This window comes from Pseudocolwellia sp. G5-9 (genome assembly GCF_055808995.1).
In genome coordinates, this window is the sequence record NZ_CM147893.1 from 4094677 (window position 1) to 4152347 (window position 57671).

A 57671-nucleotide genomic window follows, 5' to 3' on the forward strand; every position below is an offset into this window, starting at 1 on the left:
GATCAGTATTGCAATAAAAGATAATAGTGTATTCGATCAGGCTATTGTTGATTTAATGTAATTGCTATAATTTAAGTAACCTCAACTCGGGTTAATGAATGTTAGATAATGAATTAAAAATCTTATTTATCAAAACCTTAATCTGTATTGTTGTTTTCCTAAGTTATATTAGTCTCTCAACATTGATATTTTTGTGTATAACAAGGCGAATTTTTCTATCTAATAGCTGGCTATTAGTAATAAATTCAACGAAGTTAGGCATAAAAATAGCTTGTTGAGTAACTTTGCTTATCCCGAGCTGAGGTTAAGTATTGTTCTTCAGGCAATTTTCTATTTCATTATATAACTTATTTGGCTGAATAGGTTTTGGTATGTAAGCGTTCATGCCAACTTTAAAACATTGTTCAATATCGTCGTTTACGACGCTTGCTGTTACGGCAATAATAGGTGTTTCAGCGATTCCATTAGATTTTTCATAAGCACGTATGTCTATACTGGCTTCAAACCCATCTTTTATCGGCATCATTAAATCCATTAGTATAATCTGAAAATTTTGGTCTTTACTGTAAATATCTATGGCTTCTTGGCCGTTATTCGCTACTACATGTTGATAACCTACTTTTTGGAAAAGCAATGCGGCAACTTTTTGATTAATACGGTTGTCTTCAACAAGTAATACTCGTATAGAATTGGACTGCTCTTTATTGCTCTGCTCTTCTTCTATCCCTTGTTCGGATTTTGTCTGGGTGGTTGTTTCTAAAGATCCTTCTTGCGCTTGATGGAGATCATTCATCGCATTGAGTATTTTACTTTTGAGTATTTCGGCTTTAAATGGCTTAGGAAGATAATCATTCATACCGCAAGCAAAACACTGTTGTATATCTTCTTCGACCACACTTGCTGTTAATGCAATAATTGTTGTTGGCGTTTTTTTATGTATTTTTTCGTATTGACGGATCTCTTTTGTTGCAACAAAACCATCTTTTATCGGCATCATACAATCCATTAAAATGAGGTCGTAGTGGTTAGCTGTAAAAAGGTTAACGGCTTCTTGGCCATCATTGGCAATATCAAATTCGTAACCCAATTTTGTGAGATGTAATATAACAACTTTTTGGTTTATTCTATTATCTTCAACCAGTAATATTTTTTTGGTTGATGAAGTCGGTAGTGTGTTTTCTATGATACTTTGGTGATTTGAACGGGCCAACTCACAACAATGCTCAAGGGCTTTAAGTAGTTTGTTACCTAATAATGGGTAGGTAATTAATGCACTAATACTGTTACCAAAATCTATTTGTGGTGCATTAAGTGGTTGAACTAAGCACAAGGCTTTGCTGCCTTGATTAAAAGGCTCTAAGTCAATTGGTTCTAAGTGATCGAATGTATCTTCGGTGGTTGCGTAAATAATAATTTGAGGTGTGTTATCCGTTGGCACTGTTAGATTTAATAAGGATTGTTGAATTTCAATATTATTAATACCAAATATATTAAGTTCGTATTTAATAACTTGGGTTACTTCAGTGTTATCACAGACAATAGCAATATTGGTATGATTAAATATCTCATTCTTTTTACCTTTAAGTTCCACTACTTCTAGAGGTAAATAAAAATAAAATCGACTGCCTTTTGCTTTTCGTGAATCAAGTTGAAGCTTTCCTCCCATAAGCTCAATAAGCTGTGTACTAATGGCTAGACCAAGGCCTGTACCACCAAATTTTCTTGTGGTTGAATTGTCTTCTTGAGAAAAAGGGTCAAAAATTTTCTTTTGCTGCGCTTCGTTAATACCTATTCCTGTATCAATAACTTCAAACAAGTAAGATGAAGCGTCTTGTTTATGTTTTTGATATTGAATACCAATTGATACACTGCCTGTTTCAGTAAATTTTACGGCATTAGACATAAGGTTCATTAATACTTGTCTTATACGATGATCGTCAGCTAAAACCGTTAGGGGTAAATGGGGGTCTATATTGATGTTAAGCGCAATAGATTTTTCTTTTAATGTAGGCGCAATAATTGCGGAAACATCATAAACACTTTCGCGAAGATTGGTAGTATAAGTGCTGATAGGAAGTTTACCGGATTCAATTTTGGAGAAATCTAAAATGTCGTTTATTAAGCTCAATAAAAGCTGCGACGATGTTTCTATCGTATCTACATAATCTTTTTGGGTAGCGCTTAAGTGGGTACTTGATAATATGTCTGATATACCAATAACTCCATTTAAGGGGGTTCGTATTTCATGCGACATATTCGCCAGAAAGCTACTTTTGGCCTTACTTGCGGTTATTGCCTCTTCTTTTGCGGTAATCGCTTCGTTTTTCGACGCTAGTAATTCACGTTGGTTTTTTTGTCTTTCAATAGTAAGTCGTTCAACTTTTTCTGCAAATTGGCTAAGCTCATCGCGTCCTTCAATATGCAATTTTAATTCTTTTTCATCGTCATCTTTGTGATCTAAAAAATCGATTACGGTATTTAAATTAACAATAATACGATGCGCTAAAGCAATACCAAAGAGAAGAACTAATAAAATAGATATGGCTGTTACGCAGAAAAATATGAGCCTTTGTTTTTCAAAGGTACTAATCGCTTGTTGAATATCTTGTTTTAGCTGTTGTTCTATTGCATTAGTCACCTTTTGAAAAAGAGCTAAACGTTGCGCAAAAGCATTTATACCTTCTTCAATAGCTTGTTCAGTTATTTCAGATGTCATGCTTTTATCTAATAACAACTCACGATAGGTATTACTTTCTTCAAAGGCTGCATTAGAGAATGCAGCTAATAATAATTCAACCTGTTTTTCGTCTGCATTTATTGCAACAAAACGATCGACAAACAGTTGCTGATTTTGAATTAAAGTGCGTATTTCATCCCTCATTAATTTTGCTAGTTCACTGTTTTGAGTTTTAATCAGTGTTTTACTTTGCCAGTTTTCTTCTTGTACCCAAAAGATTAACCACTCTAATTGTAGTAATGCTTTAAAATTACTATCAACAATTTGAATAGGGGCTTTGAAGTGTGTTTTTTCAATGGTTAATAAAAGTTGTTTATATATATCGCTTTGCCATTGAATACTGTCTTGTTGACTAATGGGGTCTTCGGCATTCGCTATCGCTTTAATCGTTTCTTTATACTGTTCAATGAGTTGCTGGTATTGTGCTAGATCTTTTTGAGAATAAATAACGTTTATTTCGGTTGTTAGTGTTGCTAATGCTTTTTGGGCGTTTTCAATATTTGCCGACGATCTTGATGCGTAAGAAGCTATGTTTAGTTCTTTAAGCTTAGCAATCACGTTAATAACATGAGTTGCTTTTTCTAAGCGGGTCAGTTGATCGTTAACTTCTAAAACCTGGCGACTAGATAAACCAATAATAACAATGGTAGGTAAAAGAACGAGTCCCCAGATTTTTTTCCGAATACTAAGATTGTTCCACAAACTAAGTATGAGCATTTATGTATCCATTGGTTAAACGTTGTTGAAAAATAAAATAGTTTATTAAGATTATTCTAGAACACTAATTCAATTTTTACCTTATACCCTTGTCTATTTTATTTGAAATACCTTTTAGGCTTGAGAATTTAGATTTATGGTCTACCTTTAAAGTATATATACCCGTAACCATTCAAGATGCAGGTTTCAGTGGTAACTAAAAAAAATTTAGGCGCAGATTTCACGTTTTAAACGAAATCTAAGTACATACATCCATGTAGGAACCTATAAGCCTCATAAATTGTTTTTAGATGCATCGAAGAAGCGTTTGAGCCAAATGACTTCATAAACAATGCTTTTTAATAAAGGAACGACCATTATGACAAAGCATTACCCTGAATTGATATCGCTCAAAGCTCTGAAATACACATCTTGATTGGTAACAGGTATAAACATAAATTCATCAAATGCTATAAGTGGTAGAAAGGATGCAGCAGTCACCTAATTTAGGAAAAAATAGAATGCGATTAGGTAACTATACGCTGTCTCGTTGGTTTCTATTACTTACTTTATGTTTCTTTGCCTCTACTCAGGCACATGCCAATGATGTGTATGCTGTATTTACGTTAACCCCAGACTTTAAGCCATTAACTAAAAGTAAGGTAAGAATGCTTTTTAGAGGAAAAACTAAGCTTTTACAAGGAGAAAAGTTTGAGTTGTCTGATTGGCCTCAAAGTAACGATGTTCGCAACGGATTCTATCAAGCATTACTCGGAAAAGATTTAGCTCAAATGAATGCGTATTGGGCAAGACTTTCATTTTCGGGAAAGGCAAGACCCCCTAAAGAAATAGATAATGGGTCGGTAGAGTCTTTGGTTGAATGGATGTCACTAAAACCTTCCCGTATTGGTTACGTCCCTATAGATTTATTACCCGAGAATGCACATGTGCTTTATATTGTTAAAAAGGAGAAGCAATAATGAGCAAGAAGCTCTTAGCATTATTTATATCAACAATTAGTTTCTCATCTTTTGCTGAAATAGAATTAACGGATCAATTATCACTAAGTGGCTTTGGTTCTAGTTCGTTAACTAAATCAAATAATCAAACATTAGTAATTATGAACCGTGGTATTAATGATGAAACGTGTTGGGATTGCGATACTACTTTGGGGCTTCAATTAGATTATTTTAATGATGCTTTTAAAGCGTCTGCACAATTAGTTAAACGACCACAAGATAAATGGAGCGCCCCTGAACTTGAGTGGGCTTATGCGGGCTATTCTATGAGTGAAGTAGAATTTAGAGTGGGGCGTTTACGCATTCCTATATTTTTAGCCTCTGAATATTATTATGTTAGCCATGCGTACAACTATGCCAGACCTCCAGAAGAGCTCTATAATTCTATATTAGGACTAACGGCATATAATGGGGCAAGTGTTGTTTGGAACTTAGAATTGTTTAATGAATACCAGTTAACAATTATGCCTTTTATTGGCTTTAATAATACCAGTTTAGTGGATGCTGGCGATACTCTTGATGTGGAATTAGATATTGACAGTATGTCGGGTATTAACTTTTTATTGTCTGGTGAATATTACCGTTGGAATTTGTCTTACTTTACCGCTGACTTTGGTCAAACGTTTCAATTTACAAATGCAAGACCTGATGTTCCTTATTTTGAACTGAGTTTTCTTAACGATAGCGTCGAACTTTATTCTTTAGGGCTAGAATATGAGTTTGATTCATTATTATTAACTGCTGAAAGACAAATAGGTAATTTACGTTCTACTTGGTATGCCAGCGCAGCCTATAAACTTAATAAGTTTGTTCCTTATATTCAGTATGGTGAAAATAGAGCTAAAATTACCCGTGTTTCTACATATGATGATAAATCAGGCAGTAGTTTTGTGATGGGTCTTCGTTATGACTTGTTATACAACGTATCACTTAATATTGAATGGCAGAAGTTTAAAAGCTTTGGTGAGCAACGTGGCTCTTTTGTTGAAACACCTAATAAACCAGAAGCCGATCTATATACTTTAATGTTCAACTTTGTGTTTTAAAGAGAATACTCCCAAGCTAGGGCCTGTTGCTCTTTTGAGTATGATGTTTGTTCAATTTAAAAGCGTTTTAGTCACAGGTTTTACGTTCCAAACAAAACCTAAGTACCTGCATCCGTGCAGGCAAGGCAAACGTTTTGTCACATAGTCATTCTATGTAAAAAAGGTTTACAGAAGAATAAATCGTTTTTAAATGAACCCTTGGGCAGCGCTTGTTTGATATTTCTACATCGTTATAGTGATTTTATGTGGCGCGACCACACATCAATCACTATGTCTTATATAAAAATCAAACAGATTGCTGCAAAAATATACCTGAAAGGTCAACAGACCCTAATCATTTCAACTAGTTTAGGGGATTTATCTTTTATCAAATAATTAAAAAGGTGTAGGGTAATCTCTTAATACGCCATCAATATCATTTAATGCTTCTGTGCTCAATTCAATATCAAATCCTTTAATATTTTCTTTCAGTTGGTCCATAGTAGTTGCACCAATGATTGTTGACGTTACTCCACGTACTTGTTTACACCAAGCTAATGCGAGTTGTGCAGGTGTAATGTTATATTGGTTAGCAATATCGACATAAGCTGCTGTTGCTTTATGGGCTGAAGGTGTGTCTCTGTATATACCGTTTCTTTGTTCATAGGTCCATCGGCTACCTTCTGGGCGTGTATTATTTAAGTATTTACCCGTTAACATACCGGTAGCCAGAGGTGACCACGGTAAATACGCGATATTTTCACGAATGCAGTTTTCGAGTAAATAAGGGGAATCTTGTGTATGAAGTAAACTGAACTCGTTTTGAACAGAAACAATACGGGGTAAGTTATGTTGTTCACTTAACTTTAAATAGGTATTAATGCCCCATGGCGTATCGTCAGATAATCCACAATGTCTAATTTTTCCGGCTTCTACACAGCGCGATAATCCTTGTAGAATATCAAGCATATCTTCAATTTCACGCTCTGAAGTTGTTTGTGTGAAATCAATTTGATTGGGCCAATGGTTTCCAAAATGAGGAAAACTACGATTAGGCCAATGTAACTGAAATAAATCAATATAATCAGTTTGTAAGCGTTTTAACGAGCCTTCAACTGCAAGCTCTACGCTTTTACCCGTGATTGGCTCTCCGTTTCTGATCCAAGGTAAGCCTTGCCCTGAGATTTTTGTGGCTAACACTATATCTTTTCTTTTCTGGAGATTGTTAGATAACCAGTTACCTATAATCGTTTCGGTTTTACCATAGGTTTCTGGTGCAGGAGGAACAGCATAAAGTTCAGCGGTATCAATAAAGTTAATATTTTGAGATAACGCATAATCAATTTGTTGATCTGCTTCTTGCTGATTATTTTGTAACCCCCAAGTCATGCTACCTAAGCAAACCTCAGAAACCGATAAATCACTACTACCTAATAAAGAATATTTCATAACTACCTTATGAGTGGTTAATTAAAGTGTATGTCATTTTATATTGGTACGGGTAGGTGGAATACCAAGGTGAACAGATGAATTAATGCTGATTCTATTAATAAATTTATCTACCTTGTCTTTTGAAATATTCTATTTAACCCAAATTCCGGTTATTTATTATATAGGCTAGTATTAGGTGGTAATATGCTCATTAATCCACTTTTCAAGTTGATATTTCATTAATCACCTGAACGGCGAGCAACTTCTTTACCTTGTTTAAAAATTAAAACGGTAGGCGTTGCTTTTACGTTAAGTGTTCAAAAAACGCTGTAATCGTTATTATACAAATCGCCATAATCCATTGATCATTTATACTCGTCTGAATGGCCAGTTACATCGTTATTTATTTAATAATTAGAGCACTCCTTATTAAAATAAATTCCTCGCCTATAGGCGTAGGTGTTTAGGTTCAGTCTGGAGCGATGAACCTGTTTACAACTGTTAGTGAAAGCTAAAGAAAGCGATAAAGTTTTATTTACTCGGTTGATACCAGAAGATATTGAGGATTCGAGCTACCAACATTTTTTTGATTACGATATAAAAATAGTGGATCGACTTTCATTCTTAAAAGGTAGCGATAGAGGTTCATATTGTATAAATCTTTATCGTTTTAGTAAGAAATATACCTCTACAGAAATTGAAAAGATAACGGATGTTTCTAATTTTTTGATGAGTTGTGCGATAAAACATACTCGACTTGCTGGTGGACTATCCGATTTTTTAACCAGAGAGGCTCAAATTAATGAGTTATACCAATTAGTCTAATTATATGATCTAATGTCATTTATTTACTCATAATAAATCACATTGAACACTCATAGCTCACAAGAATTAAAAATACTCTCCAACAAAGTAAAAGATCATCGAATGAGGCTACGCTTGCTAGCCGTTTCACACTTTAAATCGGGTAAGAATAGATCAGAAGTTGCTAGAACACTTAATATAAGTAGAAGAATTGTTAATGATTGGGTTGCGAACTACATCAGCAAAGGTTTACTTGGTCTTGAGAGTAAAAAACCTACAGGGCGACCTAGCTATCTTACAGAGCAAGATAAAGAAATATTGAGTCAATATATAAAGGCTCAATGCCAATCCGATATGGGTGGACGACTAACGGGTGAGTGTATCCGACTATATATCAACGCTAATTTTGATGTTGATTATCATCCCAACGCCATTTATTAAGTTATTAAAATCAATGGGATTTAGCTGGATAACAAGTCGCTCACGACACCCAAAACAGTCTGATGAAGTACAAGAAGATTTTAAAAAAAATTCGAAAGTGAAATGATCCGCACGCTCCCATGGAATGTGAGGCTTAAAGAGATAGATGTGTGGTTCCAAGACGAAGCACGTTTTGGACAGCAAAATACAACGACAAGGCTCTGGGCAGAGAAAGGAACAAGACCGAGAGCCGTTAGGCAACAACAGTTTGAATACGCTTACCTTTTTGGTGCTGTTTGCCCATCAACAGGCGCAACTGAGGCACTGATTTCTCCAGTAATGAACATGGATGTAATGGAACAACATTTGGCTTTAATTTCTCAAAAAACTCAAGAAGGACGACATGCGGTGATCGTTGTCGATGGTGCTGCATGGCACCAAGCTTACCTTGCTGATAAATTTAACAACGTAACGATCATTAAGTTACCACCGTATTCACCCGAGTTGAATCCAATAGAGCAAGTTTGGAGTTGGTTGCGCCAACATCATTTAGCGAATAGGTGCTTTCAAGGCTATGATGACATCCTCGATGCTTGCTCTGATGCATGGAACTCATTTGTGAGTGATGCAAAGCGGGTCATGAAAATGTGTAGTAGAGATTGGATTAAGGTGGGAAAAACTTAAGATGGAATGGTATTAGAGCAAAGACTACATGCCATTAATAGTAAGGCTAACAACAAGAGAGCTAGGAGTATGTGTTAGGGCCTTGCTTGGTTTGTCTAGCGAGGGAATAGGATTAGATTTAGGCATTAAAATAACTAGTGTACAAACCTACCGTAAACGCGCTTATGCTAAGTTAAATATATCAAGCCAAAATGAACTATTTGGTTTATGTTTGAAAAATTAATAAAGCACAGAAAATTCCCTCTGCTTTTAGAGTATTAAACTGAGTTTATTGCTTTAATTTTAGCGCGATTAGAAAATTGAGCTCATATTAACTGCTACCTAGGCTCACTGATTCTCGTATCTAGCCGTTGGCGAGTAAATGAATCAGTTAAGTTTGAAGCTTTAATAAATACTTGTGTGTTTTTATTAATATTATAAGCAATTCGATCTTCGAGCACTGTATCACTATAAGTGTTACTTAAACTTTGAGATTGCGCAGAACTTCACAGATAAAGTGTTATATTTTAACTAAGTGAGATAGGGCGAGACTAAATTATATAAGAAATGAAAATGGTGGCCCTCCCTGACCTGAATTTAATGTCTAAGTCTATGATAAATTTATCTATATATTTTGGTTGTGTTTATTGGTGTTACTTCTAGTGTTACTAGAAGTTAAAGTCATCTAATTTCACGGAAATTAATTTTAAATTATTTTTATATTGTCTCTTAAAATAAATCAAAGATGATTTAATGTTTATTATGTAATCTTAATTCAATGTAGAATTAGTAATAAATACTTGTAATTAAGTTATCAAAAACAGGCTTTAATTTGGAGTTTTGCTTTTATGACAAATATAAATGAATGCGCTTATTGTGAATCAGTAATTACGAAAGAAAATGATTCAAGAGAACATATAATTCCAAACTCTATTGGTGGGAAGCAAACTGTTTGTGGATTTATTTGCAAGGATTGTAATAATTCACTAGGTAATTCTTGGGATTTTGAATTGTCAGAACGACTAAAATGGTTCACATTAGCTTTGGGTGTTAAGCGTGATAGGGTTCAAAATAAAAATCAAAGCATGGCAATTAAAACAAAAGATGGTACTAATTTAAATTTAACATCTGAAGGCGTATTAACTCCTCAAGAACCATTTTTTGAGTCCACACCATATGACAATAAAGTTAATATTCGTATGCTTGCACGAACTGAGCATGAAGCTAAAAATATGTGGCGAGGAGTTAAGAATAAATATCCTCAATCAGATGTTGGAGAGCCTTTAAAAATACAGCAATTTAAAGTTAATAGCCCACATGGAATAAACTTATCTTTTAATGGCGTCAATCTAAATTGTTCGGTTGTTAAGACAGCTTTAGCGATGTGTTTTAATCTTGGTATTAAACCTAGAGATTGCGAGGTAGGCATTAAAACATTAAAAAACACTACGGGTAGTAATGATGTTTGTTCTTTTTATATTAATGATGTTGTTTTAGATCGCCCTCATGGGCTCTTGTTTCACCTTGTAGCACTTAGAGGTGATTCAAAAAAATCTACTCTTATAGCTTACGTAGAGTATTTTGGTGTAATGAGGAAAGTGATAAAACTTAGTAATCAATTTAATGGGAAGAGTTTTGATTCAGTATATTCAATTAATCCTCAGACCCGAAAAGAGTTGGATTTATCCGTCAACTTGGATATACCAGAAGAAGAGTTAGGAGCTGCATTTAATGGGTTAGCTTATCCTGACAGCTTTTCTAATGCTTGTAATAATGCATTTAAAATATCCGAAGGCATTCGAGTAATGAGGGAAAGGCAGTATGTTTTTCGTAATGAATTATTAAAAGCTAGAGTGCATCTTGGAATAGAAAAAAATAGTACGCCTAAATTGAAAGATGCAGAAGAGTTTAATCGCTTCATGACAAAACAGATTGGTCCGATAGAAGATTATATTAATAATGCTCCACCTTTACCTAAACGAAAAAAATAATAGGCTTATTGTGTTGTTAACTTTTATTTAGTCAATACTGACTATTTAAGTGTATTTCCCCTTTGTTTATGACTACTCCCATAGCTTTAATTTGGGTTGTTAGAGTGATATGACAAGTTTTAACGCATAGATTATCGAGACATATAATTTATTAGATGACCATTTTCGGTCACAATAATTAACACTGCATTACTTGTTAAAATCGACATTATCATAATTCAATAACTGCGCATTGATTGCGTAGTACGCAGTTAACTTTGAGTAATAACCTAATTTATTAATATTTATTAGGTAAGGCGAATTTACATCTTTAGGTAATCTTATAGAGGTGGCTCAGAAAATAACATCGCAATTGAAGTTAAACTATTTATGGCTAGCATGCCCCGTCACACTTACCCCGTTTAGCGAAACTATAGTGCTCCCGTCAGTTTGATAGATACACATAAAATTATCAGCATAATCATCAATAAATTCTGGATGTTCACATTGAGCATTTATGTTGCTATGCACTTTTATGTTCTTTTTATAATATGTCAAAAGTAATCGAGGCATTAAAATACATGTGATAAAAGTTATTATTTCCATTTCACTTTTCCATTAATAAGATATCTTACACTCTAGCATTATAATAAAGATTAACTAAAAACAACGCATAACAACATGTAAGAATATTAATAATAAACTGAAATGAGTCTTACGCTTTTTCCCAATCATTAAGCCACTCGTCTGTTGTTTGTTCTTCTGGCTTCTTAATATAATTAGTATCAGGTAAATAATTACTTATTACCGCGCTACCTTGTTTACTTAATTCGTACTTATCTGGACACGTACCGAAATATCCCTGTAAGCCTTTATTATCATATGCTTTCGTAATATCATTGTTTGGCGTTCTTGTCTGGCTGTTGTATGGGAGTTGTCTGGCAATTGTATGGGAGTTGTATGGCAAACAGTGTGAAAGCTTCTTTAAAATTTGATTGTGGTGACAGTTCATTAAAGGAATGATTTTATCTTTTAACTTACTACTACGATCAAAGGTAGGTACAAAAAAACAATGTTTTAAGTTTCCCATATAATCATGAAAACTAGATAGTCTCGACGGTAAGCTCAAACCAGTTGATAACCAAAATTGATAGAATTTATATTTTTTATTTACGCGAAATTGACCTTTAGGTAAGCAACTTCCTTTTATTCCATTTTTAGTTGTACGACTTCTTTTTAATTCAACATTAAAAGTTACATAACAATCCTCTCCAGTTACTAAATTAATTAACTGTAAATTAAGTCCTGAGCTTTTATGTTTTCCATAATATCCAGTTGAATAGTTATCATAGATATAAACATCTATATCAAGCACGCAGGCTATTTCTCTTAATAAGTTTGCGGAATTTTCAGCAAGCCACTTTTTAGGTACTTGCTGATTACTTGCTGGCGTTATAATTAACTGACCATTAATAATATTAATCTGATCACCCCTAGAAATTAAAACTTCTAGCAATGAGCATTTTTTAATATGGTTCATTGTGGGATCTTCTTTAATGAATTAACTTATACATGTGATATGTTTCAGGTTTTATCATCGATATTGATATCAGATAAAAGTACGTATTTAGCAACGCTATGAGCTTTGTTATCAGGTGTTTTTTCATTAACCCGGTAAGTTTCTATATTATGGCCTTGCGCCCTTAATTCTAAAATACGTGGTGCTGGCGATAATATATGTAATTCATCTCGTATTTGTAGGGTAGTGGCAGAGCCATACTTTTCCAAATACTCTAATATTTGCACTCGCTGAGAGGCAGCGCTAATATCTAAAGTGTCATTTGATTGGTGAGTGCCGTTATTACTTGCGGCCTTATCTTTTGTCATAAAACTCCCCTTATGCGGCTTGCTGACGTTGTTCAACTAGCTTCATTACAAGTGCTTTAATCTCTTGGGCACTTACGCCAGCTAATAAAGCTCGATTAACAGCTTCTATTTCAAAGTTAACCCAAGCCACTGAGCGTTCGCCTAATGATATTGGAGGTGGCATTAAGCCTAACTTTACCTTTTCGTAGAATGATGATTTAGGGAGTCCGCATAGCTTTGTTACTTCGCCAATGCGTAAATATATAAGTGGAGTTGTAATGTTGTTGTACTGAACCATATCGTTACCTTTTGGGTTGTGTTGTTTGATATGGTTTTATTAAAATCTATTTATTAAGTACTTTGTGGCAACTGCCAAAATCAATTGGCAACTAACCTATAAATAATTAGTTGCCAAAAAGATTATTCTGAAAGAAGCTTTATTCCTTTTGTTATTCGCTCTCTGATTGCTCTCTCACTTAAACCAGCTTGTAGCTCAGGTAAATATTCTTCCAATTTCTTAGCAACTTGAAGAACGGTAGGTTTATCTACAGTACCTAGCATATTACCTTTAGTACTAACTAACGCCTTAGTTAACAATCCGATAGTTTTATATAAATTATCCGTCTCCCTAGTCGATGGCGACTTTATAACAGTATTATTATTCAGGTTATTATTTTGTACGTTCTCTGTATTGAATAAAGCTTCAGCCATTCGGTCAACTTCACTTTGTAATGATAAAACTACCTTACCTTTATTGATTCTGTCATATTTAGCGCTCGCATATTCACAAGCTTGAATTATTAACTCTTCTGACACTTTCGGGAGATACTTTATATATTTCTTAGCTGCTTTTTTAAAATTAAATGTTTGTTCACTCTCTTTTGATAATCTTTTTAATTCAAGAAAAGATTGATCATTACTAATTATCTCCTCCAAAAACATAAGATTAATATCCACCCCAGCATCATTAACAAGTTTTAAGAACTGGGGTAAATGCACGTAACTATCGAACAGGTAAGCTTCATAGTTAATACCACCATCAATAGGTGAAACTAAGCTGCCAATCAATTCAGATGATATATTTTCTGTAAAATCAGAAATAATTAAGTTTACTAAAGGGGGAGGATTTCCGTAATTATCACTCGCTATGAAAGATGGATAACTTATTTGTATCTCACATAACCCTCTAATTCTTTTGGGGCTACATTGAGATCCATTAATAGGTGTTTTTACATCACAAATACCACAGACAAAAGAATAAAAGGTTATGTGTTGAGCTAAATATTCAACATACCTCTGTTCAGGTTCAGCTAAAAACAGTTCATCATAATAAAACGTTTTTGTAGCCAATCCTATCTTTATAAAAGCTTCATTATTACTAATATACATATTGTACCCTCAGTACAACCCTCATTAAATAACTAAGCCAGAGCGGTGAGGTACCACTTTTTCGGGAGCTACCCTAGGCTTGGTTAAACTTTTTAAGCTGCTGCTTGCTCTGGTTGATTAATCATTAAGTCATCAAATAAACTAACAGCATTAATTAATAATGTATCAGCCACGTAAATTGCTGATACTTGCGCTTTGATCAGTTCGTTAGGATATTCAGCCTCACACCAATTACTAGTCGCTAGTTCTGTTATTGCGTGATTGAAAGTAGATATTTGCTTATAAGCGGTAAACGCTTTAGAGAATAAAATACCTTTATTATCTTGATCCCACATTTCATCGGTAATAGCTTGCGCATCAGAGACACACTGTAATGATTTGATTAAGTCTACATTTAAAAATATTGTTCTTTCGCAAACAGCATTTGCAGTAGAAAGCAGTGTTAACTTTAATATCGAATATGCGCTGTTAAAATCATCTGCCATTTGTGTGGCACGGTCGTCTAGATAAATATTATTCATTGTTTATTTTCCTTATTAAAAATTAACTACACTAAGACCTTTATTACCTAAAGCAGACAGACTCATATTACCGGTTGCTGCTTTTTCAATATGTTCAGACCACCAGTTCATTAACGCGCGTCTTCGCTCGATATATTCGCTACGGTTGTAAGCTCGTCTTACTTCGTTTTTATCAATATGAGCTAAAGCGGCCTCGATAACATCAGGATCAAATCCTTGTTCGTTTAATGTTGTGCTAGCTAATGCCCTTAATCCGTGCGAAACAAGCTGACCAGCAAAACCAATTCGTTTTAATGCCATATTAGCTGTTTGTGTATTTGCGTGGCTGTTATTTGCTCTATGGCTCGGGAATAAATATTCTTTGTGACTGCTAATAGGTTTTAATCTTTCAAGGATCGCTAATGTTTGTTGAGTTAATGGGATGGTATGAGGTTTACCCATTTTCATTCGTTCTGCAGGGATAATCCAAAGATTGTTTGTAAAGTCTATTTCTTCCCACTTCGCTTTGGCTGTTTCCGCTGGCCTAGTCATAGTGTGTAATTGAAATTCAACTAAACAACGAGTAATAAACATTATGTTAGAAGTGGATAAAGCGACCATTAATTCAGGCAGCCTATCTGGTGTGATGGTTGCCATGTTTTGTTTTTTAGGTGCGGCAAACAATTTAGTAATATCTGATAGGGTATTTGCTTCAATATGACCAGATGCAACAGCTAACCTCATAATCTCATTAACAACCCTACATAAACGTTTTACAGTTTCTAAGCTGCCTTTTGCTTCAATAGGTTTGAGTATATCAATGACAGTTTTTGGTTTTACCAGATGAATAGGGGTATGTTGTAAAAGTGGTAATACGTGTTTATCTAAAGACTTCCATGCATGTATAGCTGTTTCAGGCTTAACGGCTTTTGATTTTAACTCGAGCCATTTCTCAGCAAATGAACCAAAAGTATTATTTAGAGCTTCAAGTTTTTGTCTTGCTTGTTCTTCTCGGTGATATTTCGGATCGATATTTTGGGCTAAAAGCTCTCTTGATTCTTTTCGAAGTTCCCTTGCTTGTGCAAGTGACAGGGCAGGGTATGAGCCAAAACTGATGTTTGCTCGTTTTTTTGTGATCGGACGATAATAATTAAATAGCCAGAGTTTGGAACCAGTCGGCTTTATCCGTAAAAATAAGCCGTCACCATCAACTAGGCTGTACTCCTTGTCTTTTGGTTTTGCTTGTTTTATTTCCGTATTTGTTAAGGGTTTTGTTGTTCTAGCCATTTTTAGTAACACCAAAGTTAGTAACATCATGTCCGTGTTACTATAAATGTTACCTAAACTTTCAGATTGTGCAAGACCCCCTCAGACAGTTACAGGTAGAACTACCTTGTAATAACTAGGTTTTATATGGGGTATAGGACTGTACTAGATGATATGAGAAGTGAAAATGGTGGGCCCTCCCCGACTTGAACGGGGGACCTGCCGATTATGAGTCGGATGCTCTAACCAACTGAGCTAAGGGCCCATTTTCATGGCCTAGGCCTGAAAACTTTTTCTTGCTAAAAAACATTACATCTCAAAGCGGCGTGAAGTATAAGCATTTTTTATTTTGTTGTCACCACTATAATCTGAAATAATTTATAAAAATTGACTGTTAGCTTAATTGTTAAACAAAATAAGCGTTTATTTATTTTTTAATCGCCGAAAATGAAAAAATCCAGCACTTGGCTGGATTTTTAAATAAGGTGTTAAACGGTTTTTATTCGCCGTCTAAGAAACTCTTAAGTTGTTCTGAGCGAGAAGGATGACGCAATTTACGTAATGCTTTCGCTTCTATTTGACGAATACGTTCACGTGTAACATCAAACTGCTTACCAACTTCTTCTAGCGTATGGTCAGTATTCATATCAATACCAAAACGCATTCTTAATACTTTAGCTTCACGTGCTGTTAAACCAGCGAGTACTTCGTGAGTTGCATCTTTTAAGTTTTCAGAGGTTGCAGAATCAACAGGTAATTCACCGCTACCATCTTCAATAAAGTCACCTAAATGTGAATCTTCGTCATCACCAATAGGGGTTTCCATTGAGATAGGTTCTTTCGCTATTTTTAATACCTTACGAATTTTATCTTCAGGCATTACCATGCGTTCAGCTAACTCTTCAGGAGTTGGCTCACGACCCATTTCTTGTAACATTTGGCGAGAAATACGATTAAGTTTGTTAATCGTTTCAATCATGTGTACAGGAATACGGATTGTGCGGGCTTGGTCAGCAATTGAACGTGTAATTGCTTGGCGTATCCACCATGTAGCATAGGTTGAAAACTTGTAACCACGACGGTATTCAAATTTATCAACTGCTTTCATTAAGCCGATGTTACCTTCTTGGATCAGATCTAAGAATTGTAAACCACGGTTGGTGTATTTTTTAGCGATTGAAATAACAAGACGTAAGTTGGCTTCTACCATTTCTTTTTTCGCACGGCGAGCTTTAGCTTCACCAATTGACATACGACGGTTAATGTCTTTAATGCCATGTACGTTTAGGTAAGTTTCTTCTTCAATCATGTTAAGTTTGTAGATGCAACGTTCTACGTCTAACTCAATATCAGCTAGCTTAGCTGAATGAGGTAAGCCCGCATTTTTTTGCTCGTTAAACCAATCTTTTGATGTTTCGTTGCCTGGGAATATTTTGATAAAGGTAGCTTTAGGCATACCTGCACCAACAACACAGTGCTTCATGATCAAACGTTCTTGAACACGTAAACGGTCCATTACGCTACGCATGTTTTTAACTAAACGATCAAAAACTTTAGGTACAATTCTAAATTCTTTGAATACTTCAGCTAATGCATCAATTGCAACTTGTGCGTCAGTATGGCCTCTGCCTTTATCACTGATAATTTTGTTTGCAGCTTCATAAGCATCACGAAGTAAACCAAATTTTTCTTTGGCTAATTCAGGATCCGGCCCTGTATCTTCTTCTTCTTCGTCTTCATCATCGTCACTGTCTTTATCTTTGTCTTCATCATCTAATTCTTCTTTAGATAACTCAGAACCAATATGAGTTGCAGCGGCAGGAATTTCTTCTTCTTCAGCATCAGGGTCTAAAAAGCCAACGATTATATCGCTTAAGCGAACTTCTTCTGCTTCGAAGTTGTCCCATTGCTCTAATAAGTAATTAATTGCAGGAGGGTATTCAGAAACCGAACGTTGTACTTCTTTGATACCTTCTTCAATACGTTTTGCGATAACTATTTCGCCCTTACGGGTTAATAGCTCAACAGTACCCATTTCACGCATGTACATACGTACGGGATCTGTTGTACGACCAATTTCGCTTTCAACTGAAGCAAGTGCTTGCGCAGCAGCTTCGGCAGCGTCTTCATCGGTGTTCGCTTCACTCATCATTAAGGTATCGTTATCAGGCGCGTTTTCAAACACCTGTATACCCATGTCGTTGATCATTCTAACGATGTCTTCAACTTGGTCAGAGTCAATAATCTCTTGAGGAAGATGATCATTAACTTGAGCAAATGTTAAATAACCTTGCTCTTTACCTTTAGTTATTAGCTCTTTAAGCCTAGATTGTGGGGCTTTATCCATTGACGAGTGTCCACCTAATTTATGGGTATCAAATTGAAAAAAGTAAGCCTTGAATTATAGCAATATGCTTGCTTAATTACCAGACGTAAACCGATATATTGTTAACTAGTTGTTATACCAAGTTGATTATTTATATACAACTTTAAACGCCTATTAGGCGCTAAGTAAACTATGTAATTCTTGTTTTTCTATTTTTGTTAAACCTGTTGTTTGTTCTTTTGAAAGTAATGCTTCAGTACGTTGTTCGATAAAAATATTGAGAAAACGTTCAATAATATCTAAAAAAGTAGATTCTGCGTTTTCAGGCTCAATATGATGTTCTAAGTACATTAATTTAGTGAGCTGCTTACTTTCTTCTTGACCTCTATACTTTTCAATAATTTGTGCACTATGAATACTTGGGTTTTGCTTGCATATCATGAGTAACTGATTTAACAGGGGTATTCCAGGTACATTTAAATGCGTAAGTATTGATATATCAGGTAAAGCATTAACTATATGGGGATGCTCAAGTAATAATGCAATAGCTAATCGAACAGGTGTTATTTTTGTTTGCTTTTTTATGGGCGTTTTTGTGTTTTTTGAAGCAAACGCTTTATTTAATTTAGCGAGTTGTTGCTCATTACCGCTGCCAAAGTTATTAGCGAGTTTGGTTACAATGGCATCTTTTAGATGGCTGTCAGGTAATTTTTCTAAATAGGGTTTAAATGCATTAATAGCAGATGATTTACCTTCGGCGGAAGTCATATCGTATTGGGCTAATAAATGCTCAAATAAAAAGTCAGAAAGAGGTGTTGCTTGATCTATTATAGCCTCAAAAGCTTGCTGGCCTTTTGTGCGTATTAGGCTGTCAGGGTCTTCTCCGTCAGGTAAAAAAACAAACCTTAGTGAGTAACCATCTTGAATTAAGGGTAGGGCATTATCCATAGCTCGCCAAGCTGCATCTCGGCCGGCTCTATCACCATCGTAGCAACATATAACTTCTTTAACGGTTCTAAAGAGTGTTTGTAGTTGCTCTGGAGTTGTTGCTGTACCTAATGATGCTACAGCGTAAGTTACACCATGTTGGGCTAATGCGACTACGTCCATATAGCCTTCAACTACAAGTAAGCGTGATAGTTGTTTATTTGCTAATTTTGCTTCGTATAAGCCGTAAAGTTCTTGGCCTTTATGATAAATACGCGTTTCTGGGGAGTTTAAGTATTTAGGTGTTCCATCTGATAGTACTCTACCACCAAAACCAATAACACGGCCTCGTTTGTCGCGAATAGGGAATTGTATACGACCTCTAAAGCGATCATAAGGCTTGTTTTTATCGCCCTGAATAGCCATGCCTAAATCAACAAGTTGTTTAGTAATTGCTGAGCTTTTAGCAAATACGTTCATCATGCCATCCCAAGCATCGCTGATGTAACCAATACCAAACTGTTTGACTATTTCGCCACTTAAACCGCGACCTTTTAAGTAGTTTATGGCCGTTTCTTTGTCATTAGCTACACGCAGTTGTTGTTGATAAAAACGGCTGATTTGTTCCATTAAGGCATAATCATCTTGTTTTTGTGCGTAAACTTGTTGCTGTTGTTTTTGTTGTGCGGGCGTTTGATTATTGTCTTCACGCGGAACGGTCATACCGTAGTGTGAAGCGAGTTCTTCTACAGCATCAGGAAATTCTAATCGATCAAATTCCATTAAAAATGAAATCGCATTGCCATGTTCGCCACAACCAAAGCAATGATAAAATTGTTTGTCTTGGCTTACGCTAAATGAAGGTGATTTTTCGGTATGAAAAGGGCAACAAGCTTGATAATTTTTACCTGCTTTTTTTAAAGGAACACGACTATCAATAAGTTCAACAATATCAGCTCTGGCTAATAAGTCATCGATGAACTGTCTTGGGATCATACCTGCCATATAATTAGAACACTCGAATGTTGAGAATAGGGAACTTCGTTTTCTATTTTACACAATAAAATCGTTTGATTGATATTAGTTTTCAATCTTTAAATTTAAGGGAATAAAAAACCGCGAGGCATAAGCAATCGCGGTTTATTTTGAGACTTCCCTTGTGGGAATATAAAGTTAACTATTTAAAGTATTTCTTACTTGGCCGCTTACTGCGCCCAAATCTGCTTTACCTTGCATAATAGGTTTTAATATTGCCATTACTTTGCCCATGTCAGCCATTGAAGCTGCACCGGTTTCTGTTATTGCTTTATTAATTAAATCATTAATCTCATCTGCAGTGAAAGGTTGAGGTAAAAACGTATTTAACGCTTCAACTTCAGCCGCTTCTTTTGCAGCTAATTCATCTCGACCACCATCAGTAAACATTTTAATAGATTCTTTACGTTGTTTAACCATTTTAGTTAAAACGGCTAATACGTTTTCATCTGTTGCTTCTGTACCGTGATCTATTTCAGCTTGTTTAACAGCTGATATCGCCATGCGAATAACACCAAGACGTAATTTGTCTTTAGCTCGCATAGCAAGTTTCATTTCATCTTTTAGTTGACTAAGTAGACTCATAGGTTGACTCAGTTGACTGAAGTAAGTACTAAAATATCTTAGTACATACGAACGCGACGAGCGTTCTCACGAGAAACTTTTTTAGCAGCACGTTTTACAGCAGCGGCTTTTTTACGTTTACGTTCCCAAGTTGGCTTTTCATAACATTCGCGACGACGAACTTCTGAAAGGATACCGGCTTTCTCACATGAACGTTTAAAACGACGAAGTGCTACGTCAAACGGTTCGTTCTCTCTTACTTTAATTACTGGCATTTTTTTTGTTAACCTTTGTGTCTATTTAAATCTATAAAATTGGTAACCTTCTTAGCCTAAGCCTCGAAATCACCCGCTCTATCAAAAATTGGTGCCGTATTCTAAAGCCAACAGGTAAGTAAAGTAAAGTAATAATAACAATATGACACTTTAAATGGTGGAGAATTGCTTTTATCACAGGTAAAATTGCGCGCTTAACTTTTGAGGATTCTTTTTATATGCGTATTTTAGGTATTGAAACATCATGTGATGAAACAGGTATTGCTATTTATGATGACGAGCAAGGTATTATGGCTCATCGTTTATATAGCCAAATTGCTGTTCATGCGGATTATGGTGGAGTAGTGCCTGAGTTGGCGTCACGTGATCATGTGCGTAAAACTATTCCTTTAATTAAAGAAGTGTTAGCTGATGCTAATTTAACACCTAAAGATTTAGATGGCGTTGCTTATACTGCTGGTCCTGGTTTAGTGGGGGCGTTACTAGTTGGCTGTTCTATTGGACGAAGCTTGGCTTATGGTTGGGGAATACCCGCTGTGCCTGTTCATCATATGGAAGGGCATTTATTAGCACCAATGTTAGAAGACAATGTACCTGAATTTCCTTTTGTTGCTTTATTAGTTTCAGGCGGACATACCATGTTAGTTCGTGTAGATGGTATTGGGCAGTATGAACTTTTAGGTGAATCTGTTGATGATGCAGCAGGTGAAGCCTTTGATAAAACGGCTAAACTTTTGGGTTTAGATTACCCTGGTGGACCTGTTTTAGCGAAAATGGCAGAGAAAGGTGTTCATGGCCGTTTTGTATTTCCTCGCCCTATGACCAATAAACCGGGGTTAGATTTTAGCTTTAGTGGTTTAAAAACAGCAACGGGTACGGCTATTCGTGAAGAAAAAGCAAAAGGGACTATGGATGAACAAACACATGCTGATATTGCTTATGCATTTCAAGATGCAGTGATTGATACCATAGCAATAAAATGTAAAAGAGCATTAAAAGCATGCGACCTAAAGCGTTTAGTTATCGCTGGTGGTGTAAGTGCTAATACTGCGCTACGTGAAAAGTTAGCGGTTATTACTAAAAATTTAGGTGGTGAAGTGTTTTATCCTCGCCCTGAATTTTGTACCGATAATGGTGCCATGATCGCTTATGCTGGTTTGCAACGGTTAAAGTCGGGCGCAGAACAAGAGTTAACGTTTAAAGCTACACCACGCTGGCCGCTTGATACGCTTCCTGCAGTTTAATTTGTAGAGTGTTAGTTTTTTACTGATATTTTATTCTCTGTACCTTTAAGTAAGCGTTGAATGTTATCTTTATGTCTCATAATAACTAGTGCGCTTAACATAAGTACAGGGAATACATAAATGGGTTTGATCATCCATGTATATAAGGGGGCTAAGCTAACGGTTACAATAGCCGCTAAACTCGAATAGCGTGTAAGTTTAGCTACAATTAGCCAAGTACCAATTAATAGCCCTCCTAATGTAAAACCTAATGGTAATAAAACACCAAAAGCAGTTGCAACAGCTTTACCTCCTTTAAAACCAAAAAATATGGGGAACATATGTCCTAAACAAGCGGCAACTCCGATAAAACCAATATATAAGGGTTCTATGCCTAAAAAGTAAGCCCCCCAAACTGGAATAGCTCCTTTAATCACATCAAAAAATAAAACGAAAGCGGCAGTTAATTTATTGGTACTACGTAGAACATTGGTTGCGCCGGGATTATGTGAGCCAACATCACGAGGATCGGGTAAATGTTGAATTTTACATATTAAAATAGCACTAGAAATCGAGCCCGCTAAATAAGCGAGTACAATTATTCCTAATATTAAATAATAATGTGTAATGAGTTTTCTCTTAAAATATTGTTAAGTTAGTTATAAGTGAATCTAAAGCTATCTAATTATAGAAAACAACCGTAACACTAATGACCAAAGCCTAAAGATAGTTAATTATATTCTAAGACATTTCTGGTTTTTAATGATTTAGATAGGTAAAATTACGCCTAATAAATAATTTAATTGGTATTATGCATCAAATTAACTATTTGAAGTTATAACATAATCTAATTATGCCGTGTAATAAAGAGTTTTGAAATATGGATAAAGTTTGTATCGAAGGTTTAAGCATTCAAACCACTATTGGCTTTTATGAGTGGGAGAAGCAAATCAAGCAAACACTGATCATAGATTTAACACTCGGTTGGGATATATCCAAAGCAGCACTTAATGACGAATTAGCAAAAACATTAGATTACGCAAAAATTTCTGAAGACGTAGAAGTATTTGCTAATGCTAATCCCGTCGATTTAATTGAAACATTGGCGGAACGTTTAGCTCAGTACTTAATGAGCACTTACCAAATTCCGTGGTTAAAACTTAAAGTGGGTAAACCTGGTGCTGTTCATAACACTAAAACTGTTGGTGTTGAAATTGAAAGAGGCGTAATGGCTTAATGTCGTACCTTTATATTTCTTTAGGCAGTAATATAAATAGGGAATATCACGTTAAGCACGGCCTTACTGAACTTGCAAAAGTATTTGGTGCCTTAACGCTTTCTTCTTTGTATGAAAGTAAAGCCGTAGGTTTTGATGGTTCAGACTTTTATAACATGGTGATTGGTGTTGAAACATCAAAAACGATAGAAGAAGTTGCCAAGACGTTACGTACTATTGAATTTAAGTACGGACGAGAACAGCAAGCTAAAAAGTTTAGTCCACGTACTTTAGATTTAGACCTATTACTGTTTGATGAACTTATTCTCAATACACCAGCACAAATCCCCAGAGATGAAATTACAAAAAACGCTTTTGTTTTATGGCCGCTTGCTGAAATAGCTGAAAGCCTTAAACATCCTGTTACTAATCAATCGTATGGCCAGCTTTGGCAAAATTTTGATAAAGCGAGTCAGTCGATCACCCAAATACCATTTTCATGGTCACACATTATGGATAATTAAAATACATGAGTACTTTAGAAATATTTTTATTAGCTGTTATTCAAGGCTTTACTGAATTTTTACCTATCAGTAGTTCGGCTCATTTAATTTTACCTTCTGCTGTTTTAGGCTGGCAAGATCAAGGCTTAGCCTTCGATGTAGCAGTACATGTAGGTACTTTATTAGCTGTAGTGTTATATTTTAGAAAAGAAGTAGGCCGCATGGCTGTTGCGTGGGTTTCAACTATTACGCAGCGTAATAAAGAAACAGAAAGTAATTTTGATGGCACATTAGCTTGGTGGATTTTGTTCGCCACTATTCCTGCCGGCTTATTTGGTTTACTCGGTAAAGATATTATAGAAGAGTATTTACGTTCAGCCTTGGTGATTGCCGGAACAACCATTATTTTTGGTGTGTTACTTGGTTTTGCTGATGTTAAAGCTAAACAGAATGTAAGTATTGAAAAAATGGGCTTTAAAGGCGCTATGCTGATTGGTTTCGCACAAGCTATAGCGTTAATCCCTGGAACTTCCCGTTCAGGTATAACCATGACCATAGGTTTAATGTTAGGTTTAAGTAGAGAAAATGCGGCTAGATTCTCATTTTTATTATCAATTCCCGCAATTGCAATGGCCGGAAGTTACTTAACACTAAAACTTATTACTTCTGCTGATGCGGTTGACTGGAATGCGATAGGCTTAGGTAGCGTACTTGCTTTTGTTAGTGCATACGCCTGTATTCATTTCTTTTTAGTGTTACTTGATAAAATAGGTATGATGCCATTTGTTATCTACCGCTTAGTGTTAGGCTTTGGCTTATTGTGGTTTGTATTAGGTTAAAACTTAATTAACCTCAACTCGGGTTAATGAATGTTAGATAATGAATTAAAATTATTATTTATCAAAACCTTAATCTGTATCGTTGTTTTCCTAAGTTATATTAGTCTCTCAACATTGATATTTTTGTGTATAACAAGGCGAATTTTTCTATCTAATAGCTGGCTATTAGTAATAAATTCAACGAAGTTAGGCATAAAAATAGCTTGTTGAGTAACTTTGCTTATCCCGAGCTGAGGTTAATTATTGTTTAAGTTAAAAAAAACGTGCTTTTTAGCACGTTTTTTTATGGGGAAAATAAAATATAGCTCAAGTTTAGTTTTTAAGGGTAAGTTTACGTTAACGTAAAATATTTAATGAATGTTGTTCATTCTTTGATTACACTATAAATAGAGATTAACGAAAATATTAACGAGATAGAGGGCTCTTATGGATTTATCATTAACTGAAGAACAAGCCATGATCCAAGACATGGCAAAGAAGTTTGCAGAGTCAGAACTTGCACCTGTGGCTGCACAACTTGATGAAACCTATGATGAAACTTTATTTTTAAGTAATATTAATAAACTCTCCGAATTAGGCTTTATGGGTTTAAATGTTAAAGCCGAATACGGTGGAGTTGAAGCTGGCGCTGTGTCATTTAGCTTAGCAATAACAGAACTAGCCAGAGCTTGTGCGTCTACAGCGGTTACAACATCAGTAACCAACATGGTGGCAGAAGTTATCCAATCCATTGGTAATGAAGAGCAAAAGCAAAACTACTTACCTAAATTATGTAGTGGTGAATACCGCGCTGGTGGCTTTTGTTTAACAGAAACAATGGCAGGTTCAGATCCTGCAGGTATGAAAACCACAGCAGTAAAAGCAGGTGATGGATACGTTTTAAATGGCACAAAAGTTTATATTACCAGTGCTTCGTTTGCCGATATTTTTGTGGTTTGGGCTGTTACTGATTCATCAGCAAAAAAAGGTAAAGGGATTTCTTGCTTTCTAGTTGAAGCAAATACTCCCGGTATTACCATCAGTAAACGAGAAGACAAAATGGGTCAAAAGGCTTCTCCTACCAATCAAGTTATTTTTGAAAATTGCCGTATTCCAGCAACAGCACTTATGGGACAAGAAAACCAAGGTTTTTCTATTGCAGTAAGTGAATTAGCGGGGGGGCGTATTGGTATAGGTTCACTTGCTTTAGGTATCGGTTTAGCGGCTATGGATTATGCGCGCGAATACATTGTAGAGAGAAAACAATTTGGTCAATCATTGTCTAACTTTCAAGGATTACAATGGAAGTTAGCGGATCGATATACTGACTTAGAAGCTGCTCGTTTATTATTAATGCAAGCTGCAGATAACAAAGATAAAGGCTTACCTTTTAGTACTTCAGCCTCGATGGCTAAATACTTTGCCACCGAAAAAGCTAATACAGCCTGTTACGACGCTTTACAAATTATGGGCGGAGCAGGTTATATTAAAGAGTACCCATTAGAGCGTTTCGCAAGAGATGTTCGGGTAACGTCTATTTATGAAGGTACAAGTGAAATTCAAAAAGTGATCATTTCAAGATCATTGCTTAGCGAAGTTAGCTAATACGTATAGCTTGATAAGCTTTTTATTTATCCCATTATTATCTTAAGGTTAAAACAATAACTTTTTCACATATAGTTATTGTTTAAACCTTGTATCTTTAAGGTTCGCCCCAAAATATTGAGTAATATTGTTTTACTTGGAAATATCAATGAGCTCAAATATCGTTGCCATCACATTAGAAAACTTCCAACAAGTTGTTTTAGAAGAATCAAAATCAAAGCTTGTTCTTGTCAGTTTTTGGGCTGAGCAAGTGCCTGAAAGTATTGAATTACGAGATGTATTAACAGCAAAAGTGTCATTATTCCCTGACCATATGGTACTCGCTACGGTTGATTGCCAAACACAAGGCCAAATCGCTCAGCAGTTTGGTGTTCAAGGTTTGCCTACAGCTGTTTTAGTAAAAGATGCACAGCCAATTGACGGGCTGTCAGGCCCTCAAACAGAAGAACTAGTACAAGCCTTTTTAGATAAACATTTACCTAAAGTTGAAGATACATTATTAAATGAAGCTAAGTTAGCTTTAGTGGAAAATGATATAAATAAAGCATACACAGCTGCATCACAGGCTTACCAAATAGACAGCGAAAGAGCTGATATTAAAATTGTTTATGCCGATGCCTCTATTCAATTAGGTAAGGTGGCCGATGCTGAAGCCGTTTTAGCTACGATTACACTAGTCGATCAAGATAGTGCTTATCAAGCCGTTATGGCTAAGCTTGAATTAGCGACACAAGCTGCTGAATCACCAGAAATTAAAGCATTGGAAGCACAGCTTGAAAGTGAACCTGATAACGATGAAATAAAACATAAGTTAGCAGTACAATATTCTCAAGTTAACCGTAACGAAGAAGCCCTTGAGATACTGTTTAGATTAGTACAAAAAGATATGTCTAACACTACAAGTAAAGAGTTAATGTTAGATGTGTTGAAAGTACTACCAGACGGCGATTCGTTAGCCACTAAATATAGAAGAAAGCTTTATACTTTGATGTATTAAAAACTGTATTTTATGACGCAATAAAAAGCCACGCTATTTTACTAATAGCGTGGCTTTTTAAGTATTACTTTAATTTATCAACAAAAGTCTTTTTAAATTTAGCCAGTTTAGGGGCCACTACGGCTTGGCAGTATGGGTTTTCTGGATTGCGATTGAAATAGCCTTGATGCATATCTTCACCTGAGTAAAACTCAGATTTTGCAGTAACTTCTGTTACTACGGGAGCAGGCCAAATGTTATCTTGATTGATCTCGTCAATAATACTTAAAGCCGCTTGTTGTTGTTCTTCAGTATGAAAAAAAACACCAGAGCGATATTGAGTGCCGGTATCATTACCTTGTCTGTTTAATTGCGTAGGATTGTGCAGCGCAAAAAATATTTCTAATATTTCACGGTAGCTGATAACGCTAGGATCATAAGATAATTGCACAACTTCAGCATGGCCTGTAGTGCCAGAACAAACTTGTTCATAGGTTGGATCACTAGTTTCTCCCCCCATATAACCCGATACAGCACTTTCAACACCTTTAACGTTATTGAAGGCTGATTCGATACACCAAAAGCAGCCGCCCGCTAATGTTGTTTGTTCAATTGTAGTTGTCATGTTGTTATTGCCTGTTTACATATTTAAGAAGAGAATTAGAAGTAAGTTATTTTATACTAAGTTGATTTATTAACTGCTCATTTTAATCATTAAAAAGTAGACCACATATTTAATCAAATTGGTATTATATAGAAAGCGATAGGTATAATAAAAATATAAGTGTTAGATTATTGCAGTGAATAAAATTTAAGAGAACAACATCGTGTCAGATCAACAAAAATTAGTAGAAGCTGTTAATCAAGTTATGCCCTTTGGAAAATATGCAGGAAGAAAGTTACTTCAATTACCAGAACCTTATTTAGTCTGGTTCCACGGTAAAGGTTTTCCTGAAGGGAAGTTAGGTGAGCAACTCGCATTAATGTATGAAGTGAAACTTAATGGCTTAGAAAATATGTTACAGCCATTACTAAAAGATTAAATCTAGACCCATCCCATTAAATTATCGCTAAGCGGGCAATAAATATTATTGAGGTGAGTAATACCATTCTCACTCATGAGGTTGGTATTGCTCAGTGATCAGTTATCAGTGATTAGGGGTCTTCAGACCTAAAAGCTTCTGCAGTTAAATGATGACGATTGAGTAACTTATAAAACTCAGTTCTATTTCGTTGTGCTATTTTAGCGGCTTTAGATACATTACCTGCAGTAATTTGTAGTAACTTAGCTAAATAATCTCGTTCAAATTTGTCTTTTGCTTGTTGAAAAGAGGGTAAAATAGTCGTTTTGTCTCGCAAAGCATTTTTAACCAGCGTTTCACTAATGAGTGGTTCTGTTGATAACGCGACACTTTGCTCAACAATATTTTGTAATTGTCTGATATTGCCCGGCCAAGGTGCGCTGATCAGTAATTCCATTGCCTCTTGAGAAAACCCTTTAATATCAGCATCAATTTTCTCAATAACATTATTTAGAAAGTGCTGAGTAAGCAGTGGAATGTCTTCACGCCTTTCAGATAACGGCGGTAACTCTAATTCAACTACATTAAGGCGGTAGTACAAATCTTCTCTAAACGTTTGATCAATAATGGCTTGCTGTAAGTTTTTATGAGTTGCCGCAATAATACGAACATCAACCTTTATCGATTGTGTGCTACCTACAGGGCGCACTTCTCGTTCCTGTAAAGCTCTTAATAACTTTACCTGAAAGTTCATTGGCATATCGCCAATTTCATCTAAAAATAATGTGCCACCATCGGTTGCTTGAAATAAACCCACATGATTTTTTTCAGCACCGGTAAATGCGCCTTTTGTATGACCAAAAAGCTCAGACTCTAAAAGTTGTTCAGGAATTGCAGCACAGTTAATCGCTGTGAATTTTTTATCATATCGAGAACTTGCTTGATGAATAGCATTAGCTAGAAGTTCTTTACCTGTACCACTTTGGCTGTGAATTAAAATGCTAAAATCACTTTTTGCTATTTGTTTGGTTTGGTCTAATAACGCAGCCATTACTGTACTACGGCTAATAATGTTTTTACGCCACAGTTCACTTTGTTCAGGGTTGTCTATATCGATGGGTTGTAACCGAATAGCTTGAGAAACCGTATCAAGTAGTTCTTTACTTTCAAAAGGTTTCGTTAAAAAGCTAAAAACCCCTTGTTTAGTTGCGCTAATAGCGTCTGGAATTGTACCGTGTGCGGTTAAAATAATAACGGGCATACTTGGATATTGCTGACGTATTTGTTCAAATAACGCCATGCCGTCCATACCTTCCATGCGTAAATCGCTGATAACAAGTTGCGGGTGAAAACTCTTTAATTTTCCTAAGGCAACTTTAGCATTTTCTGCTGATTCAACTTTATAGTTGGCAGCTGAAAGTCGAATACCTAATAAGCGTAATAAATGAGGATCATCATCAACAATCAGGATATTTCCATTAACAGGGCTAGTTGGGGTAGATTCATTCATAAGTTATTTCCCATGTTCGTTAATGTTTTTTTCTATACGGTGTAGCTGATTTATTTGTTCTTCAAGCATTTGTACTTTCTGCTGTAATTCTGTTATTTCTTTAGTGTTTTCTACAAGTTTTTTGTCTTTAATACCTGATTTTTTTTGTAAAGCCGACAACATATTTTGTGCGTTGTTAAACTGTACTTTTATGTCGTTTTGTTTTTGTCTGGTTAACAGTTGTTCGTTTAATAAATCTCTCAGCAAGGTAATGAGTGCTAAATTTGTCGGGTTGTAACGAGACTCCACATATTGCAGCTGTAGTTCATTTAATATGGTTTTAGCTGTGTAAGGATTGTAAATAGGGGATTGAGGTAAGCTATGTAATAACAACACGTATATATCAGCATCGGGGCTTCTAACGTCTTGATTCTTCTTTTGTTGTTCAATTTCTTGCAATAACTCATCATTATCTAATGTTTTTAACCACAGGTAATAATCACCATAAGTTGGAATATTAGTGTTTTTGGGAGGGGTTATTTCACAAGCTGATATGCTAAGTAATAAGACAACTAAACATAAAGATTTGATATGCTTGGCTTTCATCCAATTAAGGGATACTTGTTTTTTGTTATTTAAGCTCATAATTTATTTTCCAATGAAAATGCTCGGGGTATTTTTAACGTAAAAGTGGTTCCACTCGGTGCTTGCGTTTTACTTGATACGCTAATGTTGCCATTAATACGCATTAATAATTCTTTTACTATGGTTAGTCCTAAGCCGCTGCCTTTAATTTCATTTCCTTGAGGGGCAGGGCCTTGATAAAAAGCATCAAATACTTTAGTCATAACTTGTTCGTTTAATCCCATACCTTGATCGCTAAGGGTTATAATTAATTGTTCATTATCTAATGTCGTGGTGATGGAAATAGCGCTGTTTTCAGGAGAGTATTTAATCGCGTTAGATAATAAATTATCTAAAATTACCCCTAATTGTTTTGCGTTACTGTATATCGCAATGTTATCTAGAGATGTTTGTATATTGAGAGCTTTTCTTTTTATATCAAGCTTTCGTTCATTTAAAACATTTGAGATTAAATGAGAAACAATAAGTTTTTCTGAATCTTGTAGACTTGTTGAATCTAACACTATATTGAAATCTAATAAGTCTTCAATTAAGCGTTGTAGCCTTGAAACACTGGTTCTTATAATGTCGCTAATTTCTTGTTGATCAGGATTAAGAGCACCTACGCTGTTATCGTATAATAATTCAGTTCCTTCTCTTATAGCGGCAAGCGGGGTTTTTAGTTCGTGGGATATATGCCTAATAAAACTCGACTTTTGTAATTCAAGCGCATGTAGCCTAGTTCGCATGACTTCAAGTGCGTCAACAATTTCATTGACTTCGGGTGAGCTTTTAAGGTTAATTTTGTGTTCAAAATTTCCTTGTTCTAATTGTTGTATTTGAGCGATTAATTTCTTTAATGGTTTGGTAATGATAATTATAAAAAATATGGCAATAAGAATGGTCACAGGAATGATGAGTAAGCTATTCAACATAGTTTGACGCACTGTTTTAGCTGACGTTTTCACATTTCTAGCTTGATTGTATATAAGCTCGTTACTACGTTGGTTTATGCGTTGGTTAGTTTTAGCTAAAAGTTTGAATTGGTCTTGTAACTGAGTTAAGTACAAGGTTTGATTGTTATCGGGCGATAATAAGGTGTTGATCACCCTGATTTCATTAAGGAACTGTTCACTTATTTTTTTTAATTGGGCATCGTGATGATTAATTAAGCTTTTACTGATCAGGTTTAATAATATTTCTTCTTCAGCAAAATAGTTATTTGTGAGTTCTTTATTTTTTAAAACTATCGACTGACTTGCATACCTTTCCATTTTTACCAACAACTCACTGAGTTGCTTTGTGGTTTCTGTAAACTCTGCCGCATTAAAAATAGCGTCTTCACTTTGATTAGATAACTGATTAATTTGCGCAGCACTATAAAGTAGCGCTGCAACGAGTGGTAAAGCAACGAGTGAAAATCCCAATAATGTGAGCTTTTTAATAGAAAGCGTTTCTAACCCTAATATTTTTTTTATGTGAAAAAAGTTAGATGAAGATGTATTGCTCACTGTATTTGTAATCCTTTGATTTTTAATTGTGATAACGGGTATACACCCATCTTTTAAGGGAAATAGGCATAGAACGCAATAGTGTCTCTAATTGGATACATGGGGTTTTTGTTGTTATTTTTAGTTTAACTATTTGTTTTTAATGATTTATTTTTTTTGCCGGTGTTTTGTGAATCGATTAAAATATTATAATTTTATTTAAGTGTCTCATAAAGGAGACACTGTTTTAAATGTTAATGAAATAATTCTTTTAAAAACAATAACTTAAAAGTTGGTACGACTTGTGCAATACCTTCGTCGGTTATAGTGATATGTGATTGTTATCTACCACTAAGTAAATAACGTAATGTTTACTGAAGAGATAAGAATCCTAATTCGCACTATTAATTTTAAATCTTATTGAATTTAAATTTTATTGAAAAGGAATCATTATGAATAACGTAAGTTTAGTTAAAGTTACTTTAGGTGTTGCATTTGCAGCTGTTGCTACTTTTATCGTAAATGCGAATGATACAGTTGCTGACATAAAAAATGAAATAGCAGCAGAAACTACTGCGTCAATGCAAAGCCCGTCATTTTCAGATCTTTTATCAACTTTCGATGCTGATGAAAACGGTTCATTAAGTGAAAGCGAATTGTCTTCAAGCGCACTTCAGTCTGACTTTTCAAGTATTGATACAGATGGCGATACAAACATCAGTGAAGACGAATTCAACGCTTATGTAGCATCAAAATAATAGAGATACATCATTAATAGCACATAGCTTTTCTTATTTTCCCCCAGCTTTGTGCTTGATTAAATCACTTTACAAATTTTTATATATGAGGAATTAGAATGACTAACTTAACAAAAATAATTTTAGGTACTGCATTTGCAGCAGTTTCAACTTTTAGTGTAAATGCATATGAGATCCTTCCAATGGAAACAGATGAAGAAATAATTGAAACGGTTCCTGCTGAAGCTGTTGATAGTTTTTCACAGCTGTTATCTGCATTTGATACTGATTCAAGCGGCGCTTTAAGTGAAAGTGAATTGTCGTCAAGCGCGCTTCAATTAGATTTTTCAAGTATTGATACTAATGGTGATACCAACATCAGCGAAGACGAATTTAACGCTTATGTAGCATCAAAATAACACTAAACATCATTAATAGGCGCTAGCTTTTCGTTGTTTTCTTTAGCTTAGCGTTCTATTAAATCATTTTACAAATCTTTATAAATGAGGAATTACAATGACTAACTTAACAAAAATGATTTTAGGTGCTGCATTTGCAACAGTTACAACCTTTAGTGTAAATGCATACGAGATCCTTCCAGTAGAAACAAATGAAGAAGTTACTAAAAATGCTCCTGTATTAGCTGTTGATAGCTTTTCACAATTATTATCAGCATTTGATGCTGATGAAAGCGGTACTTTAAGCCAAAGTGAGTTGTCTTCAAGTGCACTTCAGTTAGATTTTTCAAGCATTGATACTGATGGTGATACAAGTATCAGTGAAGCTGAGTTTAATACTTATATTGAATCAAAATAGTTTACGATTTTATTTATGAGTGCCTGACTTTTATTAATTTATCTGTTTGGCACTTTTGATATTACGTGAAAATTTAAATTTTTTAAAAGAGAGATAACCATGACAGCGATTAACTTAGCAAAAATTATTTTAAGTGTTGCGTTTGCAACTGTTGCAACTTTTAGCGTGAATGCTAATGAAATTCTTCCTGAACAAGCTGAAGCTACAATCGAAAGTTCAGCATCATTACAAGCTGAAACTTTTTCTCAACTATTATCAGCGTTTGATGCAGATAAAGATGGTGCTTTAAGCGAAGTTGAATTATCTACAAGCAATAATGATGCGCTTAAAATTGCCTTTAAAAATCTTGACGCAAATGAAGATGCTACTATTAGTGAAGATGAGTTTAGTGCTTATATTAGTCAAAAGTTAGATTGATAATTTGAAGCGGTTGGGTCTTCTTCCTCTTGAGGTTCAATCGTTTTTTCTTATTTATAAACAACTACTTAGGATTCTTTGTTAATCCACTTACGCCGACTGAGTTCCCAACTTTTTCAGTCGGCTTTTTTAGAAACGTATTATAGCGCTAATATATAAAGGGTTAAGAAAATGCAAGAAAATCTGATAGAAGATACAACGCAACACATAACACGATATATTGAATTGAATAATTGGATATTTGAAATAAAAAGTATTAAAGCCATCAAAGTTGAAAAGTACGGTGAGCCATATAGTGCAACGGCTAATTTGTGCATAAATAATGACAATGCTTTTGTTGATGGTGTAATGACACGTGATCAAACGGATTTAGATAAAGAAGATTATGTTACTTTTAAAGCATTATGTAAAAAGCTTGGTATTACTAAAGTTAAATTTGATGATTTTACCAATCAAACCTTTTTTGCTATGCAAGCAGATAATAGGTCAGTGAATATTGCATAACCCTTGTTGAGTAAATTAAATTATAACGTATGTAATAAGGAATTTTCATGAATGTTATAAAAAGTAGAACAACCACATTATTTTTAAAAAAAGCTCACCTTATCAATTATTAGTAAGGCTTGTTTGTAATAAAACACGCCTTATTTTAAATTACTTATTATTGCTATCATCTCACGTCACTTAACGATAAAATAACGTTTTATCCTTATAAAACTTATCAAAAAACATGACGACGCCATTCTCATATTCTCATACATTTATTCTAGATAAAGCGCATTTTAACGAATGTTACAGTCAGTCGGTTGTAAATGACCAGTCTATAAAAGCCTATTTTAAAGCCATAATATTAAGTCTGTTTGGTATACTTCTTGTGTTATTTAGTGATGTAAATCCTTACGCCGCTTGGTTTGTATTTGCGTTAGGTGTGTTAGAAGCTGTTAGTATATATTACCGTCAAGCTTGGTGGGTAATGCGTCAATTATTAGGTAAATCAGCTAAAGGCGAAGTTACATTGATAGTTGATGAAAAGGGTATTACAACAGATTCTTTTTATATAAAAAGCATGGTGTTATGGGAAAATATTTCAGCCTTTAAAAAAACGCCATTAGGTTGGGTTATTAGTCATGAAATGGGCAATAACTATATTTCTGATAGTTGTTTGTCTTCTCAAGCCTCCGATATGTTTATTCAACGTCAAGCATCCTTTAATGCCAAACAGACAAAAGAAAGTTAAACAATACTATCTTTACCGATTAAGTGCTTCTTTGATGGGGTTAAAAATAATTTAAGCAATATTATTAACTCTAGCAAATTGGCATGTAGTTATAGCAAGTTGATTCATTAACTGCTCATTTTCTCTCATAAAAAAGTAGCTCACTTATTTCACCAAATTTTTATTATGTTTGGTTTGGAGCGCAAAATCACTTCTTCGTTAGTGCTTTTTATAAGGGAACGACCATCATTACAAAGCACTGCCTTGAATTGATATCGCTCAAGCACTCTGAAATAGCCTCTTGATTGGCAACGGGTATATATAAAATAAGCTGTAATTTTAGACTGTACTAGTCGGTATTGTTTAGGTTGAAGTTTTGTTACAAATTATAAATGAGAATTATTCTCAAACCTATTGTTGTACGATATAATCATTTTATTCAATTGGGTTAAATAAATTTATCAGGTAAATATTTATGTTAAAAAAATTAGTGAGTGTTTTGGCCTTCACGGCTTGTTTTGCTGTTAATGCTGCACAAGAAGTTAATGTGTATTCGTATCGTCAGCCTTTTTTAGTTGAACCTCTTTTTAAGACGTTTACTGATAAAACCGGTATTAAAGTGAATGTTGTATTTGCTAAAAAGGGTATGGCTGAACGTTTAAAGCGTGAAGGTAAACATAGCCCCGCTGATATTTTATTAACAACAGATATCAGTCGATTAATTGAATTAAAAGATAATGGCTTATTACAAGCGGTTAATTCTAAAAACCTTGAAGAAGCTGTTCCTGCTCAATATCGTTCTGCTGATGATACATGGTTTGCATTAACAACACGCGTAAGAAATATTTATTCAGCTAAGCGTTTAGGGAAAATCGATTTTAATTATGAAGATTTAGCAAAACCCGAATGGAAAGGGCGAGTATGTACGCGTAGTGGCAAGCACCCATATAATGTGGCTTTAGTTGCTTCAATGATTGCTGAACATGGTGAAGCAGGAACATTAGCTTGGTTAGAAGGCGTTAAAAGTAACTTAGCACGAAAGCCTCAAGGCAACGATCGTGGTCAAGTTCAAGCCATTAATCAAAAGCTATGTGATGTATCTTTAGGTAATAGCTATTATTTTGGTAATATGCTTACCGATGAAAAACAAAAAGTGTGGGCTGATAGTGTTTACATTAACTTTCCTAATCAAAGTAACCGTGGCGCACATGTGAATATTTCGGGTATGGCAATGGCGAAATACGCACCTAATGAAGATAATGCTAAAGCGTTAATGGAATTTTTAGTGTCAGTGCCTGCTCAACAGTTATATGCTGAAACAAATATGGAATACCCAGTAAGAAAAGGTGTTAATGCATCTAAACTTGTTGCATCGTGGGGAGAGTTTAAAGCTGACAAGTTACCTCTTGAAGTGATTGCTGAACATAGAAAAACTGCTTTAAAACTTTTAGACAAGGCGAAGTTTGATTTATAATCCGTTTCATTACTACATTGATTTTTTCGTCTCTAGAAATGATCAATAAAGCGGGATTGAAATAATCCTCTATCTGTAGGTAGAGGAATTAATTAAGAATAAAATGGCAGTATAATATTGTGATATCGGGTAACCGCAGCAAGGTTTGGCAAATAGTTAGCTGGGCTACCGCAAGTGTATTAGTACTGCCAATTTTTATAATGCTAATGAGTGGCTTTAGTGCCACTACTGAATTATTCTCCCATTTATGGGACACGGTTTTACCTACTTACGTTTTAAACACCTTGTATTTAGCCATTGTTGTAGGCACCTTATCCATTTTTTTCGGTGTAATATCTGCCGCTCTTATTACTCAAACTAACCTTAAAGCAAAAAACATTTTAAGATGGCTATTAATGCTACCTTTAGCAATGCCAGCTTACTTAGTTGCTTATTTATATACGGATTTATTTGATTATGCAGGCCCAGTTCAACGTTACCTAAGAGATTTTTTTGGCTGGCAGTCACCTGCAGACTATTGGTTTTTTGATATAAGAACCTTATTCGGGGCTGGTATTGTTATTTCACTGGTTTTATTTCCTTATATTTATATGCTGGCGCGTACAGCGTTTGAACAGCAAGATCAAAACCTGCATCGAGCAAGTCGTTTGTTAGGGCTTACTACCTTTCAAACCTTTTATAAAGTTTGTTTACCTTTGGCCAGGCCAGCCATTGCTATTGCAGTGAGTTTAGTACTGATGGAAACCTTAGCTGACTTTGCGACAGTACAGTATTTTGCTGTAAATACATTAACTACCGCTGTGTACGATACATGGTTAGGTTATGGTGATTTATCAACAGCTAATGCTTTAGCAAGCTTATTAACCTTAATGGTGTTTTTTGTTATTTTATTTGAACAAAAAGCACGAATGAAACAAAGGCATCAATCAAATAGACCAACACGTGGCAATCACATTATTGTGCTATCTATATCACAACAATTTTTTGCAAGCTTATTTTGTTGGGGGTTAGCTGTATTCGGATTTTTGCTTCCCATGTTTTTACTTGTGTTAATGGCGTTGGAGTATGCAACGGTTGAACAACTTGATGTACTTATATCTACAGGATTCAACAGTATTGAACTTGCTATTTACACGGCAACTATTGCTACACTTATTGCTATAGTACTTGTGCTTTATAAGCGTTTACATCAAGATAAATATAAAGCGGTACCTCTTAACGTTTCTGGATTTGGTTATGCTATTCCAGGTACTGTTCTCGCAATGGCGATGTTAGCGACTTTTGGGCCATTAGACGGTTTCATCAATGAAATGGCCGTTAAAGTGGGCATAGAAGAACCGGGCCTTATATTATCAGGCACTATTTTTGCCATAGTATTTGCATTTGTGGTTCGATTTTCAGCTATTGCCAACGGTACTATTTCTGGTGGGGTTGAGCAAATATCACAATCGATTGATTTAGCACCACCTAGTTTAGGCGTAAAACAGCTAAAGAGTATTTTAACGGTACATATTCCTTTACTTAAATCATCAATTTTTATCGCTTGGTTATTGGTTTTTGTTGAAGCAATGAAAGAACTACCTGCTGTGTTATTATTGCGTCCTTTCAATTTTGATACCCTAAGTACGCAAATATATCAGCTAATTTCGGATGAAAGGCTTGAACAGGGCGCTATTGGTGCGATTTTAATTGTAGCATTTGGTTTGATCCCTATTATTTGGCTAAATAAAAATGAGGATAAAGTGTGACCAGCATAATAGATATTCGTCAATTACAGGTGAAGTTACAGCAAAAATCTATTTTGTCTGGTATCAGCTTTACTCTTGAAGCCGGCGAAATATTAGGATTGGTAGGTCCAAGTGGTTGCGGTAAAACCACTTTGTTAAATACTTTGGCCGGTTTTATTGAGCAAGACCATGGCGATATTACTGTTGGTAATGCATTACTGATTAATAAACAAAATAGAGTGCCACCAGAGCAACGTAATATAGGCATGATCTTTCAAGACTACGCGTTGTTTCCTCACTTAACCGTTGAAAAAAATATAGGTTTTGGTTTAGATAAACTGTCAAAAGCCGCTAAGCAATCAAGAATTGATGAGCTTCTTACTTTATTAGAACTGCAAGAGCTTGGCCAGCGCTACCCGCATCAGTTATCAGGGGGACAGCAGCAGCGTGTAGCTATTGCAAGAGCATTAGCACCTCAACCACAGATATTGTTATTAGATGAGCCTTTTTCAAATATTGACGCACGTTTACGTAATGAATTGATGATAGAGATTCGTCAATTACTTAAGTCCTTAAATATGACTGCGATTTTTGTCACTCATAACAAAGATGAAGTTTTTACTTTTGCCGATAAAATTGCCGTTATGTATGAAGGACAAATATTGCAATTGGGTTCGCCTATTCATGTCAGTCAACAACCTAGCAGTTGGCAAGTGGCAGATTTTCTTCAATTAGGTAGCTGGCTTCCTTTTCAATTAAAAGAGAGTGCGGGTAAAAAGCTAGCAGAAACTGCAATAGGCGCAATTGAACTTACCAGTGAGCAAAGTCATGTTAATAAGTCATCAACTAAAAATGTAAATAATAGCGGTAAACAATTATTGTTAATTAAGCCGAAAGAAGTCGAAGTTAACACTGACACTAATTTTGATGATAATCCTTACAATAAACCTAATGTTGTTGTTAATCACATTGGTATTACTGAATATGGCTACCATTATATAGTGAACAGCATAGATAATTCGCCAGAATTAAACTTTGAGCGCTTGAGTTTTTATCACGAACAAGTATTTGCTATAGGGCAGCAGCTTTCGATTTGTATAAAACATCATCAATATTTAACCTTTCAATGAAATAAAATGTAGCACTTAATTTGGATCCACACTATTAAAAATAAAAATGGGAATTTACCCCCTATTTTTAATTTTACCTCTCACATATTGTATAAAATCTGATTAAAAATTTTAATTTCCAGTAAAAATAAGGGCTGTAGATCCACAAAAGCCCACATTTTCATAAACTTCCCTTAAAGCCTTTATTTTATTGAGATCTAGGGGGATCAATTTACTGATTCTTTGCTTGACATAACCTTGTATTCCTATCTAAACTGTCTAATGTGGATAAAAGTGGGAAAAAGTGGATCAAATTAGATTCACCCAACAAAAGACAGGTTTATGTTTAGAGGCACCAGCTCAATCACATTAGATAGCAAAAATAGGATCACGATACCTACAAAGTATCGTGAAGAACTATTTGCTGATTGTGCAGGAAAAATGGTGTGTACAGTAGATATTCAGCATCCTTGTTTATTGCTTTATCCAATACATGAATGGGAAGAAATAGAATTAAAATTGTGTGAATTGTCGAGTATGAATCCTCAAGAACGTCTTGCTCAACAAAAGTTATTGGGTAATGCCTCAGATTGCGAAATTGATAAAAGTGGGCGATTACTGATCAACGGACCTTTAAGACAGCACGCAAGTTTAGAAAAAAATATTATTTTAGTCGGCCAGTTGAAAAAATTTGAAATTTGGAGTGAGCAAGCTTGGCAAATGCAAATGCAACAAGACATTAGCGAAATGCAAGCGAGCGATATTCAGCTTACAGAAAGATTACTCGATTTGTCTTTATAGCAATAAACATACGGTTATTAAATAAAAATGCAAATAGATAATTCACACATTTCAGTATTGCTCAATGAAGCAGTTAATGGACTAGCTATCAAACCAGACGGTGTTTATATCGACTGTACCTTTGGTCGTGGCGGACATTCAAGCCTGATACTTTCACATCTCTCCGAATCGGGACGATTAATTGCAATCGATCGCGATTTAACCGCAATTGCAGCAGCAGAAAAGTTTGCAGATGATCCACGTTTTTTAATTGAACACAGTGGTTTCGCTGATTTAGAAGATATTGCGGCTAAACATGAATTATTAGAAAAAGTTGACGGAATTTTATTAGATTTAGGTGTTTCATCACCACAACTTGATGATGCCGATCGTGGTTTTAGTTTTATGAATGATGGTCCATTAGATATGCGAATGGACACCAGTAAAGGTCAAACAGCAGCTGAATGGATAGCTGTAGCTGATGTTGAAGATATTACTTGGGTACTGAGAACCTTTGGTGAAGAAAAACATGCATGGAAAATAGCCAATGCGATTGTAGATACACGCGAAGAAACACCTTTCACGCGTACCTCAGAACTCGCTAAATTAATTAAAACGGTTGCTCCACAAAGAGAAATTAAAAAGCACCCAGCAACACGCAGTTTTCAAGCTATTCGTATGTACATTAACAGCGAGCTTGAGCAAATAGAAAAAGTGCTTGCGGCGTCATTGTCGGTACTGGCAGAAGAAGGTCGATTAGTGGTTATTAGCTTCCATTCGTTAGAAGACCGTCTAGTTAAACAATTTATGAGAAAACACTCTCAAGGTAAGCAAGTACCTAGAGGCTTACCTATTAGTGAAGCTGAATTACAAAAAGGTAAAAAATTATCACTTATCGGTCGAAAATTAAAACCAAGTAAGGATGAGTTGGAAGTTAATAATAGATCGAGAAGCTCTGTATTAAGAATCGCTCAGAGACTTCCAAGATAAGTGAGATGCAATAAATTATGGCATCGAAAAAAATCGTTCTAGCATTTGAAATATGGAAAGACCTAAAACGTAATATCGTCGTACTTATTTTATTGATGTTAGTGGTTGTTTCAGCGTTTTATGTGATTTATTTCACGCATTTACATCGCCAAACCACCAGCGCCTATGAAAATTTATTAGTAGAGCGAGATGAACTCGATATTGAATTTCGCAACTTGTTATTAGAACAAAACAGTTTAGCCGAACATAGCGCAATAGAAAGTAAAGCGGCTAAAAAATTAAATATGAAGCGTCCCGACGCAAAATCAGAAGTGATTATTACATTGCCATGAGCAAAAAAGTGATTAAACGAAATGACAAATACAAGCCTACCACCGTAGCATGGCGTTTTTACGTTGTGCTAGGTGTGATCTTGTTCGTTTATTCAGGATTAATGGCTCGTAGCGCTTATATTCAGGTTATTGAACCTGATATGTTGAAAGAACAAGGCGACATGCGCTCGTTAAGAACGGCATTTAAAACCGTTCAACGTGGTTCTATTTTAGATCGTAATGGTGATGAACTCGCTGTAAGTGTTCCTGTTGAAACTATTTGGGCGGATCCTAAAATAGTGATGCAAAATAAAGCACTTGAAATGAAAGAGCATTGGCAAGCATTAGCTGATGTACTTGATCAAGATGTAAACGATTTAACAAGCCGCGTTTTACGTCATCCTACTAAACGTTTTGTTTATATAGAACGTCAAGTTTCTCCTGCAATGGCGAATTATGTTCGTCAATTGAAAATTCCCGGTATTCATTTAAGAAAAGAATCTAAACGCTTTTATCCTGCGGGTGAAATAAGTGCTCATCTTGTTGGTTTTACTAATGTTGATGATAAAGGTATTGAAGGTGTTGAACGTGTTTACGATCAATTACTCACGGGCACTGATGGTAAACAACAATATAGAAAAGACGCAAAAGGTCGTAAGATTGAAATTGTTAAGGTAGAAGATGCAACACCACCTAAAAACCTGCAATTAAGTATCGATCAACGTATTCAAGCTCTGGCTTATAAAGAACTTAAAGGTGCTGTAAAAGCGTTTAAAGCGACGTCGGGTTCAGTCATTGTAACCAATGTTAATACAGGGGAAATACTAGCTATTGTTAATAGCCCTTCGTATAACCCGAATAACCGCAGAAACACAGCTATTCATCGTTTTAGAAACCGAGCTATTACCGATTTTTATGAGCCGGGTTCAACGATGAAGCCTTTAACTATATTAAGTGCTTTAGAATTTGGTTCAGCTAATACAGATACTATTGTTAATACTTCGCCAGGTTATATGAGATTGGGTGGCCGTCGAGTAAGCGATCCGCGTAACTATGGGAAACAAAGCTTAACTGATATTTTGGTAAATTCTTCAAATATGGGAACCACGACATTAGCATTAGAATTACCTAAAGAATTTTATTTAGATAAGTTTTTTGAAGCAGGATTTGGTGAAGACACAGGCACAGGCCTCATAGGTGAAAGCTCGGGTATTATGCATGATCGTAATCGTTGGTCTCAAATTGAACTTGCCACCTTGTCATACGGAATGGGGGTTGCAGCAACACCATTACAAATAGCTCGATTTTATTCTGCAATCGCTAATGGCGGTATAAAACGTTCATTAAGTATTTTAAAAGCAACGCCTGAAAATAGTCAGTTTAATAAAGCTGAACGTATATTTTCAAAAGAAAATAGTCAATTAGTTATGAATATGCTTGAGCAAGTGGTTAATAAACATGTTGAAGCTGCAGTGGTTGACGGTTATCGCGTAGGTGGTAAAACTGGGACCGCTTTTAAAGCTATGGCCGGTAGTTACGGAAACGACTATGTAGGACTATTTGCTGGTTTTGCACCTATTACAAAACCTGAACTTTCAGTCGTTGTTGTTATTAATGAGCCAAGCGGTGATATGTATCACGGTGGTGAAGTTGCTGCACCTGTATTTTCACGTGTTATGAAAGGTGCTTTGCATTTACTTAATATCGCACCAGACAAATTAGAAAACGAAGTAAAAGTAACACATGTTCAAAAAAGCGAGGACGATGACAATGCCTAGTTATTCTCGTTTTTCAATTAATTTAGCACTTAATGCTTTTAATATCATGGTAAACGTTGATCTCTCCGAGAAAGAAGATCGCGATCTTATCAATGACAGCCGAGAAGTTAAAAAGGGCGATATTTTTGCTGCAACTATTGGCCAGTTATGTGACGGACGAGATTATATTGATAATGCTATAGACGCAGGTGCTGAGCTTATTCTTGTGCAATGCGAAAGCATGAAAAAGCACGGTAAAGTTAAAGTGAAAAATAAAGTCACTTTAATTCAATTTTTTGAGCTGAATAAGCATCTTTCTAGATTAGCTAATTTATATTATCAACAACCTCATAATAAGCTGACCACTATTGGTATTACAGGAACAAACGGTAAAACCACGACTAGCCAAATTATTGCTCAGTTATTCGAAAGTTGCGGAAAGTCTTGTGCTGTTATTGGGACGGTTGGGGCAGGTAAATTAAATAATTTACAACCTGTTATTAATACAACACCGGGCCCTACAGAATTAAATAGATTATTAAATAGTTTTGTTAACGACAAAATTAGTCATGTAGCGATGGAAATATCGTCACACGCGTTAGATCAAGAGCGTATATCACCATCAATGATTGATATCGCGGTATTTACTAATTTAAGCCAAGATCATCTTGATTATCACCATACGATGGAAAGTTACGCGCAAGCGAAAGAAAAACTTTTCACTCAAAATTCGGCGCAAATAGCCATATTAAATGGTGATGATGCTTGTGCACAAAACTGGTTGAAAAATTGGTCCAGTGATTCAACGGTTATTATTTATGGTTTAGATCAAAACATTAAAAATAATGAACGCTTTGTTTGCGCCACTAATATTAAACACACACTTCAAGGTGTTGAGTTTGAGATAGAAACACATCTAGGTAAGGTTACTGTAGCCAGTGCTTTAATGGGTGACTTCAATATAAGTAATTTGCTTGCTTCTGCTGCAGTGTTATTAAGCCAAGATTTTACCTTAGAGCAACTCGTAAAAGCTATTAGCCAACTTAAACCCATTGTTGGACGAATGGAGATGTTTTCTGCACCTAATTTACCCACGTCGGTTGTTGACTATGCACATACGCCCGATGCTTTAGAGAATGCATTAAAAGCCTGTAAACCTCATTGCCAAGGGAATCTACATGTAGTTTTTGGTTGTGGTGGTGATCGCGATAAAGGTAAACGACCTTTAATGGGCGCTATAGCCGAACAATATTCAGATTTTGTGGTATTAACAAACGACAACCCACGTAACGAATCACCTGAAGCTATTGCAAATGAAATTCTCACAGGTTGTAAATTTCCTGACAAAGTTAAGGTTATTCTAACGCGTAATAAAGCCGTAGAACATACGATAGGAACCTCTGCCGCTAATGACATGATTTTATTTGCAGGTAAAGGGCATGAAGATTACATCGTTATAGGTAACGAAAAAATAGCTTATAACGAACGTGGACTTGTTCAATCAATATATGCCAATAAGGCGGTCTCATGATTTCATTAACACTTTCAACTATCGCTAGTGCTGTTAATGGGCAATTAATAGGCAACGATTTATCAATCGATAATATTACAACAGATAGTCGCTCTTTAAATAAAGGTGATTTATTTTTAGCGTTGAAAGGGCCTAATTTTGATGGGCACAAGTTTGTTGAACAGGCTGAAAAATCTGGATGCTTAGCCCTTATTATTGATCATCAAGTTGATTCACCTTTACCACAAATTATTGTTAAAGATACTCATCAAGCCTTAGGGCAAGTTGCTGCCTTTGTTAAAACAACGATAGCGCCAAAAACTGTTGCTATAACAGGTAGCAGCGGTAAAACCACGGTTAAAGAAATGGTATCAGCCATTTTATCGCGTATTGGTAATGTGTTAGCGACAAAGGGCAACTTTAATAATGATATTGGTGTGCCATTAACATTATTAAGACTTGAGCATACACACGATTTTGCCGTAATTGAGCTAGGTGCTAATCATATGGGCGAAATAGCTTATACAACAGGACTTACTCAGCCAGACGTAGCCGTAATTAACAATATAGCCGCAGCCCATTTAGAAGGTTTTGGTAGCTTATGTGGAGTTGCTCGAGCGAAAGGCGAAATTTTTGAAGGTTTATCTGAGAATGGCATCGCTTTGTATAACCAAGATTGTCAGTTTGCAAATAAATGGCAATGGCGTTTAGAAAATAAAACGGTACGTCGTTTCTCGTGTGTAAGTGAGTCAGATTGTTTTAGTTCAAACGTAGTTTTAGACGATCGCGGTTGCGCAAGTTTTACTTTAAACACTCATGTAGGCAATACCTTTATTGAATTAACGGTACCGGGTAAACATAACGTTTGTAATGCCGTTGCTGCCGCACTTATTGCTATAGAATTCGGTGCAAGTTTAAATGATATTCGAATTGGTTTAGCTGAAATGCAACCAGTGAGTGGTCGTTTAAATATACATCAACTTTCACCCGGTTTACGACTTATTGACGACACTTACAATGCCAACGTTGAATCAATAAAAGCAGCAACTGAATTATTAGCAAGTTATCCCGGAAAACGTATTTTGATTTTAGGCGATATGGGGGAGTTAGGTGCAGAAGCGAGAAGTTATCACCAAGAAGTTGGTGAACATGCTCTTACTTGTAAAATAGACCACCTATTAACGGTTGGAGTATTAAGCCAAGTAACAACGGATGCTTTTAACCAATCACAAAAAACAGGTTCACATTTTAGTTCAAAAGAAGCGCTGGTAGAGGCACTTCATCCCTTGATTGAAAATGAAGAACAGCAAATATCAATATTAATAAAAGGTTCAAGAAGCGCACATATGGAAGATGTAGTTAAACAAGTTATTTCCCACTATCAACAAGTTAATGAGGGAATAGCGTAATGTTACTTTGGTTAGGTGAATATTTAACTCAATATTTTAGTGCGTTTAATGTTTTTTCATATTTAACATTTAGAGCTATTGTCAGCACGTTAACTGCGTTAGTTGTTTCGTTGTATTTTGGCCCGAAATTAATTAGATATTTACAAGATATGCAAATAGGCCAAACAGTACGAGATGATGGCCCGCAAAGTCATTTATCTAAATCAGGCACACCAACAATGGGTGGTATTTTAATATTAGCTTCTATTGTTTTTAGTGTTTTATTATGGGCCGATTTATCAAATACTTACGTTCAAGTTGTGTTGTTTGTGGTGATAAGTTTTGGTTTGATTGGTTTTGTAGACGATTACCGAAAAGTTATTAGAAAAGATTCCAATGGGTTAATCGCTCGCTGGAAATATTTTTGGCAAACAGCCGCAGGTCTTTCGACTGCCATATTTTTATATTGGTTTGCTCAAACACCAGAAGAAACATCATTAGTTATTCCATTTATAAAAGACGTGCTACCTCAATTAGGTATTTTCTACATTGTAATGACTTATTTCGTGATTGTAGGTACCAGTAATGCGGTTAATTTAACGGATGGCTTAGATGGTTTAGCGATTGTTCCAACAGTAATGGTGGCGGGTGCATTGGGTTTATTCGCTTATGTAACGGGTAATGCCAATTTTTCTGAGTATTTAAATATTTCTCATATTCCATTAACCAGTGAGTTAGTGGTGGTGTGTACTGCTGTTGTTGGTGCTGGTTTAGGATTTTTATGGTTTAACACTTACCCCGCGCAAGTATTTATGGGCGATGTTGGCTCATTAGCTTTAGGCGCTACTCTAGGCGTTATTGCTGTATTAGTTAGACAAGAACTTGTTTTATTTATTATGGGTGGCGTTTTTGTTGTAGAAACCGTGTCGGTTATTTTACAAGTAGGCTCCTACAAATTACGCGGACAGCGCATTTTTAGAATGGCACCTATTCATCATCATTACGAATTGAAAGGCTGGCCAGAACCTAGAGTTATAGTAAGGTTTTGGATTATATCCGTAGTTTTAGTTTTAATTGGTTTGGCCACATTGAAACTACGTTAAGAGTTTTGAATAAAATTTAACACAAAGGTAAAACACATTTAAATGCAAAAATTAGCACACTTTAAAAACAAGAATATAGTCGTGTTGGGCGCAGGCCTAACAGGACTTTCTTGTGTGCGATTTTTACAAAAAAACAATATACCTTGTGCTGTTAACGACAGTAGAGAAAATCCGATAGATTTATCATTATTCAAAACAGACTTTCCAAATACAGAATTGTTTACGGGGAGTTGGAACGCTAACCTTATTCGACATGCTGAAGTTTTATTAGTTAGCCCAGGTGTTGATTTAAATGATGCAGCTATTCGCGATAATATAAGTAATACGTGTGAAGTGATTGGCGATGTTGAGCTGTATTGTCAATTAAGCAATACGTCAATAATAGCGGTTACGGGCTCAAATGGTAAATCAACCGTGGTGTCGTTATTACATTACTTAGGTAATCAGTTGGGTTATAAAACTCAATTGGGTGGCAATATTGGCGTACCGGTTTTAGACATAATTAATGAAGAGATTGATTATCTGGTATTAGAACTTTCTAGCTTTCAGCTTGAAACACTTCGCAGTATGAAGGCTAAAACAGCAAGTATTCTTAATATTAGTGATGATCATTTAGATCGTCATAAAACGATAGAAAACTATACTGCAATTAAACAAGCTATATATCCGCAAAGTTCTGTTGCTGTAATAAACCGTGATGATAGTGCAACACATACTTCAAACGATGTGGTGAAGAAACAAGTTTCTTTTGGGAGTGATAAACCCAAACTTGAACACTTTGGTGTCGCCTCATTTAATCAACAATCATATTTAATGTATGGCGATGAAAAATTAATCGCGTTAAATGAATTACCATTAGCCGGAATGCACAACGCGCTAAATTATTTAGCCGCATTAGCCTTAGGGATGAATGCTGGTTGGTCTTTATCGTTAATGGTGAGTCATTTAGCTGGATTTAAAGGTTTACCTCATCGTTGTCAGCGAGTTGAAAGTCAAGATGATGTACATTGGGTAAATGATTCAAAAGCAACAAATGTCGGTGCAACTTTGGCAGCAATTAAAGGTTTGTCAGATTTAGCAAAAGCTGATCAAAAACTTATTTTGATTGCGGGTGGTGATGGTAAAGGTGCTGATTTTTCACCACTTAAAAGTGTAATCAATGAGCATGTTGCTTTACTTTATACGCTTGGTAAAGATGGCGATAAAATTGCTGAGTTAGTTAAAAACTCTACAACCAACAGCATTCACGTATCATCTATCGATGAAGCAGTACATCTTGCTCATATTGTCGTGAAAGCAGGAGATATCGTTTTATTATCTCCAGCTTGCGCGAGTCTTGATATGTTTAAAAACTTTGCCGAACGTGGCCAAGTTTTTACTCAAGCTGTTCATTCAGTGCAAGGAGTTAGTTAATGACAACTCTTACTGAAAAAATGAACCTGATTACTATTCCACAATGGTTAACTTTTAATTCGTCGCGTGCAGCGACATTTGATCGTACCTATATAATTTTAGCATTTGCTATGTACATGATAGGTTTAGTTATCGTGGCAAGTGCTTCTATGCCAATTGCCGACAGATTATTTGGTAATCCTTTCCATTTTATTATTCGTCATTCTATCTATATCGGTTTGAGCTTATTTGTAGCAGCTATTGTCATGCAAGTGCCACTTGCTACATGGCATAAACATAGTACCCATTTATTGATTTTCGGTATTGTTTTATTGGTTACAGTACTGATCGTTGGGCGAGAGGTTAATGGTTCTCAACGTTGGATTATGGTTGGGCCTATTACGGTTCAAGCGGCAGAACCCGCTAAATTGTTTTTCTTTTGTTACCTATCTGCGTACTTAGTTCGACGTCGTGATGAAGTGATGGAAAACGTTAAAGGCTTTATTAAACCCCTGATTGTTTTTGGCGTTTTAGCTAGTTTGTTATTGTTTCAGCCGGATTTAGGTACGGTTATTGTGATGTTTGTGACTACTTTTGGTTTGTTATTTTTAGCAGGCGCAAAATTATGGCAGTTCATATCTATTGCATTAGTTGGATTAACCTCAATTTCGGCATTAGCTTATTTTTCACCTTATCGATGGGCGCGTGTTACAGGTTTTTTAGACCCATGGAAAGATCCATTTGGTACGGGTTATCAATTAACTCAATCGTTAATGGCTTATGGTCGTGGCGAAATGTTTGGTCAAGGTTTAGGTAATAGTATTCAAAAGCTTGAATACTTACCTGAAGCACATACCGATTTTGTAATGGCCGTATTAGCCGAAGAGTTTGGTTTTGTGGGTATTGCTACCATTTTAGTTATAAGTATGACGTTAGTGATAAAAGCCTTATTACTAGGGCGTAACGCGGTAAGTAAAGAAAAGTATTTTGAAGGCTTTTTTGCTTACGCTATTGGTATTTGGTTTAGCTTTCAAGCTGCCGTTAATGTTGGTGCAAGTGCAGGTATTGTACCAACCAAAGGTTTAACTATGCCGCTGATCAGTTATGGCGGTAGTTCAATGATTATTATGACCATTGCACTAGTTGTTTTATTAAGAATCGACCACGAAATCAGGTTGCAAAGTATTCAGGCAACCAGTAAAGGAGGTCGAAAAAAATGAGTGACAGAAAAATTTTAAATAGTGAAAACACGAACAACAATAAGAAAAAACCAACCATTTTAATTATGGCTGGTGGTACAGGCGGGCATATATTTCCGGGGATAGCGGTAGCTGATAAATTAAAATCAATGGGCTGGAATATCCATTGGTTAGGTACAGCTAAACGTATGGAAGCGAGTATTGTTCCTGAACATGGTTACGAAATATCGTTTATTAATATTGCAGGTTTACGTAATAAAAATTGGAAAGAATGGATTAAAACCCCCTTTAAATTGATGCTGTCAGTTTTTCAATCCATACAAGTTATTCGTAAAGTAAAACCCGATGTTGTATTAGGTATGGGCGGTTATGCAAGTGCTCCTGGCGGAGTTGCAGCTTGGCTCATGAGTAAGCCGTTAGTTTTACATGAACAAAATGCTGTAGCCGGTATGAGTAACCGCTTTTTATCAAGAATAGCGTCGCGTGTATTAAGTGCTTTTCCGGGGGCATTTAGTCAAGGAATTAAGCATCAGGTTATTGGTAATCCTCTTCGAAGCGACATTATTGCTATTGAAAACGTTATACCGCAACAACCTGCTAGCAGTAAAAAAGTATTAGTTGTAGGCGGGAGCTTAGGTGCTCAAATACTTAATACAACGGTGCCGCAAGCAATGAAACAAATCAAACTTCAAAGTATTGATGTTTGGCATCAAACAGGTAAGGGCAATCAAGAGGCTGTATTAGATAGCTATCAAGAATACGGGCTACCTGAAGAAAAAGTAAAAGTTACTGAATTTATTGATGATATGGCAGAAGCATACAAATGGGCTGATGTTGTTATTTGTAGAGCAGGAGCGTTAACGGTTTCTGAATTAGCAATGGCAGCAAAGCCAGCAGTATTTGTACCTTTGCCACATGCGGTTGACGATCACCAAACAAAAAATGCCATGTATTTAGTCGAACGAGGAGCTGCGAAGCTTATCCCGCAAGCTGAATTTAACGGTACAACATTAGCGCAAATGTTAAATACCCTTTTTATATCAGATACCGTAGTACAAAAAATGGCAAAAGAAGCACACGATGCAGCCCACGCTGATGCTACGGCTAATCTTGCGGCAATTTGTGTTGAGTTGGTATCAAAATGAGTAGAGCAATGAGTGATAAAAAATCGGAACCTTCATCTAATATCAATGCATTAGGCGCAAGAACACCGGAAATGAGACGCGTGAAGCGTATTCATTTTGTTGGTATTGGTGGGGCTGGTATGGGTGGTATAGCTGAAGTGTTGTTAAACGAAGGTTATGAAATCACAGGATCTGACATCGGTGAAAACCAAGTGGTTAAGCGTTTAGTTGGTTTAGGTGCAAAAGTTACTATTGGACATCATAAAGATAATATTGAAGGTGCGAGCGTTATTGTTGTTTCAACGGCTATTGATGCTTCTAACCCTGAAATAGAGCATGCTTTGCAACTGCGTATTCCTGTGGTAAGAAGAGCTGAAATGTTAGCCGAACTTATGCGTTTTAGACATGGCATTGCTATAGCCGGTACTCATGGAAAAACAACAACAACGAGCTTAATAGCCAGTATATTTGGTGAAGCGAAACTTGATCCTACCTTTGTTATTGGTGGGCTATTAAATAGCGCAGGTACTAACGCACAGCTTGGTAGCAGCAGATATTTAATTGCAGAAGCAGACGAAAGTGATGCGTCATTTTTACATCTACAACCTATGGTAGCTGTTGTCACTAATATCGATGAAGATCATATGGAAACATACCAAGGTGATTTTGAAAAACTTAAAGATACCTATATCGAGTTTTTACATAATTTACCTTTTTATGGCCTTGCTGTTGTTTGTATCGACAATCCGGTAGTAAGAGAACTTTTACCTAGAATTGGTCGACAAGTTATTACTTATGGTTTTTCAGAGGATGCTGATGTTCAAGCAACCAACTTTAAACAAACAAATGGTAAAAGCTATTTTACGGTTAAGCGAGCAGGTAAAGAATTGATGCAACTTAGTGTGAATCTTCCTGGTGAGCATAATGTATTAAATGCTTTAGCAAGTATTGCCGTTGCAACAGATGAAAATGTTGAAGATGCAGCGATTCAGTCGGCCTTAGAAAAATTTGCAGGTATTGGCAGAAGATTTGAACAACTTGCCGAACTAAAAACAGAAAATGGCGATATGGTGCTGGTAGATGATTACGGACACCACCCAAGAGAAGTACAAGTAACCATTAAAGCCATGCGTAATGGTTGGCCAGAAAAACGTTTAGTGATGGTGTTTCAGCCTCATAGATATTCTCGAACTCGTGATTTATACGAAGATTTTGTAGAAGTATTATCGGAAGTGGACTGTTTATATCTTTTAGATGTATATGCTGCTGGCGAAGCACCCGTTGCAGGAGCTGACAGTAAGAGTTTAGCTAGAAGTATCAGACAACGTGGTCAAGTAGAGCCTATTTACGTGAGTGATGTGAATCAGTTAGCTGAATTACTACAGGGGCAGCTACAAGATGGTGACATGGTTATTACGCAAGGCGCAGGAAATATTGGTGCAATTGCTAAATCGTTAGCAACAAGTTCTTTATTAGGAGCATCTAACTAATGAATACTTCTGTAAATAAAGCACTAAAAGAACAAAAAATAGCTGTTTTGTATGGCGGTAATTCAGCTGAACGTGACGTTTCGTTGAAGTCGGGTAAAGCAATATTTAATGCCCTTAATACGACCGGTTATAACGTTGAACTGATCGACACAAAAGACTTTTGTTTAAGTGATCTTGTTAAAAAAAATATCGATAGAGCTTTTATCGCATTACACGGGCGAGGTGGTGAAGACGGTTGTTTACAAGGCGCTTTAGAGTATATGAATATTGCATATACAGGTTCGGGTGTTTTAGGTTCGGCGCTTTCAATGGATAAAATTAGAAGCAAGCAAGTGTTCCAAGCTGTAGATATCCCTACAGCCCCATTTTGTATTGCAGACAAAAATATTTATCAAAAAGCTGATGCTCAAACCATCATGGCTGAATTAGGTCATAAAGTGATGGTAAAGCCAGCAAATGAAGGCTCAAGTATTGGAATGGCAATGGCGGTAAATGCAGATGAATTACATGAAGCATTAACTACAGCGTTTGAATACGATGAAGATGTATTAGTAGAAGCTTGGATCACAGGGCCTGAATATACCGTCGCTATTTTAGGTAACGAAGCGCTTCCTGCTATTCATATGGAAACACCAAGAGGTTTTTACGATTACGAAGCTAAGTATCAGTCAACAACAACTCAGTACCATTGCCCATGTGGATTATCAGTAGAAGATGAAGAGCAACTTAAAGCTATTGCTTTACGTGCATTTAAAGCTACTGATGCAAAAGGATGGGGACGTGTAGATGTTATGCGTAGCGAAATTAATGGTTGGCAGGTGTTAGAAGTAAACACCGTACCGGGTATGACAGAAACATCGTTAGTACCTAAAGCGGCTAAAGAATATGGATTAAGTTTTAATCAATTAGTCGCCAAAGTTTTAGAAATAAGCTGTTAACAACAAATTTTACTTATAGTTTTTACTGAGAAAAAGATAAAGCATAAATATGACGAAAGAGAACGCAACTGAAACTAAGCAAAAAATAAATATCAGCTTTTGGGCCGGTGTTGTTTTTTTTGCTGTAGTCGTGGGATCAATATCTTCGTTTGCATATTTTTTAAATAATAAGTTATCTGAAGATGAATCTGCACCAGTAACATCTTTAGTCATCAGTGGTGAAATGGCTTACACCACTAAAAATGATATAGAAAAAGCGATTGAGCACATCAATTTTGGTAACTTTTTTAAGGTTGATGTAAATAACGTACAAAAAATGGTGGAAGCATTGCCTTGGGTTTATTCGGTATCTGTAAGAAAGCAATGGCCAAATGAATTGAAAATTTATGTTGTTGATCAAGCGCCGATAGCGCAATGGAATGGTGATTCTTATATCAATGCTTATGGTGAAGTTTTCCAAACAGGGACAAATAATTTAGCCAATAATTTACCAGACTTTTTTGGACCTGAAGGCACTGAAGATGTGGCATTAAAAAATTATAAAAACTTAAACGAGTTACTCAGTTATGGCGGTTTTAATATTTCTGAATTGGTATTAACAGAACGATACGCCTGGCAATTAACATTAAAAAATGGCGTTATTTTGAATTTAGGTAGAGAAAATAGAGTAGAGCGCATACAGCGTTTTATGGATGCATATCCACATATAAAATTAGAAGAAGATGTACAAATTAATTATGTAGATCTTAGATACGACACCGGCTTTGCAGTTGGGTTTAAATCCATTGATAAGAATGAAAGAGTTTAACTTTAATGTCAAAAATAATAGATAGAAACCTCGTAGTAGGACTAGACATAGGTACTTCAAAAATATCTGTGGCTGTAGGGGAAATTACTCCAGACAAGAAGTTAAGCATTGTAGGTGTGGGTAACCAACCAGCAAGAGGCATGGATAAAGGTGGCGTAAACGACTTAAATCTTGTTATTCAGTCAATTCAACGAGCGGTTAATGAAGCTGAGTTAATGGCTGATTGTAATATTACCTCTGTGTATTTAGGCATTTCAGGTAAGCATATTAGTTGTCAAAATGAACAAGGCATGGTGCCAATTACTGATAATGAAGTTATTCAAGAAGATGTAGATAACGTTATTCATACAGCTCGTTCAGTACCAATTTCAGCAGAGCGTAGAATGCTTCATGTATTACCGCAAGAATATAGTATTGATTGCCAAGACGGCATAAAAAGCCCAATAGGTATGTCAGGTGTAAGAATGGAAGCCAAAGTTCACATTGTTACTTGTGCGAACGACATGGCTAAAAATATTGTGAAATGTGTAGAACGATGTGATTTGAAAGCTGATCAATTAATTTTTTCTGCACTAGCATCAAGTTATTCAATACTCACGGAAGATGAAAAAGAATTAGGTATTTGTGTTGTAGACATGGGCGCGGGGACTATTGATATTTCAATATTTACAGGCGGTGCATTAAGACATACCGCGGTAATACCTGTTGCTGGTAATCAAGTTACAAGTGATATCGCAAAAATATTTAGAACACCATTAAGTCATGCTGAAGATATAAAAGTGCAATACGCTTGCGCATTAAGACAAATGGTGAGTATGGAAGATAATATCGAAGTACCAAGTGTTGGTGGAAGAGCAGCACGTTCAATGTCGAGACATACATTGGCTGAAGTTGTAGAACCAAGATACCAAGAGCTTTTTGAATTAATACAAGAAGAAGTGCGTGAAGCAGGTTTAGAAGATCAAATTGCAGCAGGTTACGTATTAACGGGTGGTACTTCCAAAATGGAAGGCGTTGTTGAGTTTGCTGAAGAGGTATTTCAAATGCCTGTTAGAGTCGCTACACCTCAGGGTGTATCAGGCTTACATGAGTATGTTAATGATCCTATATATTCAACTGTTGTTGGTTTATTGCACTATGGAATGCAAGCAAACGAGCAACATGGTAACGAAATTAAAACAAGCGATGGAGTGAGATCTTTAGGGACTCGCGTCGTTGCTTGGTTTAAAGGTGAGTTCTAAAAGTAAAAAAAATGTAAATAAATGAATATTTAGCTTTATGTCTTTAATAAATCTAAATAAAATATCGTTTTGGTGGAACAAAACATTATATAAATCGGAGAATAAAAAAATGTTTGAATTAATGGAAGATCACAATCAAGAAGCAGTTATTAAAGTAATAGGTGTTGGCGGCGGCGGCGGAAATGCTGTTGAGCATATGGTGACACAAACTATAGAAGGCGTTGAGTTCATAACAGCTAACACAGACTCGCAAGCCCTTCGTAATTCATCAGCTAATGTAACTTTACAGTTAGGTACTGATGTAACAAAAGGTTTAGGCGCAGGCGCAAACCCTGAAATTGGCCGCAGAAGCGCTGAAGAAGATAGAGAAACTATCAAAGAAGCTCTTCGAGGAGCTGATATGATCTTTATTGCTGCTGGTATGGGCGGTGGTACAGGTACCGGTGCAGCTCCAGTAGTTGCTGAAATAGCCAAAGAAATGGGTATTTTAACGGTTGCTGTTGTAACAAAACCTTTCCCGTTTGAAGGGAAAAAGCGTATGAATTACGCAGATCAAGGTATTGAATTTTTAACTAAAAATGTTGATTCATTGATCACTATTCCTAATGAAAAATTATTAAAAGTATTAGGTCCAGGCACAAGTTTACTTGACGCATTTAAAGCTGCAAACAATGTATTATTAGGTGCAGTGCAAGGTATTGCGGAACTAATTACTCGTCCAGGACTCATAAACGTTGATTTCGCCGATGTTAGAACAGTAATGTCTGAAATGGGAACGGCAATGATGGGGTCTGGTACTGCATCAGGTCCAGATCGTGCTGAAGAAGCTGCTGAAGCCGCAATTTCAAGCCCATTACTTGAAGATGTAGATTTAGCCGGTGCTCGTGGTATTTTGGTTAATATTACAGCCGGTATGGATATTAGTATTGATGAATTTGAAACAGTAGGTAATGCAGTAAAAGCATTTGCTTCTGAAAATGCTACTGTTGTTGTTGGTGCAGTTATCGACCCAGAAATGACTGACGAATTACGTGTAACAGTAGTTGCTACAGGTATTGGCGCTGAGCGTAAACCAGATATTACATTGGTTAATCCAGCTCCACAGGTTGAGCAACAAGTTGTTGGCGGTGATTACGTACCTAGCCCACAAATTGATTTAAATTCAGCAGCTGTAGCAATGCCTGAAAGCAATGCTCAAGTGCAAAAAGTAGCGGCAACTGATTTAGATAACTACTTAGATATACCAGCATTTTTACGTAAACAGGCTGATTAGTTGACTCTAAAGAGTCCTACTTTGATTATATCGAGTGAATTTGCTATATTACGCGACCGCTGAAAATTAGCGTTCATGTTCAATATTAAAGAAGCGAATGGTTAAAGGCTATTTATGATAAAACAACGTACTATTAAAGACAGTGTTTCTGCTGTTGGCGTAGGCTTACACAAAGGCGAAAAGGTGCAGATAACTCTCCGTCCTGCTCCTGCCAATACCGGAATCATATTCCGTCGTGTAGACTTGTCTCCAATTGTAGACATTAAAGCAACGCCCGAAGCTGTGGGCGAAACAACTTTATGTACGTGTTTAGTTAATAAAGAAAATGTAAAGATTTCCACCGTCGAACATCTTCTTGCTGCCGTAGCCTCACTCGGTATTGATAACCTGATCATCGATGTAGATTCAGCTGAAGTGCCTATTATGGATGGGAGTTCGCTTCCATTTGTATACTTGATCCAATCTGTAGGTATAGAAACATCAAAAGTTGCTAAGCGTTTTATTCGAATTACTAAAACAATTCGTGTAGAAGAAGGCGATAAATGGGCAGAATTAAAACCTTATGAAGGTTTTCGTGTTAACTTTTCGATAGAGTTTAATCACCCTGTTATTGCTAATACCTGTCAAACCATGAGTATGGATTTATCAAGTAACACTTTTATTAAAGAAATTAGTCGCGCAAGAACGTTTGGTTTTATGCAAGATATTGACTTTCTTCGTTCTCACGATTTAGCCTTAGGCGGTAGTTTAGAGAACGCGATAGTGCTTGATGAATATCGTATGTTGAACAAAGATGATTTGAGATACGATGACGAATTTGTTAAACATAAAATATTAGATGCTATTGGTGATTTGTATATGGGCGGCACCAGTATTTTAGGTGAACTTAACGCATTTAAATCAGGGCACGCACTTAACAATCTTTTATTAAGAGAAGTGTTTAAGCAAAAAGAGTCTTGGGAATGGGTCACATTTGAAGACAATGAAAAAGC

55 protein-coding genes, 1 tRNA gene and 1 pseudogene (2 of these 57 only partly in view) are annotated in these 57671 nt (G+C 35.8%); 39 read left to right on the top strand and 18 right to left on the bottom strand.

The window, feature by feature from the left end; all coding sequences use genetic code 11:
* Nucleotides 1–61: the end of a TetR/AcrR family transcriptional regulator gene (locus AC0L5Q_RS17750; RefSeq protein ID WP_473612397.1), read on the top strand. It extends 476 nt beyond the left edge of the window; only the last 61 of its 537 coding nucleotides appear in the window; its start codon lies off the left edge, out of view; it ends in the stop codon at nucleotides 59–61.
* Nucleotides 62–304: 243 nt separating this feature from the next.
* Here AC0L5Q_RS17750 and AC0L5Q_RS17755 read toward each other — a convergent pair whose 3' ends face one another.
* Nucleotides 305–3454 (bottom strand): response regulator, encoded by a 3150-nt coding sequence (locus AC0L5Q_RS17755; protein ID WP_473612401.1) that lies wholly within the window; start codon nucleotides 3452–3454, stop codon nucleotides 305–307.
* 467 nt (nucleotides 3455–3921) lie between these two features.
* Between AC0L5Q_RS17755 and AC0L5Q_RS17760 the strand changes: the two genes are divergently transcribed.
* Both AC0L5Q_RS17760 and AC0L5Q_RS17765 read left to right on the top strand, forming a co-directional pair.
* The gene (locus AC0L5Q_RS17760; RefSeq protein WP_473612404.1) at nucleotides 3922–4413 is read left to right on the top strand and encodes a hypothetical protein; all 492 of its coding nucleotides are present in this window, start codon (nucleotides 3922–3924) and stop codon (nucleotides 4411–4413) included.
* Nucleotides 4413–5498, top strand: coding sequence for a hypothetical protein (locus AC0L5Q_RS17765; RefSeq protein WP_473612407.1), 1086 nt, complete (start codon nucleotides 4413–4415; stop codon nucleotides 5496–5498). Before AC0L5Q_RS17760 ends, AC0L5Q_RS17765 begins: the two co-directional genes overlap by 1 nt.
* A 375-nt stretch (nucleotides 5499–5873) precedes the next feature.
* Here the strand turns inward: AC0L5Q_RS17765 and AC0L5Q_RS17770 are convergent, their stop codons facing one another.
* The gene (locus AC0L5Q_RS17770) at nucleotides 5874–6926 is read right to left on the bottom strand and encodes an aldo/keto reductase (RefSeq protein WP_473612411.1); all 1053 of its coding nucleotides are present in this window, start codon (nucleotides 6924–6926) and stop codon (nucleotides 5874–5876) included.
* Nucleotides 6927–7412: 486 nt separating this feature from the next.
* Between AC0L5Q_RS17770 and AC0L5Q_RS17775 the strand changes: the two genes are divergently transcribed.
* The 4 genes and pseudogenes from AC0L5Q_RS17775 (at nucleotide 7413) to AC0L5Q_RS17790 (ending at nucleotide 10786) form a co-directional block, all read left to right on the top strand.
* On the top strand, nucleotides 7413–7733 hold the full coding sequence (locus AC0L5Q_RS17775; protein ID WP_473612415.1) for a hypothetical protein: 321 nt from the start codon (nucleotides 7413–7415) through the stop codon (nucleotides 7731–7733).
* 102 nt (nucleotides 7734–7835) lie between these two features.
* Nucleotides 7836–8816: pseudogene (locus tag AC0L5Q_RS17780) on the top strand (IS630 family transposase).
* 28 nt (nucleotides 8817–8844) lie between these two features.
* Nucleotides 8845–9039, top strand: coding sequence for a helix-turn-helix transcriptional regulator (locus AC0L5Q_RS17785; protein WP_473612419.1), 195 nt, complete (start codon nucleotides 8845–8847; stop codon nucleotides 9037–9039).
* Between the two features lie 604 nt (nucleotides 9040–9643).
* The gene (locus tag AC0L5Q_RS17790; RefSeq protein ID WP_473612423.1) at nucleotides 9644–10786 is read left to right on the top strand and encodes an HNH endonuclease; all 1143 of its coding nucleotides are present in this window, start codon (nucleotides 9644–9646) and stop codon (nucleotides 10784–10786) included.
* A gap of 694 nt (nucleotides 10787–11480) precedes the next feature.
* On the opposite strand, the gene AC0L5Q_RS17795 is transcribed toward AC0L5Q_RS17790, so the two are convergent.
* The 11 genes from AC0L5Q_RS17795 to rpsU all read right to left on the bottom strand — a co-directional run bounded on the left by AC0L5Q_RS17795 (nucleotide 11481) and on the right by rpsU (nucleotide 20913).
* A complete protein-coding gene (locus tag AC0L5Q_RS17795; protein WP_473612427.1) occupies nucleotides 11481–12305 on the bottom strand; it encodes a hypothetical protein in 825 nt (274 codons plus the stop codon).
* Between the two features lie 44 nt (nucleotides 12306–12349).
* The gene (locus AC0L5Q_RS17800) at nucleotides 12350–12652 is read right to left on the bottom strand and encodes a helix-turn-helix domain-containing protein (RefSeq protein WP_473612431.1); all 303 of its coding nucleotides are present in this window, start codon (nucleotides 12650–12652) and stop codon (nucleotides 12350–12352) included.
* 10 nt (nucleotides 12653–12662) lie between these two features.
* The gene (locus tag AC0L5Q_RS17805) at nucleotides 12663–12929 is read right to left on the bottom strand and encodes a helix-turn-helix transcriptional regulator (protein WP_473612435.1); all 267 of its coding nucleotides are present in this window, start codon (nucleotides 12927–12929) and stop codon (nucleotides 12663–12665) included.
* Nucleotides 12930–13051: 122 nt separating this feature from the next.
* Nucleotides 13052–14020 carry a hypothetical protein gene (locus AC0L5Q_RS17810; protein ID WP_473612439.1) on the bottom strand — a complete coding sequence of 323 codons (969 nt, stop codon included), beginning with the start codon at nucleotides 14018–14020 and terminating at the stop codon, nucleotides 13052–13054.
* 92 nt (nucleotides 14021–14112) lie between these two features.
* Complete coding sequence (locus tag AC0L5Q_RS17815; RefSeq protein ID WP_473612444.1) at nucleotides 14113–14541, bottom strand: hypothetical protein; 429 nt, start codon at nucleotides 14539–14541, stop codon at nucleotides 14113–14115.
* A 15-nt stretch (nucleotides 14542–14556) separates the two neighbouring features.
* The gene (locus AC0L5Q_RS17820) at nucleotides 14557–15807 is read right to left on the bottom strand and encodes an integrase domain-containing protein (protein WP_473612448.1); all 1251 of its coding nucleotides are present in this window, start codon (nucleotides 15805–15807) and stop codon (nucleotides 14557–14559) included.
* 167 nt (nucleotides 15808–15974) lie between these two features.
* A tRNA-Ile gene (locus AC0L5Q_RS17825) sits at nucleotides 15975–16051 on the bottom strand.
* Between the two features lie 234 nt (nucleotides 16052–16285).
* Complete coding sequence (gene rpoD, locus AC0L5Q_RS17830) at nucleotides 16286–18133, bottom strand: RNA polymerase sigma factor RpoD (RefSeq protein ID WP_473612452.1); 1848 nt, start codon at nucleotides 18131–18133, stop codon at nucleotides 16286–16288.
* A 153-nt stretch (nucleotides 18134–18286) separates the two neighbouring features.
* Entirely contained in the window at nucleotides 18287–20044 is a 1758-nt protein-coding gene (dnaG, locus tag AC0L5Q_RS17835; RefSeq protein WP_473612455.1) for a DNA primase, read from the bottom strand.
* A 168-nt stretch (nucleotides 20045–20212) separates the two neighbouring features.
* Nucleotides 20213–20659 carry a GatB/YqeY domain-containing protein gene (locus AC0L5Q_RS17840; protein WP_473612459.1) on the bottom strand — a complete coding sequence of 149 codons (447 nt, stop codon included), beginning with the start codon at nucleotides 20657–20659 and terminating at the stop codon, nucleotides 20213–20215.
* A gap of 38 nt (nucleotides 20660–20697) precedes the next feature.
* A complete protein-coding gene (gene rpsU / locus AC0L5Q_RS17845) occupies nucleotides 20698–20913 on the bottom strand; it encodes a 30S ribosomal protein S21 (protein WP_076420232.1) in 216 nt (71 codons plus the stop codon).
* A gap of 218 nt (nucleotides 20914–21131) precedes the next feature.
* Between rpsU and tsaD the strand changes: the two genes are divergently transcribed.
* Nucleotides 21132–22157: a tRNA (adenosine(37)-N6)-threonylcarbamoyltransferase complex transferase subunit TsaD gene (tsaD, locus tag AC0L5Q_RS17850; protein WP_077341576.1), complete on the top strand. Its 1026-nt coding sequence runs from the start codon at nucleotides 21132–21134 to the stop codon at nucleotides 22155–22157.
* A gap of 11 nt (nucleotides 22158–22168) precedes the next feature.
* Here tsaD and plsY read toward each other — a convergent pair whose 3' ends face one another.
* Nucleotides 22169–22765, bottom strand: a complete 597-nt coding sequence (gene plsY, locus AC0L5Q_RS17855; protein ID WP_473618331.1) for a glycerol-3-phosphate 1-O-acyltransferase PlsY — start codon at nucleotides 22763–22765, stop codon at nucleotides 22169–22171.
* 251 nt (nucleotides 22766–23016) lie between these two features.
* Here plsY and folB point away from each other — a divergent pair, with 251 nt between their 5' ends.
* The 5 genes from folB (at nucleotide 23017) to AC0L5Q_RS17880 (ending at nucleotide 27275) form a co-directional block, all read left to right on the top strand.
* Nucleotides 23017–23373: a dihydroneopterin aldolase gene (folB, locus tag AC0L5Q_RS17860; RefSeq protein WP_076420229.1), complete on the top strand. Its 357-nt coding sequence runs from the start codon at nucleotides 23017–23019 to the stop codon at nucleotides 23371–23373.
* Complete coding sequence (gene folK, locus AC0L5Q_RS17865) at nucleotides 23373–23876, top strand: 2-amino-4-hydroxy-6-hydroxymethyldihydropteridine diphosphokinase (protein ID WP_473612470.1); 504 nt, start codon at nucleotides 23373–23375, stop codon at nucleotides 23874–23876. The genes folB and folK overlap by 1 nt, the downstream gene beginning before the upstream one ends.
* A 5-nt stretch (nucleotides 23877–23881) precedes the next feature.
* Complete coding sequence (locus AC0L5Q_RS17870; protein WP_473612474.1) at nucleotides 23882–24694, top strand: undecaprenyl-diphosphate phosphatase; 813 nt, start codon at nucleotides 23882–23884, stop codon at nucleotides 24692–24694.
* Nucleotides 24695–25120: 426 nt separating this feature from the next.
* Complete coding sequence (locus AC0L5Q_RS17875; protein WP_473612478.1) at nucleotides 25121–26278, top strand: acyl-CoA dehydrogenase family protein; 1158 nt, start codon at nucleotides 25121–25123, stop codon at nucleotides 26276–26278.
* A 148-nt stretch (nucleotides 26279–26426) separates the two neighbouring features.
* Nucleotides 26427–27275 carry a co-chaperone YbbN gene (locus AC0L5Q_RS17880; RefSeq protein ID WP_473612482.1) on the top strand — a complete coding sequence of 283 codons (849 nt, stop codon included), beginning with the start codon at nucleotides 26427–26429 and terminating at the stop codon, nucleotides 27273–27275.
* A gap of 64 nt (nucleotides 27276–27339) precedes the next feature.
* Here the strand turns inward: AC0L5Q_RS17880 and msrA are convergent, their stop codons facing one another.
* Complete coding sequence (gene msrA, locus AC0L5Q_RS17885) at nucleotides 27340–27879, bottom strand: peptide-methionine (S)-S-oxide reductase MsrA (RefSeq protein WP_473612485.1); 540 nt, start codon at nucleotides 27877–27879, stop codon at nucleotides 27340–27342.
* 199 nt (nucleotides 27880–28078) lie between these two features.
* On the opposite strand from msrA, the gene AC0L5Q_RS17890 reads away from it, so the two are divergent.
* On the top strand, nucleotides 28079–28297 hold the full coding sequence (locus tag AC0L5Q_RS17890; RefSeq protein WP_473618332.1) for a DUF3820 family protein: 219 nt from the start codon (nucleotides 28079–28081) through the stop codon (nucleotides 28295–28297).
* 112 nt (nucleotides 28298–28409) lie between these two features.
* Here AC0L5Q_RS17890 and AC0L5Q_RS17895 read toward each other — a convergent pair whose 3' ends face one another.
* Genes AC0L5Q_RS17895 through AC0L5Q_RS17905 form a run of 3 tightly spaced genes read right to left on the bottom strand, consistent with a single transcriptional unit; the run spans nucleotide 28410 to nucleotide 31900 of the window.
* The gene (locus tag AC0L5Q_RS17895) at nucleotides 28410–29786 is read right to left on the bottom strand and encodes a sigma 54-interacting transcriptional regulator (RefSeq protein WP_473612490.1); all 1377 of its coding nucleotides are present in this window, start codon (nucleotides 29784–29786) and stop codon (nucleotides 28410–28412) included.
* Between the two features lie 3 nt (nucleotides 29787–29789).
* The gene (locus AC0L5Q_RS17900) at nucleotides 29790–30410 is read right to left on the bottom strand and encodes a hypothetical protein (protein WP_473612494.1); all 621 of its coding nucleotides are present in this window, start codon (nucleotides 30408–30410) and stop codon (nucleotides 29790–29792) included.
* On the bottom strand, nucleotides 30407–31900 hold the full coding sequence (locus AC0L5Q_RS17905; protein ID WP_473612500.1) for a HAMP domain-containing sensor histidine kinase: 1494 nt from the start codon (nucleotides 31898–31900) through the stop codon (nucleotides 30407–30409). The genes AC0L5Q_RS17900 and AC0L5Q_RS17905 overlap by 4 nt, the downstream gene beginning before the upstream one ends.
* A gap of 431 nt (nucleotides 31901–32331) precedes the next feature.
* On the opposite strand from AC0L5Q_RS17905, the gene AC0L5Q_RS17910 reads away from it, so the two are divergent.
* From AC0L5Q_RS17910 to lpxC, 25 genes are all read left to right on the top strand, one after another.
* On the top strand, nucleotides 32332–32637 hold the full coding sequence (locus AC0L5Q_RS17910; RefSeq protein WP_473612503.1) for a hypothetical protein: 306 nt from the start codon (nucleotides 32332–32334) through the stop codon (nucleotides 32635–32637).
* A 98-nt stretch (nucleotides 32638–32735) separates the two neighbouring features.
* Nucleotides 32736–33035, top strand: a complete 300-nt coding sequence (locus AC0L5Q_RS17915) for a hypothetical protein (protein WP_473612507.1) — start codon at nucleotides 32736–32738, stop codon at nucleotides 33033–33035.
* A gap of 97 nt (nucleotides 33036–33132) precedes the next feature.
* A complete protein-coding gene (locus AC0L5Q_RS17920; RefSeq protein WP_473612511.1) occupies nucleotides 33133–33432 on the top strand; it encodes an EF-hand domain-containing protein in 300 nt (99 codons plus the stop codon).
* Nucleotides 33433–33531: 99 nt separating this feature from the next.
* Nucleotides 33532–33849, top strand: a complete 318-nt coding sequence (locus AC0L5Q_RS17925) for an EF-hand domain-containing protein (RefSeq protein WP_473612514.1) — start codon at nucleotides 33532–33534, stop codon at nucleotides 33847–33849.
* Between the two features lie 171 nt (nucleotides 33850–34020).
* Nucleotides 34021–34353 (top strand): hypothetical protein, encoded by a 333-nt coding sequence (locus AC0L5Q_RS17930; protein WP_473612518.1) that lies wholly within the window; start codon nucleotides 34021–34023, stop codon nucleotides 34351–34353.
* 370 nt (nucleotides 34354–34723) lie between these two features.
* Nucleotides 34724–35086 (top strand): YcxB family protein, encoded by a 363-nt coding sequence (locus AC0L5Q_RS17935; protein WP_473612522.1) that lies wholly within the window; start codon nucleotides 34724–34726, stop codon nucleotides 35084–35086.
* Between the two features lie 454 nt (nucleotides 35087–35540).
* The gene (locus tag AC0L5Q_RS17940; protein WP_473612526.1) at nucleotides 35541–36539 is read left to right on the top strand and encodes a Fe(3+) ABC transporter substrate-binding protein; all 999 of its coding nucleotides are present in this window, start codon (nucleotides 35541–35543) and stop codon (nucleotides 36537–36539) included.
* Between the two features lie 119 nt (nucleotides 36540–36658).
* On the top strand, nucleotides 36659–38287 hold the full coding sequence (locus AC0L5Q_RS17945; RefSeq protein ID WP_473612531.1) for an ABC transporter permease: 1629 nt from the start codon (nucleotides 36659–36661) through the stop codon (nucleotides 38285–38287).
* Nucleotides 38284–39396, top strand: coding sequence for an ABC transporter ATP-binding protein (locus AC0L5Q_RS17950; protein ID WP_473612535.1), 1113 nt, complete (start codon nucleotides 38284–38286; stop codon nucleotides 39394–39396). Before AC0L5Q_RS17945 ends, AC0L5Q_RS17950 begins: the two co-directional genes overlap by 4 nt.
* Before the next feature lie 321 nt (nucleotides 39397–39717).
* Nucleotides 39718–40176, top strand: a complete 459-nt coding sequence (mraZ, locus tag AC0L5Q_RS17955; RefSeq protein ID WP_473612538.1) for a division/cell wall cluster transcriptional repressor MraZ — start codon at nucleotides 39718–39720, stop codon at nucleotides 40174–40176.
* Between the two features lie 27 nt (nucleotides 40177–40203).
* Nucleotides 40204–41145, top strand: a complete 942-nt coding sequence (gene rsmH, locus AC0L5Q_RS17960) for a 16S rRNA (cytosine(1402)-N(4))-methyltransferase RsmH (protein ID WP_473612542.1) — start codon at nucleotides 40204–40206, stop codon at nucleotides 41143–41145.
* A gap of 17 nt (nucleotides 41146–41162) precedes the next feature.
* Complete coding sequence (ftsL, locus tag AC0L5Q_RS17965) at nucleotides 41163–41477, top strand: cell division protein FtsL (RefSeq protein ID WP_473612546.1); 315 nt, start codon at nucleotides 41163–41165, stop codon at nucleotides 41475–41477.
* Nucleotides 41474–43234 carry a peptidoglycan D,D-transpeptidase FtsI family protein gene (locus AC0L5Q_RS17970; RefSeq protein ID WP_473612550.1) on the top strand — a complete coding sequence of 587 codons (1761 nt, stop codon included), beginning with the start codon at nucleotides 41474–41476 and terminating at the stop codon, nucleotides 43232–43234. The genes ftsL and AC0L5Q_RS17970 overlap by 4 nt, the downstream gene beginning before the upstream one ends.
* Complete coding sequence (gene murE / locus AC0L5Q_RS17975) at nucleotides 43227–44744, top strand: UDP-N-acetylmuramoyl-L-alanyl-D-glutamate--2,6-diaminopimelate ligase (protein WP_473612554.1); 1518 nt, start codon at nucleotides 43227–43229, stop codon at nucleotides 44742–44744. The genes AC0L5Q_RS17970 and murE overlap by 8 nt, the downstream gene beginning before the upstream one ends.
* On the top strand, nucleotides 44741–46132 hold the full coding sequence (gene murF, locus AC0L5Q_RS17980) for a UDP-N-acetylmuramoyl-tripeptide--D-alanyl-D-alanine ligase (protein ID WP_473612558.1): 1392 nt from the start codon (nucleotides 44741–44743) through the stop codon (nucleotides 46130–46132). Before murE ends, murF begins: the two co-directional genes overlap by 4 nt.
* Entirely contained in the window at nucleotides 46132–47214 is a 1083-nt protein-coding gene (mraY, locus tag AC0L5Q_RS17985; protein WP_076418508.1) for a phospho-N-acetylmuramoyl-pentapeptide-transferase, read from the top strand. Before murF ends, mraY begins: the two co-directional genes overlap by 1 nt.
* A gap of 42 nt (nucleotides 47215–47256) precedes the next feature.
* Nucleotides 47257–48627: a UDP-N-acetylmuramoyl-L-alanine--D-glutamate ligase gene (gene murD / locus AC0L5Q_RS17990; RefSeq protein ID WP_473612565.1), complete on the top strand. Its 1371-nt coding sequence runs from the start codon at nucleotides 47257–47259 to the stop codon at nucleotides 48625–48627.
* Between the two features lie 20 nt (nucleotides 48628–48647).
* Complete coding sequence (ftsW, locus tag AC0L5Q_RS17995; protein ID WP_473618333.1) at nucleotides 48648–49826, top strand: cell division protein FtsW; 1179 nt, start codon at nucleotides 48648–48650, stop codon at nucleotides 49824–49826.
* Entirely contained in the window at nucleotides 49823–50950 is a 1128-nt protein-coding gene (gene murG, locus AC0L5Q_RS18000; RefSeq protein WP_473612569.1) for an undecaprenyldiphospho-muramoylpentapeptide beta-N-acetylglucosaminyltransferase, read from the top strand. The genes ftsW and murG overlap by 4 nt, the downstream gene beginning before the upstream one ends.
* Nucleotides 50947–52419 carry a UDP-N-acetylmuramate--L-alanine ligase gene (murC, locus tag AC0L5Q_RS18005; protein WP_473612573.1) on the top strand — a complete coding sequence of 491 codons (1473 nt, stop codon included), beginning with the start codon at nucleotides 50947–50949 and terminating at the stop codon, nucleotides 52417–52419. Before murG ends, murC begins: the two co-directional genes overlap by 4 nt.
* On the top strand, nucleotides 52419–53357 hold the full coding sequence (locus AC0L5Q_RS18010; protein WP_473612578.1) for a D-alanine--D-alanine ligase: 939 nt from the start codon (nucleotides 52419–52421) through the stop codon (nucleotides 53355–53357). Before murC ends, AC0L5Q_RS18010 begins: the two co-directional genes overlap by 1 nt.
* Nucleotides 53358–53406: 49 nt before the next feature.
* Complete coding sequence (locus AC0L5Q_RS18015) at nucleotides 53407–54165, top strand: cell division protein FtsQ/DivIB (protein WP_473612581.1); 759 nt, start codon at nucleotides 53407–53409, stop codon at nucleotides 54163–54165.
* A 5-nt stretch (nucleotides 54166–54170) separates the two neighbouring features.
* Nucleotides 54171–55406, top strand: a complete 1236-nt coding sequence (gene ftsA, locus AC0L5Q_RS18020) for a cell division protein FtsA (RefSeq protein WP_473612585.1) — start codon at nucleotides 54171–54173, stop codon at nucleotides 55404–55406.
* 109 nt (nucleotides 55407–55515) lie between these two features.
* Nucleotides 55516–56679 (top strand): cell division protein FtsZ, encoded by a 1164-nt coding sequence (gene ftsZ / locus AC0L5Q_RS18025; RefSeq protein WP_473612589.1) that lies wholly within the window; start codon nucleotides 55516–55518, stop codon nucleotides 56677–56679.
* Between the two features lie 114 nt (nucleotides 56680–56793).
* On the top strand, nucleotides 56794–57671 hold the 5' portion of the coding sequence (gene lpxC, locus AC0L5Q_RS18030) for a UDP-3-O-acyl-N-acetylglucosamine deacetylase (RefSeq protein ID WP_473612593.1). It continues 40 nt past the right edge of the window; the window shows 878 of its 918 coding nt (coding positions 1–878); it begins with the start codon at nucleotides 56794–56796; the stop codon falls past the right edge of the window.

Bases quoted from the DNA above. Each gene is read 5' to 3' on its own strand.
- AC0L5Q_RS17920 (WP_473612511.1), top strand. From the start codon at position 33,133: ATGACTAACTTAACAAAAATGATTTTAGGTGCTGCATTTGCAACAGTT.
- AC0L5Q_RS17800 (WP_473612431.1), bottom strand. From the start codon at position 12,652: ATGACAAAAGATAAGGCCGCAAGTAATAACGGCACTCACCAATCAAAT.
- mraY (WP_076418508.1), top strand. From the start codon at position 46,132: ATGTTACTTTGGTTAGGTGAATATTTAACTCAATATTTTAGTGCGTTT.
- mraZ (WP_473612538.1), top strand. From the start codon at position 39,718: ATGTTTAGAGGCACCAGCTCAATCACATTAGATAGCAAAAATAGGATC.
- AC0L5Q_RS17925 (WP_473612514.1), top strand. From the start codon at position 33,532: ATGACAGCGATTAACTTAGCAAAAATTATTTTAAGTGTTGCGTTTGCA.
- AC0L5Q_RS17755 (WP_473612401.1), bottom strand. From the start codon at position 3,454: ATGCTCATACTTAGTTTGTGGAACAATCTTAGTATTCGGAAAAAAATC.
- AC0L5Q_RS17940 (WP_473612526.1), top strand. From the start codon at position 35,541: ATGTTAAAAAAATTAGTGAGTGTTTTGGCCTTCACGGCTTGTTTTGCT.
- folK (WP_473612470.1), top strand. From the start codon at position 23,373: ATGTCGTACCTTTATATTTCTTTAGGCAGTAATATAAATAGGGAATAT.
- AC0L5Q_RS17765 (WP_473612407.1), top strand. From the start codon at position 4,413: ATGAGCAAGAAGCTCTTAGCATTATTTATATCAACAATTAGTTTCTCA.
- AC0L5Q_RS17805 (WP_473612435.1), bottom strand. From the start codon at position 12,929: ATGGTTCAGTACAACAACATTACAACTCCACTTATATATTTACGCATT.
- AC0L5Q_RS17810 (WP_473612439.1), bottom strand. From the start codon at position 14,020: ATGTATATTAGTAATAATGAAGCTTTTATAAAGATAGGATTGGCTACA.
- murD (WP_473612565.1), top strand. From the start codon at position 47,257: ATGCAAAAATTAGCACACTTTAAAAACAAGAATATAGTCGTGTTGGGC.
- AC0L5Q_RS17910 (WP_473612503.1), top strand. From the start codon at position 32,332: ATGAATAACGTAAGTTTAGTTAAAGTTACTTTAGGTGTTGCATTTGCA.
- ftsW (WP_473618333.1), top strand. From the start codon at position 48,648: ATGAACCTGATTACTATTCCACAATGGTTAACTTTTAATTCGTCGCGT.
- msrA (WP_473612485.1), bottom strand. From the start codon at position 27,879: ATGACAACTACAATTGAACAAACAACATTAGCGGGCGGCTGCTTTTGG.
- tsaD (WP_077341576.1), top strand. From the start codon at position 21,132: ATGCGTATTTTAGGTATTGAAACATCATGTGATGAAACAGGTATTGCT.
- AC0L5Q_RS17875 (WP_473612478.1), top strand. From the start codon at position 25,121: ATGGATTTATCATTAACTGAAGAACAAGCCATGATCCAAGACATGGCA.
- folB (WP_076420229.1), top strand. From the start codon at position 23,017: ATGGATAAAGTTTGTATCGAAGGTTTAAGCATTCAAACCACTATTGGC.
- AC0L5Q_RS17880 (WP_473612482.1), top strand. From the start codon at position 26,427: ATGAGCTCAAATATCGTTGCCATCACATTAGAAAACTTCCAACAAGTT.
- murE (WP_473612554.1), top strand. From the start codon at position 43,227: ATGCCTAGTTATTCTCGTTTTTCAATTAATTTAGCACTTAATGCTTTT.
- dnaG (WP_473612455.1), bottom strand. From the start codon at position 20,044: ATGGCAGGTATGATCCCAAGACAGTTCATCGATGACTTATTAGCCAGA.
- murC (WP_473612573.1), top strand. From the start codon at position 50,947: ATGAGTAGAGCAATGAGTGATAAAAAATCGGAACCTTCATCTAATATC.
- rsmH (WP_473612542.1), top strand. From the start codon at position 40,204: ATGCAAATAGATAATTCACACATTTCAGTATTGCTCAATGAAGCAGTT.
- AC0L5Q_RS17815 (WP_473612444.1), bottom strand. From the start codon at position 14,541: ATGAATAATATTTATCTAGACGACCGTGCCACACAAATGGCAGATGAT.
- rpoD (WP_473612452.1), bottom strand. From the start codon at position 18,133: ATGGATAAAGCCCCACAATCTAGGCTTAAAGAGCTAATAACTAAAGGT.
- rpsU (WP_076420232.1), bottom strand. From the start codon at position 20,913: ATGCCAGTAATTAAAGTAAGAGAGAACGAACCGTTTGACGTAGCACTT.
- AC0L5Q_RS17770 (WP_473612411.1), bottom strand. From the start codon at position 6,926: ATGAAATATTCTTTATTAGGTAGTAGTGATTTATCGGTTTCTGAGGTT.
- AC0L5Q_RS17900 (WP_473612494.1), bottom strand. From the start codon at position 30,410: ATGAGCTTAAATAACAAAAAACAAGTATCCCTTAATTGGATGAAAGCC.
- AC0L5Q_RS18010 (WP_473612578.1), top strand. From the start codon at position 52,419: ATGAATACTTCTGTAAATAAAGCACTAAAAGAACAAAAAATAGCTGTT.
- ftsA (WP_473612585.1), top strand. From the start codon at position 54,171: ATGTCAAAAATAATAGATAGAAACCTCGTAGTAGGACTAGACATAGGT.
- AC0L5Q_RS17930 (WP_473612518.1), top strand. From the start codon at position 34,021: ATGCAAGAAAATCTGATAGAAGATACAACGCAACACATAACACGATAT.
- ftsZ (WP_473612589.1), top strand. From the start codon at position 55,516: ATGTTTGAATTAATGGAAGATCACAATCAAGAAGCAGTTATTAAAGTA.
- AC0L5Q_RS18015 (WP_473612581.1), top strand. From the start codon at position 53,407: ATGACGAAAGAGAACGCAACTGAAACTAAGCAAAAAATAAATATCAGC.
- ftsL (WP_473612546.1), top strand. From the start codon at position 41,163: ATGGCATCGAAAAAAATCGTTCTAGCATTTGAAATATGGAAAGACCTA.
- AC0L5Q_RS17840 (WP_473612459.1), bottom strand. From the start codon at position 20,659: ATGAGTCTACTTAGTCAACTAAAAGATGAAATGAAACTTGCTATGCGA.
- AC0L5Q_RS17785 (WP_473612419.1), top strand. From the start codon at position 8,845: ATGCCATTAATAGTAAGGCTAACAACAAGAGAGCTAGGAGTATGTGTT.
- AC0L5Q_RS17790 (WP_473612423.1), top strand. From the start codon at position 9,644: ATGACAAATATAAATGAATGCGCTTATTGTGAATCAGTAATTACGAAA.
- murF (WP_473612558.1), top strand. From the start codon at position 44,741: ATGATTTCATTAACACTTTCAACTATCGCTAGTGCTGTTAATGGGCAA.
- AC0L5Q_RS17760 (WP_473612404.1), top strand. From the start codon at position 3,922: ATGCAGCAGTCACCTAATTTAGGAAAAAATAGAATGCGATTAGGTAAC.
- AC0L5Q_RS17820 (WP_473612448.1), bottom strand. From the start codon at position 15,807: ATGGCTAGAACAACAAAACCCTTAACAAATACGGAAATAAAACAAGCA.
- murG (WP_473612569.1), top strand. From the start codon at position 49,823: ATGAGTGACAGAAAAATTTTAAATAGTGAAAACACGAACAACAATAAG.
- AC0L5Q_RS17870 (WP_473612474.1), top strand. From the start codon at position 23,882: ATGAGTACTTTAGAAATATTTTTATTAGCTGTTATTCAAGGCTTTACT.
- AC0L5Q_RS17795 (WP_473612427.1), bottom strand. From the start codon at position 12,305: ATGAACCATATTAAAAAATGCTCATTGCTAGAAGTTTTAATTTCTAGG.
- AC0L5Q_RS17895 (WP_473612490.1), bottom strand. From the start codon at position 29,786: ATGAATGAATCTACCCCAACTAGCCCTGTTAATGGAAATATCCTGATT.
- AC0L5Q_RS17970 (WP_473612550.1), top strand. From the start codon at position 41,474: ATGAGCAAAAAAGTGATTAAACGAAATGACAAATACAAGCCTACCACC.
- AC0L5Q_RS17915 (WP_473612507.1), top strand. From the start codon at position 32,736: ATGACTAACTTAACAAAAATAATTTTAGGTACTGCATTTGCAGCAGTT.